This window comes from Pseudomonas putida W15Oct28 (assembly GCF_000708715.2).
Lineage (GTDB): Bacteria > Pseudomonadota > Gammaproteobacteria > Pseudomonadales > Pseudomonadaceae > Aquipseudomonas > Aquipseudomonas putida_R.
Map to the genome: position 1 here is coordinate 55,437 of NZ_JENB01000022.1, position 47,707 is coordinate 103,143.

The 47,707-nt window shown below is 65.2% G+C and carries 23 protein-coding genes (1 of these 23 running past the window's edge); 5 read left to right on the forward strand and 18 right to left on the reverse strand.

The window, feature by feature from the left end; all coding sequences use genetic code 11:
* Nucleotides 1-389, reverse strand: the 5' portion of a protein-coding gene (locus tag AK81_RS16885) for a TatD family hydrolase (protein WP_043200566.1). 388 nt of this gene lie to the left of the window's left edge; the window shows 389 of its 777 coding nt (coding positions 1-389); it begins with the start codon at nt 387-389; the stop codon falls past the left edge of the window.
* A gap of 2 nt (nt 390-391) precedes the next feature.
* Nucleotides 392-1,387 (reverse strand): catabolite repressor/activator, encoded by a 996-nt coding sequence (cra, locus tag AK81_RS16890; protein ID WP_043200568.1) that lies wholly within the window; start codon nt 1,385-1,387, stop codon nt 392-394.
* Between the two features lie 284 nt (nt 1,388-1,671).
* On the opposite strand from cra, the gene ptsP reads away from it, so the two are divergent.
* The 3 genes from ptsP to AK81_RS16905 are packed head-to-tail and all read left to right on the forward strand — an operon-like array spanning nt 1,672 to nt 7,208.
* Nucleotides 1,672-4,524 (forward strand): phosphoenolpyruvate--protein phosphotransferase, encoded by a 2,853-nt coding sequence (ptsP, locus tag AK81_RS16895; RefSeq protein WP_043200570.1) that lies wholly within the window; start codon nt 1,672-1,674, stop codon nt 4,522-4,524.
* Nucleotides 4,525-5,472 carry a 1-phosphofructokinase gene (gene pfkB / locus AK81_RS16900; protein WP_043200572.1) on the forward strand — a complete coding sequence of 316 codons (948 nt, stop codon included), beginning with the start codon at nt 4,525-4,527 and terminating at the stop codon, nt 5,470-5,472.
* Nucleotides 5,469-7,208 carry a PTS fructose-like transporter subunit IIB gene (locus AK81_RS16905; RefSeq protein ID WP_043200574.1) on the forward strand — a complete coding sequence of 580 codons (1,740 nt, stop codon included), beginning with the start codon at nt 5,469-5,471 and terminating at the stop codon, nt 7,206-7,208. The genes pfkB and AK81_RS16905 overlap by 4 nt, the downstream gene beginning before the upstream one ends.
* A gap of 120 nt (nt 7,209-7,328) precedes the next feature.
* Here the strand turns inward: AK81_RS16905 and AK81_RS16910 are convergent, their stop codons facing one another.
* The gene (locus AK81_RS16910) at nt 7,329-7,550 is read right to left on the reverse strand and encodes a DUF3820 family protein (protein ID WP_043200601.1); all 222 of its coding nucleotides are present in this window, start codon (nt 7,548-7,550) and stop codon (nt 7,329-7,331) included.
* Nucleotides 7,551-7,752: 202 nt separating this feature from the next.
* Here AK81_RS16910 and AK81_RS16915 point away from each other — a divergent pair, with 202 nt between their 5' ends.
* Nucleotides 7,753-8,229, forward strand: coding sequence for a ferritin-like domain-containing protein (locus AK81_RS16915; RefSeq protein WP_043200575.1), 477 nt, complete (start codon nt 7,753-7,755; stop codon nt 8,227-8,229).
* Here the strand turns inward: AK81_RS16915 and AK81_RS16920 are convergent.
* From AK81_RS16920 to AK81_RS16960, 9 genes are all read right to left on the reverse strand, one after another.
* Nucleotides 8,226-9,716, reverse strand: a complete 1,491-nt coding sequence (locus tag AK81_RS16920; protein WP_043200576.1) for a sensor domain-containing diguanylate cyclase — start codon at nt 9,714-9,716, stop codon at nt 8,226-8,228. The genes AK81_RS16915 and AK81_RS16920 overlap by 4 nt on opposite strands.
* A gap of 233 nt (nt 9,717-9,949) precedes the next feature.
* The gene (locus AK81_RS16925; RefSeq protein WP_043200577.1) at nt 9,950-11,284 is read right to left on the reverse strand and encodes an OprD family porin; all 1,335 of its coding nucleotides are present in this window, start codon (nt 11,282-11,284) and stop codon (nt 9,950-9,952) included.
* Nucleotides 11,285-11,489: 205 nt separating this feature from the next.
* Nucleotides 11,490-11,714, reverse strand: a complete 225-nt coding sequence (locus AK81_RS16930) for a hypothetical protein (protein ID WP_043200579.1) — start codon at nt 11,712-11,714, stop codon at nt 11,490-11,492.
* 310 nt (nt 11,715-12,024) lie between these two features.
* Nucleotides 12,025-13,413, reverse strand: coding sequence for a heavy metal sensor histidine kinase (locus tag AK81_RS16935; RefSeq protein ID WP_043200581.1), 1,389 nt, complete (start codon nt 13,411-13,413; stop codon nt 12,025-12,027).
* The gene (locus AK81_RS16940; protein WP_012270545.1) at nt 13,388-14,062 is read right to left on the reverse strand and encodes a heavy metal response regulator transcription factor; all 675 of its coding nucleotides are present in this window, start codon (nt 14,060-14,062) and stop codon (nt 13,388-13,390) included. Before AK81_RS16940 ends, AK81_RS16935 begins: the two co-directional genes overlap by 26 nt.
* A gap of 9 nt (nt 14,063-14,071) precedes the next feature.
* On the reverse strand, nt 14,072-17,164 hold the full coding sequence (locus tag AK81_RS16945; protein WP_043200583.1) for a multidrug efflux RND transporter permease subunit: 3,093 nt from the start codon (nt 17,162-17,164) through the stop codon (nt 14,072-14,074).
* Nucleotides 17,161-18,324, reverse strand: coding sequence for an efflux RND transporter periplasmic adaptor subunit (locus tag AK81_RS16950; RefSeq protein WP_043200585.1), 1,164 nt, complete (start codon nt 18,322-18,324; stop codon nt 17,161-17,163). Before AK81_RS16950 ends, AK81_RS16945 begins: the two co-directional genes overlap by 4 nt.
* A gap of 303 nt (nt 18,325-18,627) precedes the next feature.
* The gene (locus tag AK81_RS16955; RefSeq protein WP_043200587.1) at nt 18,628-19,362 is read right to left on the reverse strand and encodes a YkgJ family cysteine cluster protein; all 735 of its coding nucleotides are present in this window, start codon (nt 19,360-19,362) and stop codon (nt 18,628-18,630) included.
* Nucleotides 19,359-19,667 carry a hypothetical protein gene (locus tag AK81_RS16960; RefSeq protein ID WP_050491899.1) on the reverse strand — a complete coding sequence of 103 codons (309 nt, stop codon included), beginning with the start codon at nt 19,665-19,667 and terminating at the stop codon, nt 19,359-19,361. Before AK81_RS16960 ends, AK81_RS16955 begins: the two co-directional genes overlap by 4 nt.
* A 212-nt stretch (nt 19,668-19,879) precedes the next feature.
* Between AK81_RS16960 and AK81_RS16965 the strand changes: the two genes are divergently transcribed.
* Nucleotides 19,880-21,637, forward strand: coding sequence for an anti-phage dCTP deaminase (locus AK81_RS16965; RefSeq protein ID WP_081042086.1), 1,758 nt, complete (start codon nt 19,880-19,882; stop codon nt 21,635-21,637).
* Between the two features lie 184 nt (nt 21,638-21,821).
* Here AK81_RS16965 and AK81_RS16970 read toward each other — a convergent pair whose 3' ends face one another.
* The 6 genes from AK81_RS16970 to AK81_RS28450 all read right to left on the reverse strand — a co-directional run.
* Nucleotides 21,822-22,727, reverse strand: coding sequence for a chemotaxis protein (locus AK81_RS16970; protein ID WP_043200590.1), 906 nt, complete (start codon nt 22,725-22,727; stop codon nt 21,822-21,824).
* 204 nt (nt 22,728-22,931) lie between these two features.
* Nucleotides 22,932-24,116, reverse strand: a complete 1,185-nt coding sequence (locus tag AK81_RS16975; protein ID WP_043200593.1) for an HlyD family type I secretion periplasmic adaptor subunit — start codon at nt 24,114-24,116, stop codon at nt 22,932-22,934.
* Complete coding sequence (locus AK81_RS16980; RefSeq protein WP_043200595.1) at nt 24,113-26,281, reverse strand: type I secretion system permease/ATPase; 2,169 nt, start codon at nt 26,279-26,281, stop codon at nt 24,113-24,115. Before AK81_RS16980 ends, AK81_RS16975 begins: the two co-directional genes overlap by 4 nt.
* A complete protein-coding gene (locus AK81_RS16985; protein WP_043200597.1) occupies nt 26,278-27,714 on the reverse strand; it encodes a TolC family outer membrane protein in 1,437 nt (478 codons plus the stop codon). Before AK81_RS16985 ends, AK81_RS16980 begins: the two co-directional genes overlap by 4 nt.
* Nucleotides 27,715-27,777: 63 nt before the next feature.
* Nucleotides 27,778-47,322: a BapA/Bap/LapF family large adhesin gene (locus AK81_RS16990; protein WP_043200599.1), complete on the reverse strand. Its 19,545-nt coding sequence runs from the start codon at nt 47,320-47,322 to the stop codon at nt 27,778-27,780.
* A gap of 189 nt (nt 47,323-47,511) precedes the next feature.
* Nucleotides 47,512-47,707 (reverse strand): helix-turn-helix domain-containing protein (locus tag AK81_RS28450; RefSeq protein ID WP_275452975.1); only part of this gene is annotated, 196 nt, incomplete at its 5' end.

A 47,707-nucleotide genomic window follows, 5' to 3' on the forward strand; every position in this document is an offset into this window, starting at 1 on the left:
GCGGGCAGGCCGAAGTCGCAGGCCATTTGCAGTTGCGCTTCAAACAGGTCCTGTTGGCGGGTTTTGTCCAGGTCTTCGAGGTAGTAGTCCAGGCCAAACTCGCCCACGGCGCACAGCCGTGGGTCGCCATGCAGGCGCTCCAGCCATTCGCGCAATTGCACCAGGTGCTCCGGGCGATGCTGGTCGAGGTACACCGGGTGCAGGCCGAGTGCCGCGAACAGGCGCTGATCGGTGCAGGCGAGGTCCCACACCCGCTGGAAATTCGCCTGGTACACCCCCAGCACCAACATCCGTTCCACCCCGCGTGCCGCCGCGTTGGCCAGCAGCTGCGGGCGGTCGGCGTCGAAATCCGGGAAGTCCAGGTGGGTGTGGGTGTCGATCAGGCGCATGTTCAGGCCGCCGTGATGCGCTGCTTGAAGGTGCGGCCCACGGCATGCACGCCCGGTTCGTAGCGTTTTTCCTCGATTGCGGCCAGCGCCAGTTCCAGCGCGGTGGCGGCAATCAGGCCATGCTGCTGGGCCATGGCATTGACCGGCAGTGGCAGGAAGTCGAGCAACTGGTTGTCGCCGAAGGTGCCCAGCTGCAACTGGCGCGAGTCGGCAGGGCGCGCCTGCAGGGTGTCGAACACCCCTTGCAGCAACACGTACGAGGTGGTCACCAGGGCATCCGGCAGGCCGCCCAGGTCATGGATAAGCTGTTGCATCAGGCGTTGGCCGCACTCACGGCTGAACGCTTCGCCCTGGTAGCGACGGACGTCACCGGCATAGCCTTGCAGGGCTTCGTCGAACCCGCCGGCACGTGCCTGGCTGACCGACAGCTCGGGTCGTGCGCCAATCAGGGCAATGCTGCGTGGGGCTGCGCTGAGCAGGCTGGTGGCCAGTTGGCGGCTGGCATCGCGATCATCGCTGATCACCGAGCAGAAGTGCGCAGGGTCCAGGCGGCGGTCGATGGCGATCACCGGCAGGCCTTTGTCCTGCAAATCGCGGTAGCTGTCGTCTTCCGGCGGCAGGCAGCTGGCGACAAACAAGGCATCGCAACGGCGCGCGCGGAACAGCTGCTGCAACTGGCGCTCGCTGTCGGGCTGGTCGTCGCTGCTGGCGATCAGCAACTGGTAGCCACGGGCGCGGGCGCCTTGCTCCAGCTGCTTGGCGATGCGGGCGTAGCTGGGGTTCTCCAGATCCGGGAGAATGAAGCCCAGGGTGCGGGTGTGTCGGCTGCGCAGGCCAGCGGCCTGCGGGTTGGGTGTGAAGCCGTGGGCTTCGACCACCGCGCGCACCCGTTCGACAGTACTGCTGCTAATGCGCTGCTGTTCAGCCTTGCCGTTGATGACGTAGCTGGCCGTGGTCACGGACACACCGGCCAGACGGGCGATATCGCTGAGTTTCACCGAATTTTCCTTGTTATTTCCGGGGCTGGCTCTGAGGCCGGACCGGGTATTTTGACCCGGCGCTGGCGCCATGCGCAGACGACCATTGTCGCAATTGTCCGACAGGATGGGGCTTTTTACCGGGCAGATTATCGAGTAACGTGGCCGTCTGGTCAGATTAAACGTTTCAGCTGCCGAATTTTCTGCCTCGGCTGCCATCTGTGCAAGGCTGTTGAACTGGCCCTTCATGTGAATTTCACAACAATACTCCAGTACCCGACCGGGAACTGCAAAAGGAGAAGGTCATGCTCGAACTCGCCAAGGAGCAGATAGCCATGGGCCAGACGGCCGCCGACAAGGCCGAGGCGTTGCGCCTGCTGGCGGACCGGCTGGTTGCTGATGGCCTTGTCGCGCAGGGGTACCTGCAGGGGCTGCAGGACCGCGAGGCGCAAGGCTCCACCTTCCTTGGCCAGGGCATTGCCATCCCCCATGGCACCCCGCAAACCCGTGACCTGGTATATGCCACCGGCGTGCGCCTGTTGCAGTTTCCCGAGGGCGTGGACTGGGGCGACGGGCAAATGGTCTACCTGGCCATCGGTATCGCCGCCCGTTCCGACGAACACCTGCGCTTGCTGCAACTGCTGACCCGCGCCCTGGGCGAGACCGACCTGGCCGAGGCGCTGCGCCGGGCCAGTTCCGCCGAAGCGCTGCTCAAGCTGCTGCAAGGCGCCCCGCAAGAGCTGGCGCTGGATGCGCAACTGGTCGGCCTGAACCTGCCGGCTGAAGACTTCGACGAACTGGCCTGGCGCGGTGCCCGCCTGTTGCAGCGCGCCGACTGCGTCGACAGCGGTTTTGCCGCTGTGCTGCAGCAGGCCGAGCCACTGCCACTGGGCGAGGGCTTGTGGTGGCTGCACAGCGAGCGCCAGGTGCGCCAGCCGGGCCTGGCTTTTATTACCCCGCAACAGCCGCTGCGTTACCGCGACCAGCCGCTTAATGGCCTGTTCTGCCTGGCCAGCCTTGGCGCTGCTCACCAGGCCCTGCTTGAGCGCCTGTGTGAAGTGCTGATCGAAGGCCGCGGGCAAATGCTCTATCAGGCCACCAGCAGCCGTGCAGTGCTGGAAGTGCTGGGCGGCGAGGTGCCAGCAGACTGGCCCAGCGCGCGCATCGTGCTGGCGAACCCGCATGGCTTGCATGCCCGCCCGGCCAAGGTGCTGGCGCAACTGGCGAAAGGCTTTGAAGGGGAAATCCGTATACGCCTGGTCGACAGTGCGCAGCCGGCGGTGTCGGTGAAGAGCCTGAGCAAGCTGCTCAGCCTCGGCGCCCGTCGTGGCCAGGCCCTGGAACTGGTGGCCGAGCCGGGTATCGCCGCCGATGCCTTGCCGGTGCTGCTGGCCGCCATCGAACAAGGCCTGGGTGAAGAGGTGGAGCCGCTGCCGCAAAGTGCGGAGCCCGTTGCCAGTGTTGCCGCCCAGGTGCTGCAAGCCCCCGCGGCCGGTAGCCGCGTTCAGGGCGTGGGCGCTGCCCCCGGCATTGCCAGTGGCCCTGCGCATGTGTGTGTCGAGCGTGAGTTCGACTACCCCCTGCGCGGCGAGTCCTGTGCCCAGGAACGGCAAAAGCTGCGCCAGGCCCTGGCAACCGTGGACAGTGAACTGCAGGCCTTGGTCCAGCGCAGCGACAAGGCCATTGGCGAGATTTTCGTCACTCACCAGGAAATGCTCGCCGACCCGGCTCTGACCGATGATGTCGAGCAGCGCCTTGCCCAGGGGGAAAGCGCGGCGGCGGCGTGGATGGCAGTGATCGAGGCCGCGGCCCGCCAGCAGGAGGCGTTGCACGATGCCCTGCTGGCCGAGCGCGCCGCCGACTTGCGCGACATCGGCCGCCGCGTGCTGGCGCAGTTGTGCGGTGTGCACGCCCAGGCTGAGCCCGAGCAACCGTACGTACTGGTGATGACCGAAGTTGGCCCGTCCGACGTCGCCCGGCTGGACCCAAACCGGGTCGCCGGTATTGTCACTGCACAGGGTGGTGCCACCGCCCACAGCGCCATTGTCGCCCGTGCCTTGGGCATCCCGGCCGTGGTCGGCGCGGGGGCAGCGATCCTGTTGCTGGAAGCTGGCACACCATTGCTGCTGGATGGCCAGCGCGGCGTGGTCAGCGTGGCACCGCCGGAGGATGAATTGCAACGCGCCCTGGCCGAGCGTGATGCGCGTGAACAGCGTTTGCAGGCCGCCTGGGCCAACCGTTTTGAACCGGCCGTCACCCGCGATGGCCATGCCGTGGAAGTGTTCGCCAATATCGGTGAGAGCAGCGGTATCGCCAAGGTGGTGGAGCAGGGCGCCGAAGGTGTGGGCTTGCTGCGCACCGAACTGATTTTCATGGCCCACCCCCAGGCCCCGGACGTGGCCACCCAGGAGGCCGAGTACCGACGCGTGCTTGATGGCCTGGGCGGGCGGCCGCTGGTGGTGCGCACCCTCGATGTCGGCGGCGACAAGCCGCTGCCATACTGGCCGATCACCGCCGAGGAAAACCCCTTCCTCGGCGTGCGCGGCATACGCCTGACCTTGCAACGCCCGCAGGTGATGGAAGACCAGCTGCGCGCCTTGCTCAGGGCCGCCGACCAGCGCCCGCTGCGCATCATGTTCCCGATGGTGGGCCAGGTGCATGAGTGGCGCGAGGCGCGGGCCATGGTCGAGCGCCTGCGTGCAGAAATTCCGGTGGATGACCTGCAACTGGGCATCATGGTCGAGGTGCCTTCGGCCGCTCTGCTGGCCGCGCAACTGGCGCGCGAAGTGGACTTCTTCAGTATCGGCACCAACGACCTGACCCAATACACCCTGGCCATCGACCGCGGCCACCCCAGCCTTTCGGCCCAGGCCGACGGCCTGCACCCGGCGGTATTGAGCCTGATCGACATGACCGTGCGCGCCGCCCATGCCCACGGCAAATGGGTGGGCGTGTGCGGCGAGCTGGCGGCCGACCCGCAGGCGGTGCCTGTGTTGCTGGGGCTGGACGTGGACGAACTCAGCGTGTCCGCGCGCAGCATCGCCGAAGTCAAGGCCCTGGTTCGCCAGGCCGATCATCAGACGGCCCGCGCCCTGGCGCGCGAGGCCCTGCAACAAGACAGCGCCGCAGCGGTTCGCGCGCTGGTGGAGCGTTACTGAATGGCCAAGATCCTCACCCTCACCCTGAACCCGGCGCTGGATATCACCATCGGCCTCGATACCTTGCGCCCGGGGCAGGTCAACCGCAGCCAGGCGCAACAGAGCCATGCGGCGGGCAAAGGGCTGAACGTTGCCCAGGTACTGGCCGACCTGGGGCACAGCGTGACTGTTGGCGGTTTCCTCGGGCGCGATAACCTGCAGCCGTTCGAGGCGCTGATCGACTGGCGCGGCTTTACCGACTGCTTTGTTCGCGTACCGGGCGAAACCCGCAGCAACATCAAGCTGGTGGAGGCCGATGGCCGCGTCACGGACATCAATGGCCAAGGCCCGGAGGTCGACGAGGCTGCATGTACTGCCTTGTTGGACCGCCTGCAGCAGGTCGCCCCGGGGCACGATGCCGTGGTGGTGGCGGGCAGCCTGCCGCGAGGGATCAGCGCCGACTGGTTCCGCCAGTTGCTTGACCAGTTGAAGGCTCTGGGCCTCAAGGTAGCGCTGGACAGCAGCGGCGAAGCCTTGCGCGCCGGCCTGCAAAGCGCGCCCTGGCTGGTCAAACCCAATACCGAAGAGCTTGGCGAAGTGCTTGGCCAGGCTGTGGATAACCCGGCGCAGCAACGTGCTGCCGCCGAGCAGTTGCTGGCCCGCGGCGTCGAACACGTGGTGGTGTCTGCCGGCGAGCAGGGCGTCAGCTGGTTCGCCCGCGACCTGGCCCTGCATGCCTGCCCGCCCACGGTGCGGGTTGCCAGCACGGTAGGGGCGGGGGATTCGCTGGTGGCCGGCATGGTCCATGGCCTGCTGCAGGGCGAGGCCCCTGCACAGACGCTGGCCCGCGCCACCGCGATTGCCGCCCAGGCCGTCACCCAGGTTGGCTTCGGCATCCGTGACCGCGAGCAACTGGCGCGTCTGGAAGCCGCCGTGCAACTGACAGAACAACAAGAGGGTTGCCGATGAACATTGCCATTGTCACCGCCTGCCCCAACGGCCAGGTGTCGAGTGTGCTGAGCGCGCGCTTGCTGTCTGCCGCTGCCCAGCGGCGCGGCTGGAGCACCAGTGTCGAAGTACAGGACGCCGAGCACCCCGAGCGGCAACTGAGCGCCGCGCAGATCGCCGAGGCCGACTGGGTGCTGGTGATCAGCACCGGCCCGGTGGACCTGGCCCGCTTCGTCGGCAAGCGCGTGTACCAGAGCACGCCTTCCCAGGCCCTGGCCGACCGCGAGGGCTTCCTCGATGAAGCCGCGGCCAACGCCCAACCGCTGGTGGCAGCAGCAGGCGCGCCGGCCGAGGTTGCCAGCGCTGGCACACGCATCGTCGCGGTCACGGCCTGCCCGACGGGGGTCGCGCACACGTTCATGGCGGCGGAGGCCTTGCAGCAAGCTGCGCAACAGATGGGCTATCAGCTCACCGTCGAAACCCAGGGTTCGGTCGGTGCGCGCAACCCCTTGTCTGCCGAGGCCATCGCTGAAGCGGATGTGGTGCTGCTGGCGGCTGACATCGAAGTGCCGACCGCGCGGTTTGCCGGTAAGCGCATCTACCGTTGCGGCACCGGCATTGCGCTCAAGCGGGCACGCGCCACCCTGGACAAGGCCCTGGCCGAAGCCAAGGTAGAAAACAGCGCCGATGCCGCAGCGGCCTCCACCACGGCCAAGGGGGAGAAGACGGGTGTGTACAAGCACCTGCTTACCGGCGTGTCGTTCATGCTGCCCATGGTGGTGGCGGGTGGCCTTCTGATCGCCCTGTCGTTCGTGTTCGGCATCGAGGCCTACAAACAGCCGGGCACCTTGCCGGCGGCGTTGATGCAGATCGGCGGGGAGGCCGCGTTCAAGCTGATGGTGCCGCTGCTGGCGGGCTATATCGCCTGGTCCATCGCCGACCGCCCGGGGCTTGCGCCGGGCATGATCGGTGGCCTGCTGGCCAGCACCTTGGGGGCCGGCTTCATCGGTGGCATCGTCGCCGGCTTCATTGCCGGTTATAGCGCCAAGGCCATTGCCCGCTGGGCGCGCTTGCCCAGTAGCCTGGAGGCGCTCAAGCCGATCTTGATCATTCCGCTGCTGGCCAGCCTGATCACTGGTCTGGTGATGATTTATGTGGTCGGCCAGCCGGTGGCAGCCATGCTCGAAGGCCTCACGCATTTCCTCGACAGCATGGGCACCACCAATGCCATTCTGCTGGGGCTATTGCTGGGCGGCATGATGTGTGTCGACCTGGGTGGGCCGATCAACAAGGCCGCCTATGCCTTCTCGGTGGGGTTGCTGGCATCGTCGAGCTACGCACCGATGGCGGCGACCATGGCCGCCGGCATGGTGCCGCCGATTGGCCTGGGTATCGCCACCTTCCTGGCCCGGCGTAAGTTCGCCCAGAGCGAGCGCGAGGCGGGCAAGGCCGCGTTGGCGCTGGGGCTGTGCTTCATTTCCGAAGGGGCGATCCCGTTCGCTGCCAAGGACCCGCTGCGGGTGATCCCGGCCAGTATTGCCGGTGGTGCGCTGACGGGGGCATTGTCGATGTACTTCGGTTGCAAGCTGATGGCGCCGCATGGCGGCTTGTTCGTGCTGCTGATCCCCAATGCCATCAACCATGCCTTGCTGTATTTGCTGGCTATCGTCGCGGGTAGCCTGCTGACGGCGGTGGTGTATGCGGTGATCAAGAAGAGCGAGCAGGTCGAGCTGGCGGTGGCGCCTGTGAAGGGCTAGAGCCCTCTGTAGGCATTACTGGCCTCTTCGCGGGCATGCCCGCTCCCACAGGTTCCTGCACATTTCGAGATCATGCAGGGCCTGTGGGAGCGGGCATGCCCGCGAAGAGGCCGGGACAGGTCAACGCCCATGCTTCTTGCGCAACGGCACCAGCAGGTCACCCAGCCCGTTGTGGTCGATTTCATGCATCAATGCCAACAACCCGCCTAATTCCCCCGCAGGGAAGCCCTTGCGCGCAAACCACGCCAGGTAATCCCCCGGTAGGTCGGCAATGGCTCTGCCCTGGTACTTGCCAAACGGCATGGTCCGGGTCACCAGCAGTTCGAGGGTTTCCGGCTTCATCATCGACGCTCCTGGCTGTGGAAAAGCGCCGACCATACTGCAATCTGCACGAAGGCCCAAGCGGCAATCATGCAGAACGCCCTCATCAGGCAGTATGCGCATGTTCCTAAATAACTGATTTATATGGATTTAATTTTAACTGAGAGACTGGCACGAACTCTGCTCCCTTACAGATGACTATCACCTGCCAAGGAGTTCGACCATGAGCAACCCCAACAAAGACGTGATTGATGTGCTCAACGACCTGATCGAGTACAGCAAGGATGGCGAGAAGGGCTTCAAAACCTCGGCCGAAGACGTGAAAAATCCCGAGTTGAAGGCGTTCTTCGTCCAACGTGCGGGTGAATGCGCCAATGCCGCTGGCGAGCTGCAAAGCGAAGTGCGCCGTCTGGGCGGCGACCCGGAAACTTCCACCAGCATCAGCGGCGACTTGCATCGCGGGTGGGTCAACCTGAAATCGATGGTCACCGGCAAAGATGAAGAAGCGGTGCTGAACGAAGTCGAGCGCGGCGAGGATCACGCCCTCAAGGCTTACAAAGAAGCCCGCGAGAAGCTGGTGAAACTGGGCCGCAGTGCCAGCGACATGACTTACAGCCTGGTGGAAAAACAGCTGCAAGGCGTGCAGCGCAACCATGACCAGGTGAAGGCCCTGCGCAACGCCGCCCGCGCCCGCTCCTAAGCGTCAGGCCCCTCTACCCGGTTGCGGCCCTTGGCTTTGGCCCGGTAGAGCGCTTCGTCCGCAGCCCCCAGCACCCTGCTCAGGTCGTGCTGGGTGCCGGACAGGCCTATGCCGATGCTCACCGTCACCGAGTGGGCGTCATCGGCAAAGGGTGCCAGCGCTTCGACGCTGGTCCGAATGCGCTCGGCCAGCAGCCGCGCGCCGGCCAGGTCGGTTTCCGGCAGTACCACCTGAAACTCCTCCCCACCATAACGAGCGGCCAGATCTGCAGGACGGCGGATGCTCGCCTCGATGGTTTTGGCCACCTCACGCAATGCGTGGTCTCCACCGGCATGGCCGTGGCGTTGGTTGAACGCCTTGAAGTGGTCCACATCTACCATCAGCACTGCCAATGGCTTGCGATTGCGTTGCGCACGCGCCCACTCCTGGCGCAGCACCTGATCCAGACGGCGGCGGTTGGCCAGGCCGGTCAGGCTGTCGGTGGCGGCTAACGTTGCCAGGCCCTGTTCGGCCTCCTGGCGGCGGCGCAGTTCTCGGCCCAGTAGCAGGGTCAGCCAGAGAATGCCCACGCACAGCACACCTGTGGCGACGCTGACCAGAATCGCGGTGCGGCGCCAGGACTGGAACACCTCGTCGGCCGAGTGCACCACCAGCACGATCAGCGGCAACTGCGCGACCCGGGCGAAGGTGTAGATGCGCGGGTTGCCGTCGCTGCCGGAGCGGGCAGTAAAGTTACCGCTCTGTTCGCTGAGAATGCGCTTGAAGTTGGGCCGCTCGGCATAGTTGCTACCGATTGGTGGGTCTTGCGGGCGTGAGGGCTGACGGGCGAGCAGTTGCCCGTCGGCATTGAACAGGTTGATGCTGCTGTCGTCGCCGATGTCCAGGCGCTTGAACAGCTCACTGAAGTACGACAGGCGCAGTGCGCCTGCTGCCAGCCCGGCAAACTCGCCATCGGGGCCGGAGATGCGCCGGCTGAAGCTGATACACCAGTCCAGGCCGCCGAGCCTGGCCTTGAACGGCGGGCCCACCAGCAGGCCCAGGTTGGCATCGCGCTGGTGTGCCTTGAAGACCCCGGTATCACCGAAGTTGGCCTGGCGCGGCACATTGCTGGTGGAGTCGCCCACCACATTGCCTTGCTTGTCGAGCCATAGCACGTCACCGCGTTTGCGGTCGACGAAGGCTTCATTGAACAGCAGGCGTTGGCGCAACGGCCCGGGTATTTCCGGCAGCTCCTTGCGCCCGACGGCCCAGATCAGGCCTTGCAGTGACTGGTCGTAGAGTTCGGCGTTGCGCAGGATGTCGCTTTCGATCAGCTGGACGATGTTGTTGGACGAGCGAATCGCCGATAGCTCGACGCTGTCACGTTCACGCGCCAGCAGGAAGCTGACGATGGCCACGATGGCGAGCACGGCAAGGCAACTGCCCAGGTTGAGGGTCAGCTCGGGGTGCGACCTGTGAAATGCGAAGCGCGGTAATCGGGTGGGCATGCTCGCTACTGCGTGGGCAGGGCCATTCGCGGCGGCGATATTCTAGGGAAGCGGAGATTGTCGGACAAGATTTGTCCGACGGAATCACGTGGCGCTGTATTTTGAATTTACGCCAGACCCTGTGGGAGCGGGCATGCCCGCGAAGCAAGCGCCGCGGTGCATGGCACCGGCTCCGCCGGTGTTCGCGGGCCCGCCCGCTCCCACAGGTTACGCGTCTGGCTTGCGATCCTGGATCAGAACACGTTCAGCGGGTAATCCACGATCACGCGCACTTCGTCGTTGTCGCTGTTGCTGTCGATCGACGCATAACCCTGGCTGCCACGGTGGGTGGCGTAGCGCACCAGTACCGACAGGTCCTTCAGGTCACCCTCCTGGAACACGTACTTCACGTCCAGGTCACGTTCCCAGTGCATGGCGTTCTTGCCATCTTCACGGTAGTAGTCGTAGTGGCTGGTGTCCTGGGTGGCTTTGGTCAGGTCGGCTTCACCGCGCGAGTACGACAGCGAGGTGGTCAGGCCAGGCAGGCCGACACCGGCGAAGTCATAGTCGTACTGCAGCTTCCACGAGCGCTCGTTTGGCGCGTTGAAGTCCGAGTACATGCGCGAGTTGTCCAGGTACACGCTGTCGCCCAGGTTGATGTAGTCGAATGGCGTGTTGCCATTGACCCGCTGGTAGGCGGCGGTGACGCTGTGGAAGCCTGCGTTGACGGTGAAGTGCACGCTGTAGGTGTTGTTGTCGATCTTGCCCAGCAGGGCCTGGCCGGTGTCCTGGGTGTGGTAGAAGTGCACGCCCGGGTTCAGGCTGACCAGGTCGTTGACCACGTAGGTGTAGTCGAAGTCAGCGTAGTACTGGTTCCAGATGTCCTTGAGCTCGGCGGCGTAAAGGTTGGTGGTGATGTTCTCGGTACCGCTCCACGACGCGCCGGCCCAGTTCAGGTGCTTGCTCTTGTCGTGCTCGTCCAGCGACCCGTAATAGGTGTCGATACGACGGTGGCCGCTCTGGTTGTACGGGTGGGTGAAGCTCACCTGGCCGCCTTCGAGCAGCAGGCCGTCGATGCTGGTGTTGGTCAGGCTCACACCACGGAAGGTCTGCGGCAGCATGCGGGTTTCGCCGCCAGCGATTACCGGGTTGGTGAGGAACAGGTCACCGGCTTTCAGTTCGGTGTCGAACGCCTTGAGCTTGATCGCCGCACCGGCAGTGGAGAACGAATGCGGGGCAGCGCCCAGCTCGCCGTCGTCCTTGATGTGCTCGGGCAGGATGCTGGTGCCGGCATGGCCGCCACCGCCGTCCAGCTTCAGGCCCAGCATGGCATGGGCATCCAGGCCAAAACCGATCACGCCTGGAGTGTAGCCCGACTCGAAGCGCGCAACCGCGCCCTGGCCCCACTCGCGGGTGTCACGCACGCCAGCGTTGTGGTTGTCGCGGTTGAAGTAGGCGTTACGCAAATGCAGGTTGAACGACGAGCCTTCGATGAAGCCATCAGCCTTGTCTTCATCTGCCTGGGCGGCGAAAGGGATCGTTGCAGTCAACGCAATGAACAGCGGGGTAAAACGGAACGCGGAAGGCACCGGTACTAGCTCCTTTGGTCTGACGGTGGGGCAGTTTTTATTTTTGAATGTGCGTCTTTTTTATAGGTAGACGTTACAGCGTGGCTGAGAGTTAAAGCACATAAAAAAAGCCGCTGATCGGCAGCGGCTTTAAAAGGCTAACATATCGGCACCGGTGGTGCCCATTGCGTAGCCAAGGGAAATCGGGAGCAGCAACAGCGCTTGATCAGCTGTCGGCGTTGGCATCGACCGAAACTTTGGAAGCTGTCTGTTTTGCGTCTTTGGCGGCGTCAGCCTTGTTTGCAGCTACCGCGTCGCGGGCGTCTTGATGGACGGCGGCGAACTCTGCATTACGGGTGACGAAAGCGCTGGATTCTTCGGCCATGGCCAGGGGCGACAACAACAGGGAAGACAGAACGAAGACGCTGGCAATACCCATACTGTTGGACATTTGAAACTACCTTCTTGCGGGGCAAGTGCTAATGAGGACAGGGGTAAAGTTAGTCCTTTCAGTACACTTGAAACAGAGCGAAGTGCGATAAGCACTGTTGCGCAAAAGGTAACGATCCACGAGAAAGCAATAGTACTTTCGCCGCAAACCCTTGTTCTAGAGAGCTTGCGCAGCCCTGTGTGGGAGCGGCCTTGTGTCGCGAAAGGGCTGCAGAGCAGCCCCGGCAATTGGTGCTATGTCACAGAACTTGGGGCCGCTTCGCGACCCTTTCGCGACACAAGGCCGCTCCCACAAGGACCGCGTTCGCCTGTCAGGCGTGAATCGGCAGCCGGATACCGAAGGTATTGGCCCCTGCTGCACTGCGCACAAACACCTCCCCGCCATGCATCAGTGCAATCGCCTTGACGATGGCCAGCCCCAACCCATGGTTGCCGCCACCGCTGTTGCTGCGCGCCGCATCCACGCGGTAGAAGCGTTCGAACAGCAACGGCAGGTGTTCATTGTCAATCGCCGGCCCCGGGTTGCTCACCGCGATGCTGACCTGCTCCGGCCCGGCAGCGATCTGCACCTGGATCACCTGATGCGGCGCGGTGTGCTGCACGGCGTTGTTCAGCAGGTTGATCAGCGCCCGGCGCAACTCGGCCTTTTCGATGGGCGCCTGGGCGTCGCCGGTCACGCTCACGCTGACCTGGGCGTCTTCGAGGATGTAGTCCAGGTAATCGAGGGTGGTCGCCACTTCTTCGGCCAGCGAGGCCTGGGTCAGGGCGGTGGCCTTGCTGCCTTGGTCGGCGCTGGCCAAAAACAGCATGTCGTTGATGATGCTGCGCAGGCGCTCCAGCTCTTCCAGGTTCGATTGCAGCACTTCGAAGTAGTGCTCGGCGCTGCGGCCACGGGTCAGGGCTACCTGGGTCTGGCCGATCAGGTTGGTCAGCGGCGAGCGCAGTTCGTGGGCGACGTCGGCGTTGAAGGCTTCCAGCCGCGAGTAGGCCTGGCTGACCCGGTCGAGCGCGGCGTTGAAGGCGCCCGCGAACTGTGCAAGCTCCGGGGCCAGGGCGTGGGTTTGCAACCGCCCGTCCAGGCGTGGCGGGGCCAGGGCCTGGGCCTCGTTGGACAACGCCAGCAGCGGGCGCAGGCCAATGCGCGCCACCCAGTAGCCCAGCACTGAAGCCAGCAGCACACCCAGCACCGCCAGCCCGACAATCGCCACCAGCAGGCTGTGCTGGGCCTGCCAGAAGGTTTCGGTGTCGATGCCGATCAGAAAGCGCATCGCCGGGCGCTCGCCCAGCGCCGGCAGCTCGCTCACCAGCACCTTGTACGGGTAGGGCCGGTCGGGCAGGTGCAGGTCGCGCATACCCTGCGGGCCTTCGGCGAAGGCACGTACCAGCTCGCTCGGGTGGCCGTATTCGTAGGCCGGGTTGCTGCTGACTACCCAGAAGCGGATGCGCTTGTCTTCTTCGCTGAGCAGGTTGAGCTTGTTGTTGATCTTGCTCCAATGTTCCTGCGTGCCAAAGCGGTTGAGGGTGGATTCGAGCACACTGAAGCGCGCATCCAGCTCCGCTTGCGGCAGCAGGTCCAGGCTGCGGTCGACCTGGCGGTACAGTGCCGAGCCGATCAGCAGGAACACGCCCAGCGCCACCAGAATGAACAGCGCCGACAGGCGCAGCGCGATGGAGTTAACCCGCACGGTTTTCCAGGACATAGCCCATGCCTCGGATGGTGTGCAGCAGCTTGTTGTCGAAGGGCCCGTCGAGCTTGGCGCGCAGGCGTTTGATCGCCACTTCCACGACGTTGGCGTCGCTGTCGAAGTTGATGTCCCAGACCAGCTCGGCAATCGCCGTCTTCGACAGGATTTCGCCCTGCCGGCGGGCCAGCACACTGAGCAGCGAGAACTCCTTGGCGGTCAGGTCCAGGCGTTGGCCGGCCCGCGTGGCCTTGCGCGCCATCAGGTCGATCCACAGGTCTGCCACCTGCACCTGCAACGGTTCATGGCTGCTGCTGCGTCGGGTCAGGGCTTGCAGCCGGGCGACCAGTTCAAGAAACGAAAACGGCTTGCCCAAGTAGTCGTCGGCGCCTTCACGCAGGCCATGGATGCGGTCTTCGACCCGCTCGCGGGCGGTCAGCATGATCACCGGCGTCTGCTTGCGCGCGCGCAGGGCGCGCAGCACGCCATAGCCGTCGAGGCCGGGCAGCATCACATCCAGCACGATCACCGCGTAGTCGCCCTCCAGGGCCAGGTGCAGGCCATCGATGCCGTCCCGGGCCAGGTCCACGGTAAAGCCCTGTTCGCTCAGGCCGCGATGCAGGTAGTCGGCGGTTTTTTCTTCGTCTTCGATGATCAGCACACGCATGGTCTTGTCCTAGCTGGCACTTGGCGCTGCCGCATGGGCAGCCTTGCGGCGGTGGAACAGGCGCTCCAGGGCCAAGTATATGACCGGGGTGGTGAACAGCGTCAGGGCCTGGCTCACCAGCAGGCCGCCAACCACCGCAATGCCCAATGGCTGGCGCAGCTCGGCGCCGGTGCCAAAGCCGAACATCAGCGGCACCGCGCCCAGCAAGGCCGCCAAGGTAGTCATGATGATCGGCCGGAAGCGCGTCAGGCACGCCTGGTGAATCGCCTGTTCCGGTGTCAGGCCATGATGGCGCTGGGCTTCAAGGGCGAAGTCGATCAGCAGGATGCCGTTTTTCTTGACGATACCGATCAGCAGCACCACGCCGATCAGCCCCATGATGCTGAAGTCCTGGCCCATGGCCCACAGCAGTATCAGCGCGCCCAGGCCGGCCGAGGGCAGGGTGGAGATGATTGTCAGCGGGTGGACGAAGCTTTCGTACAGCACACCCAGGATGATGTACACCGCCACCAGCGCCGCCAGAATCAGCCACGGCTGGCTCGACAGCGAGCTCTGGAAGGCCTGGGCCGCGCCCTGGAAGTTGCCGCTGATGGAGTCGGGCATGCCCAGCTCGCGCTGGGTACGATCAAGGATGCTCACCGCATCACCCAGGGCCACGCCGGGGGCCAGGTTGAACGACAGGTTGGCCGCCGGGAACAGGCCATCATGGCTGATCGACAGCGGACCGGTGCTGGGCGGCGCCACGTGGGCCACGGCCGACAACGGCACCATTTCGTTGGTCAGTGGCGAGCGCAGGTAGAAGTAGTTCAGGCTCTCGGCCTTGCCACGCTGGCGCGCATCCAGCTCAAGGATCACCTTGTACTGGTTGGTCTCGGTCTGGAATTCGCTGATCTGCCGTTGGCCGAAGGCGTCGTACAGTGCTTGGTCGACGTCGGTGGTGGTCAGGCCGAAACGCGCTGCGGCCTGGCGGTCGATTTCGATGCGGGTGACGCTGGCGCCCAATTGCAGGTCGTTGGACAGGTCGCGCAACGCCGGGTTTTCCCGCAGGCGGTCGGTCAGGCGCTGGGTCCACAGGTTCAACGCCTCGCCGTCGTTGCTCTTGAGCACGTACTGGTACTGGGTACGCGAAGGCCCGGAGCTTAAGTTGATGTCCTGGCCGGCGCGCATGTACAGGACGATACCCGGCACCTGGGCAAGTTTGGGCCGCAGCCGGTCGATCAGCTCGCTGGCCGACACGTCGCGCTCACCACGTGGCTTGAGGGCGATCCAGAAGCGGCCGTTGGCGATGGTCTGGTTGCTGCCGGTAACGCCCACCGAATGGGAGAACGCGCGCACGGCAGGGTCTGCCTCGATGATCCTGGCCAGCGCCTGGTGCTTCTCGATCATCGACGGGTACGAAACATCCGCTGCGGCTTCGCTGGTGCCAAGGATCAAGCCGGTGTCCTGCAGCGGGAAGAAACCTTTAGGGATAGCCACGTAACCTGCCACCGCCAGTGCCAGGGTCACTCCAAACACACCAAGCGTCAGGCGCTGGTGGGCGAGGGCGTGGTTCAAGCCCTTTTCGTACCACTTGACCAGGCGCTCGCCAAAGCCGCCCTTGTGGTCGCCCGGCGGTCGGCGCATGAACAGCGCGCACAGGGTGGGCGCCAGGGTCAGCGAGACCACCACCGAAATCAGGATGGTGGCGGTGGCGGTGAGGGCAAACTCCTTGAACAGCCGACCGACCACGCCCCCCATGAACAGCAGCGGAATGAAGGCGGCAATCAAGGAGATACTGATCGACACCACGGTGAAGCCGATTTCTCCGGCGCCCTTCAGCGCCGCCGTGCGGCTGTCGTCGCCGGCCTCCAGGTGGCGGTGGATGTTCTCGACCACCACGATGGCATCATCCACCACGAAGCCCACCGAGATGACGATGGCCACCAGGGTAAGGTTGTTCAGGCTGAATCCCAGCACGTACATCAGTGCGCACGTGGCGATCAGCGACACGCCGAGCACGCTGGACACCACCAAGGTCGCCGACCATTGCCGCAGGAACAGCGCCATGACCCCGATCACCAAGGCCACGGCGATCATCAGGGTCAGCTCTACTTCATGCAGCGAAGCGCGAATGGTCTGGGTGCGGTCCTGCAGCACCGACACCTCGACCGAGGCCGGGAGCATCTCTTGCAGCTTCGGCAGGGCAGCAAGCACCCGGTCCACGGTATCGACAATGTTGGCGCCGGGCTGGCGGAAGATCACCAGGTTCAGCCCCTGTTGGTCGCCGGACCAGGACTTGACGTAGGCGTTTTCGGCGCCGTTGATCACCTTGGCCACGTCCTTGAGGTGCACGGGGGCGCCGTCGCGGTACGAGACAATCAGTTGCGCGTAATCCTCGGGGTGGAACAGCTGGTCGTTGGCGGCGATGGTCGACACGCTGTGCTCGCCGTACAGCGCGCCCTTGGCCAGGTTCAGGCTGGTCTGCTGGATGGCCAGGCGCAGGTCGGCCAGGGTCAGGCCGATGGCGGCTAGCTTCTCCGGTTGCGCCTGCACGCGAATCGCCGGGCGCAGTTGCCCGGTGATGTTGATCAGGCCGACCCCGTCGATCTGGCTCAGCTGGCGGGCCAGGAGGGTTTCGGCGTAGTCGCTCAGGTCATTGCCTGGCATTTGCTTGGAGCTGACCGTCAGTAATAGCACCGGGCTGTCGGCCGGGTTGACCTTGCGCCAGGTTGGCGGGTTGGGCAGGTCTTGCGGCAGGCGCGCAGTGGCAGTGTTGATCGCCGCCTGTACTTCCTGGGCGGCAGTGTCGATGTTCTTGTCCAGGGTGAATTGCAAGATCAGGGTGGTCGAGCCCAGCGCACTGCTACTGGTCATCTGGGTCATGCCGGAGATGGCACTGAACTGCACCTCCAGGGGCGTCGCCACTGACGAGGCCATGGTTTCCGGGCTGGCGCCGGGTAGCTGGGCAGTGACCTGGATGGTCGGGAAGTCCGCCTCAGGCAGTGGCGCCACTGGTAGGCGCGGGAAGGCGATGGCCCCCAGCAGCACCAGGGCGAAGGTCAGCAGCAGGGTGGCGATGGGGTGGTCGATGCACCAGGCGGAAACGCCGTTGCGCGTGTTCATGGCTGGCTCCGGCGGTCAGCCATTTCCGATGCTGCGGGGGCATCGGCAGTAACTTCTACCTGCGAGCCTGGCTTGATCCGCGACTGGCCGTCGAGTACCAGCCGATCGCCCGGCTTGACCCCGGCAATAATGTTCAACCCGCTGTCCTGGTACAGCACCTTGACCGGCACGCTGGTGACCTTGTCGCCGTCCAGGCGGTAGACGAAGTGCCCGTCGATGCCCCGTTGCACCACGGGCGGCGGCACCACCAGGGCGTTTTCTTCCACGGCGGTGCGCAGGCGAATGGTGACCAGCTGGCCCGGCCACAGACGGCCGTCCTTGTTGTCGAATTCGGCTTTTACCCGCACGGTGCCGGTGGTGGCGGAAATCTGGTTGTCGATCAGCGCCAGGTGGCCTTCGCCCAGCAGGCTACGCTCGCCGTCGGCGTCCATGTAGGCCTGCACCAGCGCCGGGCTGGGCGCCTTGAGCAGGCTTTGCAGGGTTGGCAGCATCTGCTGCGGCAGGGAGAACTCCACGGCAATCGGGTCGATCTGGGTGACGCTGAACAGGCCCTGGGTGTCGCTGGTGCGCACCAGGTTGCCAGGGTCGACATTGCGGATGCCGACGCGCCCGGTGACCGGGGAGCGGATCTGCGTGTAGGAGAGCTGAACCTCGGCATTGGCGATGGCGGCCTGGTTGCCCTTGACCGTGGCTTGCAACTGGTTGACCAGCGCCTGTTGCTGGTCGAGGGTTTGCTTCGATACGCCGTCATCGCTGCTGAGCAGGCGGTAGCGCTTGAGGTCGACGCCGGCCACCTGGATCTGTGCCTGGCTCTGGCCGAGCTGGGCGCGGGCCTGGTCGAGGCTGGCGCGGATGCTACGGTCGTCGAGGGTGGCGAGCAGGTCGCCTTCCTTGACCCATTGGCCTTCCTTGACCAGCACTTGGGTGAGTATCCCCTCGACTTGTGGCCGCACCTCGACGCTGTGCAGCGATAACACCGAGCCGATGGCACTGGCATAGCGCGGCACGTCCTGCTGGGCGACGCTGACCACACGCACCGGCACGGCGGTTTGCGCGCGGGCGGCCGGTGCGGGTTGGCGCTGGCTGAACCAGAAGCCTGCTACCACCAGGGCCAGGAGCGCCAGGGCGGCGAGGAGGACAGAGCGGGACGGACGTCGCATCGGTGCGGGCACCTTGGCCAGAAGGGAGGGAAACGGTGGTCTGTACCAATCTTATAGCCCCCGAACCGGGTCGGCAGCGTGACCGCTGGCTGACAGCGCTGTCAGTTTCGGGGCAGATACATGCTATTCAGACCATGTGCGGTCTCGCTTTTTGTGGGAGCGGCCTTGTGTCGCGAAAGGGCCGCAAAGCGGCCCCAGCAATATCAGCATGACAGCAACAATCCAGGGGCCGCTCTGCGGCCCTTTCGCGACACAAGGCCGCTCCCACAAAGGCCGTGCAAATCCTGCAACCTGACAGTCAGGCTAGAAACCGATAAAGGCGTAGTACACCGGGGTTTCGCTGGTGGTGCGCAAACCAAGCCCCTGCAAGCTGTCGACCAGCGCTTCATCCTGCACATGCAAAGTCCACTGCCCCCCGTCATCCCCCTGCACCTGCGCCAGGGCCGTGGCAAACGCGCCCATGTCTGGCAGGTAGGCGGTAAAACCATTGCCCTTGAGCGCACTGGTGGTCATGCCCAGCGCCTGACACACCGCCACCTTGGCGGCAATGTCGTCCCGGTCGGCCTGCCGCGAGGCTTGTACAAGCGCCTCCAACTCGGCATCGACCAGTTGCGTGCCGTGAATCAGTTCCGGCCCTTGCTGCCAGGCTTCCGGCGGGCAATCCTTGTTGTCCGGGCGCAGTGGAATGTGCGGGTTGATTTCCACGGGGTAGATGCGACAGACCAGCGGGCGCTCATCGTAGATGGTGCACAGGTCGTTGTCGTCGAGGTTGCGGCAGCGCCCGGGGTTGAACGCGGCAAAGGTCACTGACACGCGTGCCTCGCCGTCGCCACAGTGCACGGGATGAGAGCGGCGCAATACATGCTCGCGCTGCTCTGCCGGCATGCCAGGGCCATCGGTGACGAACGCCTCGATCAGCACCACCACCTGGCCGGCTGCGTCTGCCCAGCGGCGTGCTTCATTCAGGGTCAACGGCACATGGTGCCCGGTGCAGCACTTGCCGCAGCCGGTACAGCCGAATCGCAAGCTGTCGGTCACTTGGCTTCCGGGCTCCACTCGCTGACGAAGGCACGCTGGTGCTGGCGGTCGTACAGGCACAGCTCGGTGCCGGTGCGCTGCTGCATGTGCTTCTGGGGGTAGACGCCTTCGACCAGCAGGGCGCTCATGCCGACCTGGTCATCGAACTCGGCGGGCTTGCCGCGGGCGTGGGCATCCTTGAACTGGCTGGCGGCCAGGCAGGCCTTGAGCATCTGTTGGCGCTGCTCGTTCCAGGCCTGGGTACTAGAGGCCTGGGCTGACAAAATCGGGAAAGCACAAATCAGGAAGCAAACCACGCGGATCATGATAGTGACCATTTGCAAATATGGGGATTATGCCTTTGCGACCTCCAGGTGCAAGTGAAAATTTCCTACAGAGAAATAAGAATTTTTGCACCTTGTTTCTGTAGATCTAAACTCCAACAATTATCCGAAGCTCCTGCCTTGATTTCAATGGGTTGCGAGCTATAAGTTCAAGGGGGATTGTATACCGTAAATATCGCTTTGAGGACTGGGGGATGAAATTTGACGGGAGTTACGAGGATCTGCGAAATAAGTTGGTACAGCTCGACTCTGCCGGCGTTTGGAAGCAGTTAAACCAAAATCAGTATCAATTCAGATCCAATAGTGGCGGGGTGTTGAGTTGGTATCCGACGACGAAAAATTTCTGGTTTCAAGGGAAATCGGCGGCAGCGGACGAGTTGGAGCGGCTAATTAGGGATATTTTGGGTATGGAGGAAGGGCCGCAATCTGAGACTGTCACGTTTGCCGCTGATGAGGCCATAAAGCATTTGTCTGAGGCTGTGTTCGCCGATAATACCTCCTTCCTGGACGATTCGTACTCGGATTCTGAGTTGGTGATAGGGCTGGTCGGTGCCGTAGGTACTGATTTGAGAATTGTCTCGCAACTTATTAGCGAGCGTTTGAAAGCATTCCACTACTGCACCGACCAGATCAAGATTTCTTCCGACGTAATTGCAATGCTGGGCGATGAGCCGACTGCTGGCGATGAGTATGAGCGTATTGATGGGTTCATGACTGAAGGTAATAGGCTGCGCAAAAAATGTAAGGATAACTCGGTTCTTGCCCTGGGTGCAGCGGCGGTTATTGGGAGAAGGCGTGCGGAGAACGCCCCCCGAAGAAATGCCTATCTAATCAATTCGTTGAAGAGCCCGCACGAGGTGCAGCGGTTACGAAAAATCTATGCGGGTGGTTTTTTTCTAATTGGTGTGCATGCAGATCACGAGCGTCGACATAACTACCTGGTCCAGGATTTACGGCTGACGAAATCCCAAGCAGCAGATTTGATTTCCCGCGATGAAAACGAAAGCGATGAGTACGGCCAGCACACAAGGGATACCTATCACTTATCTGACTTTTTCATAAGTTATAATGGTAATCACGATGCTCTAAAGATGCAGATTTGGAGAGTGCTGGATCTGCTCTTTGGTCGGCCCTATATCACTCCAACTTTCGATGAGTATGCAATGTTTATGGCATTTTCCTCATCGCTTAGGTCTGGCGACCTCTCGCGTCAGGTAGGAGCGGTAGTCGCTAGGAATCACTGCATCGTCGCGACCGGAGCGAACGATGTGCCAAAAGCAGGAGGTGGTCTGTATTGGCCCTACAAAAATGCATCGCATGCGATTGTAGACAGCGATGATGGTCGTGATTATATGCGTGGTGAAGACTCGAACGCTGCTCAGAAAAAAATTATTATTGATGAGATTGTCAGGATATTACCTGAGGCTCTTCGTGATACGTTAGCGCCGCTTATAAGAAAATCCACAATTAAAGACATTACTGAGTATGGGAGGGTCGTTCATGCTGAAATGGAAGCTTTGCTTTCCGCCAGTCGGTCAGGTATCAGCGTGATGGACAGTGAGCTGTATTGCACGACTTTCCCTTGCCATAATTGTGCAAAACATATGATCGCCGCCGGCATCAAGCGTGTCATTTACGTGGAGCCGTATCCCAAGAGTAAGGCGCTCCAATTTCATTCTGACGCAATTTCTACTGCTGAAGGTGCAAGCGGAGTACTTTTTGAACCCTTTATGGGCGTAGGACCCAGGAGATTTTTTGATCTTTTTTCAACAAATCTGGGAAGTGGCTATCCTGTCATTCGTAAGACAGATGAAGGGCAAACGGTTGACTGGACAGAAGCAGATGCTAAATTGCGCACCCAAATGCTGCCTTGCTCATACATAGAGAGAGAGGCCATAGCAAGTACGATGCTGTCAACATACTTGAAGGAGAAATCAGATGAGCGGGGCTAAGCAAGATTTTCTTCGTTATCTTGACGATTGCCGTAAAAAAGTCGAGCAATGGCCTACTTGGAAACAGGAGGCTTTGAAGGCCCCTTTTAGGTCTGATAAGTCGGCAGAGCCCGCCCAGTTACGCATGCAACCTAAGCGTTGAGACTTTACACAGAGAGGTATGTACCTCTCTGTGTGTTCTTCGTCAGCGTTCCCGCTCGGCGAACACCACGGTGCGTGCAGCCACCACCAGACAATCGGTCAGCTCTGGCGAGGAGAACTTGGTGAGGATGGCATTGGCCCCGGCCTGGGTTGCCTTCTCGCTGCTCATGGCGCTGTCCAGCGAGGTGTGCAGCAGCACGTACAGGTGCTGGAAGTCGGGTGTTTCGCGCAGGGTGCGGGTGAAGGCGTAGCCGTCCATTTCGCTCATTTCGATGTCGGAGACGATGATGTTGATCTCCTGCGCGGTGCCTTGCAGCTCCAGCAGCACGTTGATGGCGTCTTTGGCGCTGCGCGCGGTGTGGCATTCGATGCCCAGGTTGCGCAGGGTGTGCACCGACTGCTGCAGGGCCACCTGGCTGTCGTCCACCACCAGGATATTGGCGGCGGCCAGCAGGCTGGCGTCTTCTTCGCCCAAGGTGCCGTGGGGCGCCTCGGCCACCGGTGGGGCGATGGAGTGGATGACTTTTTCGATGTCCAGCACCTGCACCAGGGCGTTGTCGACCCGGGTCACGCCGGTGATGAACGAGCGGTTGCCCGAAGCAAAGGGTGGCGGTTTGATGTCGGTGCTCAGGCAATGCACGATGCGGCTCACCGCCTGCACATGCAGGCCCTGGCGCGAGCGGCTGATCTCGGTGACGATCAGGCAGCCGCCGGACGGGTCGGCCAGTGGCTGTTCGCCAATGGCACGTGACAGGTCGATGACCGACAGCGAATGGCCACGCAGGGTCGCTACACCTTTCACGTTGGGGTGCGATTCCGGCAGCTTGGTCAGCGGCGGGCAGGGGATGATTTCGCTGACCTTGAGCAGGTTGATTGCCATCAACTTGCCGCTGCGCAGGGTGAACAGCAGCAGGGACAACGAGTCCGCGCGGGCATTTTGCGTGGCCATGGTGACCTTCGGTGGGGAACAGGGGATAACCGGTTATCGGCCTGTTCAGGCTGGGCTTTAGGTATTTTGCACAGACCCTGGGAGCGCTCGGTCCCCTGTGGGAGCGGGCAAGCCCGCGAAGCAGACGACGCGGTATATGGCACCGGCTGCGCCGGTGTTCGCGGGCATGCCCGCTCCCACAAGGAATGTGTGTTCGGCCCCGGGTCAGCGTTCGCGCAGGGCTTCCTTGGCCCGGTTCAGCGGCTTGATCAGGTAATCGAGGATGGTCTTCTCCCCGGTGCGGATATCCACCGTGGCAATCATCCCCGGCACGATCGCAAAGTGCTTGCCGGCCTTGTTCTGCAAGCTGTCCTGCTCGGTACGGATGAACACCCTGTAGTAATAGATTTCCGGTTTCACTTCATCCTGCAGGGTGTCCGGCGAAATACCCACCACCTTGCCTTCCAGCCCGCCATACACCGAGTAGTCATAGGCACTGATCTTGACCTTGGCCGCCTGGTCCGGGTGGATGAAGGCGATGTCCCGCGGCGCGATGCGGGTTTCGATCAGCAGGCGTTCGTCCATCGGCACGATCTTCATCACCTGGCCACCGGGCTGCACCACGCCGCCCAAGGTGTTGACCTCGATGTCCTTGACGATGCCACGCACCGGCGAGCGCAGGGTCAGGCGAGTCAGCGAGTCGCTGCGCCCGCGGACCACTTCCGACAGGCTGTCGGCCTCGGCACTGGCCCTGGCCAGTTCTTCCCGGGCGCGCACCAGGTAGTCGGAGCGCGCCTCGTTGGCCTTGAGCTCCAGCTCCGAACGCTGGCGGTTCAGGCGAATCACTTCGACCCGGCTGGAGGCGCCCATCTTTGCCAGGTTCTCGGTGATCTTCAGCTCGCTGCGCACCAGTTGCAGCGAGTCCTGGATGCCCGCCAGGGTCTGCTCCAGGCCGCGGCGGCGGGTCTGGTACAACGCGGTTTCGGCGTCGATCAGGTCGGGTGAGTCGCGCAGGCTTTCCGGGAATTTCAGCGGCTTGCCGGTCACCTCTGCCTGCAGGCGGGCCTGGCTGGCCTTTGCCGCGCGGTACTTGGCTTCGCTCTCGCCGACACTGGAGGCGGTCTTGGTCGGGTCGAGCTGGGCCAGCACCTGGCCGCGCTCGACCAGGTCGCCTTCGGCCACGCTCATTTGTGCAACGATGCCGCCCTCAAACGACTGGATCACCTGCTCGCGCGAACTGGGGATTACCTTGCCGGTGCCGGTGGACACTTCGGTCACCTCGAACCAGGCGGCCCAGGCCAGGAATGCAGCCAGCATCAAGGCACAGATGGTGATGATGCGGCCGGCGCGGAACACCGCCTGGTCGTCCTGCCCATCCAGGTAGGAGGCCGGGAGTTCATGGTTGCTCATGCCTGGGCTCCTTGCAGTTTGGCCAGCGCGGCATCGCGGGTGTCATCGATGACGATGCGCCCGCCGTCCAGCACCAGGATGCGGTCGACCCGTTGCAACACGCTCAGGCGGTGGGTGGCGATCACCAGGGTACGGCCCTGGCAGAAGCGTTCGAGGTTATCCAGCAGCTTGCGCTCGGTCATGTCGTCCAGCGACGCGGTCGGTTCGTCCAGCAGCAGTACTTGCGGCTGGCGTACCAGCAGGCGCGACAGCACCAGGGCCTGGCGCTGGCCGCCAGACAAGCCCAGGCCGCCTTCCAGGATCAGGTGGTCCATGCCCTTGGGCAGGCGGCGGACAAAGTCCAGCGCGCCCGTGGCAGCCAGTGCGGCCACCAGTTCCTGGTCGCTGGCCTGGCCGGCGCCGAGGGTGAGGTTTTCCCGCAGGGTGCCGTGGAACAAGCGCGCGTACTGTGGCAGCAGGCCCACGTCACGGCGCAGGTCGGCAGGGTCGAGGTGGCCCATGGCGATGCCGTCCAGGCTGACCTCGCCTTGCACCAGGTCCATGGCCCCTCCCAGGGCTTGCAGCAGGGTCGACTTGCCGGCGCCGTTACGCCCGAGGACGGCAATGCGTTCGCCCGGCTGGATATCCAGTTGGCCGATGTTCAGTACGGGCGGGGACTCCTCGCTGTAGCGGAAGTTGGCCTGGCGCAGGCGGTACTCGCCACGAATGGCCGGCAGGTGCACGCGGGCTTCGCCTTCGGGGTGGTCGACCGGTGACTGCATCAGCTTGTCCAGCCCTTGCAGGGCCACCTTGGCCTGCTGCCAGCGGGTCAGCACATGGGTCAGCTGCGCCAGTGGCGCCATCATCCGTGACGACAGCATCGACGCCGCCACCAGGCTACCGGTGGTGAGGTCGCCGGCGATGACCATCGGTGCGCCGACCACGATGACCACGGCAAACACCGCGCCCTGCACGTTCTGGGTCCAGGTCACCAGGCCATTGGTGAGGGTGCGCAGGCGCAGGTTGGTGTGGGCGCAGGCGGCGTTGTACTGGTTCCACTGCCGCTCGAAGCGTGCTTCGGCCTGCAGTGCCTTGATCTCGTCCAGGCCCTGGATGCTTTCCACCAGCATGGCGTTGCGCAGCGCCGATTCACGCATCGAGGCGTTGGCATACCTGGCCAGACGCCGTTGTGCCAGCAGCCCGGGCAACACCATGGCCAGCAGCGCAACCAGCGGGATGATCACCAGCACGCCGCCGATCAGCCAGAATACGAACAGGAACAGCAGGAAGAACGGCAGGTCGGCCAGGGCCGTGGCGGTACTGGAGGTGATCAGGTCGCGGATCGATTCCAGCTCGCGCAGCTGCGAGATGAACGAGCCGGTGGACTTCGGCCGTACCGAGTTGCGCAGGCGCAGGGCATGCCCGTAGACCAGGTCGCTCACCCGCAGGTCGGCGCGTTTGCCGAGCAGGTCGGTCACCTTCAGCCGCAACAGGCGCATGCTGAAGTCGAACACCAGCGCCAGCACCACGCCACCGAACAGCACGTACAGGGTTGGCAGCGACTCGGCCGGGATCACCCGGTCGTACACCTGCATCGAAAACAGAACCCCCGCGAGGGCCAATACGTTGGCCACCAGCGAGGCGACCATCACCTGCCCATAGGGGCGCAGGTCGCGCAGCACGATGCGGGCAAACCAGTGGCGGTCGTAGGGCGCGGTGTAGTCATCGGTGCGCACATCGCGCAGCGGCCGTGCCGGGCGCAGCAGGGCGACGCGGTTGATGCGGCCCTTGAGGGTGTCGCGGGGCAGGCGAGAGGTCAGGCCCTGGTCGCCAGCGAACACCACCGCCAGGTCGTCCTCTTCGGTGACCGACTCGACCACCGCCAGCTGGCCGTCATCCAGTTCCAGCACCAGCGGTGTACGCCACTGTCGCAACCCCTTGGCATCGAAGCGCACGAAGCGCAGGGCCAGGCCGGCCTGGCGCGCCATGTGGCGAAGGATCTCGTCCAGCGGGCGGGCATCCTCGACGGCGGCCAGGCGAATACGCTGGGGCGACACGTCCAGGCGGTAGTGGTGCGCTACCTGCAGCATCACTTCCAGCCAAGGCCCAAGGTCTGGTCGATGAGGCGCTTCGGCCGCTGGGGCAGTGGGTTGTTCAGGCAGGGTCACATTGATCGAATCGGTCATGGCTGGATCTCCACCCCTTGCAGGTTGCGCCCCTCAAGGCCAAAGGCCGTGCGCAGGGCGCCGGTGTTGTACAGGCAGTCGACATCCAGGCGCAGCAGGTCGGAGCGGGTGCCGGCGAGTTCGAAGCGTGACTGGTAGATCTCCTGCTCGGCGTTGAGCAGGTCGAGCAGCGGCCGCGTGCCCAGGTCCAGGTACTGGCGGCCGTAAAGCATGCGTGCTTCCTGGATGCTGACCTGGCGCGCTTCCAGCGAAGTCAGTCGGCGGCCCAGCCCGGAGGTTTGTGCCATGGCCTCGGCCAGGCCACGACGGGCTTGCAGGCGGGCCGCGTCTTCGGCGGAGTCGGCGGCGGTCAGGGCGTGACCGGCTGCGCGGCTGCGGGCACTGATGGCACCCCCTTGATAGATGGGCACCTCGACGTTCAGGTAGATGCCCGCCTGGGTGCGGTCCATGCGTGAGTTGTCGCGGTTGTAGTCGTTGTCCAGGTAGTGGTTGACCTGTGGTTGCAACGACAGGGTCGGGTAGGCCTCGGCCTTGGCCTGGGCCAGCTCGGCCTGGCCCTGAGCGCGCTGGGCCAGGGCCATCAGCACGGCAGGCAGGCGGTCATCGCCTTGCGAGGGCCGCTTGCAGGCCTGGTTCAGCGCTGCTGGCGAATCCTCGGCCAGCGCCGGTGGGGTGATGCGCCCCATCAGTGCCGCCAGGGTCGAACGCCAGCGCTCGTACTGCGACTGGTATTCCTCAAGCGTGGCGCGGGCGCTTTCCACACGGGACTCGGCCTGCACCACGTCGGAACGGGTACTGGCGCCCATGTCGCTGCGCTGGCGGGCCATGCCGGCAATGTCGCCCACCCCGCGGATCTGGTCGCGGGCAATGGTCATCAATTGTTCATAGCGGCGGGTTTCGATCCAGGCGTAGGCCGTGTCGCGCGCCAGCTCGTCGACCACCAGCAGGATGTTGGCCTGGGCGCGGGCGGCGGCAGCCTGGGCGGCGTTGACGGCGCTGTCGACCTTGCCGAAGTCGTAGAGCATCTGCTTTAGCGACAGGTTCAGGGCCTGGCTGTTGCGGTCGCCGCCATAACCGGTGTCATAACCGGTGCGGATACCGCCGGAAATCTGCGGGTAATACCCGGCGCGGGCGACGTTGATGCCTTCGCCCTGCTTGTAGAGGTTGCCGATGGCTTCGGCGATGCTCGGGTGCCATTGCGCGGCCTGCAGCACCGCGTCGGTCAGCCCCAGCCGCTCGCCACTGGCGACCGGGGCCATGCCGGTGGGGGGGCGTGCGGGCACCGCTTCGGGCGCATCGCGTAGCAGCGATGGCCCGATCTGGCGCAGTTGGGGGTCTATATCATCGGCTGCCTGGGCAGCCGGGTGGAAGTTCAGGGCCAGGAGCCCGAAGGCTCCCAGCAACAGCGGTGACAGCGGACTGCTTCGCTTCACATAGTTCCCTTACTGCTGGTCGTCCTTGCCGCCGGGCATATGCCCGGCGGGTTTGCAGCGGCCTCAGACCACATGGATACCGTTCTGTACCCACAGGTGATGGCTTGGATCCTCCTGGGCCGTGTATTGGTTATAGTCGATACCGTCGGCAGTTTGGTTCCCGACCAGCGTCCAGTTGTCCGTCATGTGAACCGAGTCTTTTTCGTCCCCCTTGATGATCAGCGTGTCGGTGCCGGTTTCGGTGATGGCCACCACGTCCGCGAGGTTGAGCGTCAGCGCCACCGAACTGGTGTCGTTGAGGTCGATGACTTCGATGTCATGCACGCGCCCGGCCAGGTTGCCCAGGTCGATGCTGGCATCGCCGCCGCCCCACAGCAGGGTGTCGGTACCGGTGCCGCCCTCGACACTGGCGAAGTTCTGGTCAACCACCACCAGGGTGTCGTTGCCCGCACCACCCTGCAGGGTGATATGGCCACCCTGGCTGCCATCGAGGTGGTCGTTGCCGTCGGTGCCGGCGATCACATCGGTAGCGGCTGCCAGGCTGGCCAGCGCTACGGCCTCGTCACCGGTGTCGGCCTGCAGTGAAGTGAAGGTGGTGAGGCCGGCAGCATTGTCCAGGTTGACGGTCAGTGTCGCGGTGTCGGTGGTGCCGTTCGGGTGGGTCAGCTCGTAGGTGAAGGTGTCGTGCTGCCCGACCACTGCCGAGGTGAGCCCCGCGTTGAGGGTGTAGGTGTAGCTGCCGTCGGCATGCACCAGCAAGGTGCCATAGGTGCCGGCCACGCTCACCCCGTTGTAGCCCGGGATGGTGTAGGTGTTGGCCGCTGTCAGCACGCTCAGCACGGTCAGTGCGGACCCTACATTGTCATCGCTCAGCAGGTTGCCGGTAGCCGCGGTAGCACTGCCCACCACGAATTGATCCAGGTGCGTGGCCGTGGCATTGACGGTGGTGGTGATCGAGCTGAGCAGCCCGATGCCGCCTGCCGACACTTTCACGTGGTAGGTGCCTGGCCCCTGGTCCTGGAAGGTATAGCCGGCACCTCCGCCCAGCAAGCTGACCAGCGAGCCCCCGTTCACGACCTGCACCGACACGTACAGGCCGGTCGCCGGGTTGAGCTTGAGCAGCTCGATGGTGGTGCCGTTGAGCAGGCTCAGGAGGTTGGTGGAGTTAACCACCACCTGCAGGTCGGTCACGGTATTGGCAGCGACCGTGGTGGTGTACGTGGCCGAGCGCGAACCGATTACCGGCAGGCTGAGCGGCGTGAACGTGGTGGACGAGGTGGTTTCCGGGTTGACCAGGGTGATATGGCTGCTGCCCACGTCGTTGACCGCATCCACTACCGTGGCCGGCGCACCGTAGTTGGTGTTGCTCCAGATCTCCGTGGCTTGCGGGCTGTCGATGCGTACATACAGGTTGGCCGCATCGGACAGGCCGTTCGGGTGCACCAGCTGGTAGCTGAACACATCCACCTTGCCGACGCTGCCTGGGCTGCCGTTCGGGGTGTAGGTGTAGCTGCCGTCACCGTGGATCACCAGGGTGCCGTACAGGCCCTGCACCGTGGTGGCAGTGCCAGCGGCAACGTAGCTGCCGTTCTTCAGCACTTGCAGCACAGCGCCGCTGTCCGGGCCACGGGCATCCACGGTGCCATCGGTGCCGACATCGGTGATGACGTTGCCGGAGGTGGGGGTGCCGGTACCGGTGAACTGGGTCAGGCTGGTGGCCGTGATGTCCAGCGAGGTGGTCACGTTGGTTACCAGGCCGATACCACCACTGCCGACGGTCAGGCGATAGTCACCGGCTTGCAGGGTACCGATATCGACCTGCAGGCCGAGCGGCAGCACGATAAGGTCGAGCAGGCCCTGATTGTTGCCGGTGGCGATGGTCACCCAGGCGCCGGTAGCGTCCTTCACCTGCAGGGTGAACGTGGAGTTGTTGAGCAATGCCAGCACGCTGTTGGTGGTCAGCGTGAGCGTCGGGTCCACTGTCGTGCCTGCTGCCACGGTCCAGGTATACGTCTTGGTGAAACCCGATATCAGCGTGGTGAAGCTGTCGGTATAGGTTTTTGTAGCGCTGACCGGTACCAGGTTGACCGTTGCCGTCGCCAGGTTGTCACTGGCGATGACCGGCGCGTTGGCGTCCACATCCGGCGCGGTGACGTTGACGTTGCCCGACACGTTGCCGCGCGGGTCGCTGACGGTTACCGAGAGGACCTGGCCGTTGTCCTGAGGCGGGTTCAGGGTCACGGTGAAGACGCCGTCCGGCTGCACCGTGGCGGTTTGCAGCACGGTACCGTTGGCGCTGCGCACGGTCACGGTGGCACCCACTTCGCCGGTACCGGTGAGGGTACCGCCATCGGCACTGAACAGCAGGTTGCCGGCAGCCGCAGGCGGGGTCAGGTCCGGTGCGGTCAGCGCGGTGCCGGTGGACACGTTGCCGGCGCTGTCGGTGAGGGTGACGCTCAGTGCCTGGTTGTCGATCTGCGCGGCGGTCAGGCTGACCACGAACAGGCCGTTGCTGCCCACCGTCGCGGTACCCAGCACCGTCCCGGCACTGTTGCGCACGGTAACCGTGCTGCCGATCTGGCCAGAGCCGCTGACTGCGGTACCGTTGGCGTTGATGGTGGCCAGCGGGGCGGCTGGCGGGGTGGTGTCCGGTGCGGTCACGCTGGTGCTACCGGACAAGTTGCCCGCAGCATCGGCCTGGCGCACCACCAGCAGTTGCCCGTCGTTCTGTGGCGAGGTCAGGGTGATGGTGAAGGTGCCGTCGGGTTGCACCACGCCGGTACCGACCTGGCCGTTCGGGCCTTGGACCGTTACGGTCGCGCCCGCTTCACCGTTACCGGTAAGCACGGTACCCGTGCCGTTGACGGCCACGTTGGTCGGTGCGACCGGTGGCTGCAGGTCGGCGGCGGTGTAGCTGGTACTGCCGGACACATTACCCGCAGCGTCGGCCTGGCTCACGCCCAGGACCTGGCCGTTGAGCTGCGGGGCGTTCAGGTTGACGGTGAACACACCACCGCCATTCACCACCGCCGTACCGAGCACGTTGTTGCTGGCGTCGCGCACGGTCACTGTGGCCCCGGCTTCACCGGTGCCGGTCAGCACCAGGCCATTGACGGACAGGTTGGTCACCAGCGGGTTGGCCGGTGGCGTGATGTCGCCCGCTTGCAGGAAGGTCGGCTGGGATTCGCCGCCCACCAGTGCAACAGCAGTCACCGAAATGTGCTGGCCGTTGAGCTGGGCTGTGTTCAGCGTCAGGGTAAAGGTGCCGTTAAGAGTAGCGCCGCCTGTGCCGATCAGGTTGCCTGCGGCATCGTAGACGCGGATGCCAACGCCGCTTGGCGCATTGCCTGTCAGGGTGAGGCCGTCGCTGCCCAAGGTCACGTCGGTCGGCGGCACGGGCGGTGCGATCAGTGGGGTGACGTAGGTCGCGACGGCGGAGGTGTTGAAACCGTCGGACTGCGTCACACCCAACGTCGCGAGAATGCCGGCAGGGGGGACCAGCGTTATCTGGAAGTTGCCTGCAGCATCCACCGTACCGGTGCCGAGCACGGTTCCACCACGGCTGACGGTGACGGTGGCATTGGGCTCGCCCTTGCCGGTCAGCACGTCGAAGGTGTTGTTGATGGCCATGTCAGTGACCACGGCAGGCGGCGAGGTGTCGTTGGTCTGGTAGGGGACAACCACCGAGGCGTTGCCGGCATCGTCCGTGGACACCACCGTCAGCAGTTGGCCGTTGTTTTGCGCCGGGCTGATCGGCACCGTGAACTGGCCGTTCTCACCTACTTCCACCGAGCCCACGATGTTGTTGTTCGGGCCGCGCACTGTAATGGTGGTGCCGGCTTCGGCCGTACCGGTCATCGACGTGCCAGCCGGGTTGAGCAACAGGTTGCTCGGTTGCACCGGTGGCGTAAGGTCTGGGGCGAACACTGCCAGTGGCGCCGAAGGGTTGCCGGTGGGGTCCTGGGCGATGATGGTCAGCGTTTCGCCGTTGATTTGCGGGTTGTTGAGGTTGAGGACAAAGGTGCCGTCCGGATCGACCGTGACCTGGCCCAGCAGGTCGCCGTTGTTGTTGACCACGGTCACCCGGGTGCCGGCTTCGGCGGTACCGACCAACTGGGTGCCACTGTTGTTGATGGTGGCAATTACTCCAGCCGGTGGGGTGATATCCACCGCCGTGACGGTGCTGACCACCGATATGTTGTCCTTGCCGTCGGTCAGGGTTACCTGCAGCACCTGGCCATTCAACTGTGGCGAATCCAGTTCGACCACGAAGATGCCGTTGGCAGCCACCACGGCCGTGCCGATCAGCTCGGTACCGACGTACACCTTCACCGTGGCGCCCGCTTCGCCGACACCGCCAAGTTCAGTGCCCGCCGCATTGAGCCGCAGCTCGGTTGCGGCTGCCGGCGGCGTGTGGTCCGGGGCCAGCACGGTGACTGGCAGGCTGATGTTGCCGGGTGGGTCGGCCTGCAACACCGACAGCGCTTCGCGGTTGATTTGCGCTGGCGTCAGTTCGACGCGGAAGGAGCCGTCTGCCAGCACCGTGCCGGTACCCAGCACGGTACCGGCGGCGTTGCTTACGGTGACCGTCGCGCCCGCTTCGCCTCGGCCGAAGACCACGCTGCCATCGGTGGTGATGTCCACCTCGGTGAGCGGGGCCGGCGGCGTGAAGTCCGGCGTCTGCAGTGTTGCCACTGCCGACACGTTACCCGCCCCATCGGCCTGGGTGACGCTGAGCAGTTCGGCGTTGCCCAATGCCGGGCTCAGGGTGAGGGTGAAGTGGCCGCTGGCATCGACGATGGCGCTGCCGATTTCCTCGCCGGCGGGGTTGGTCACGGTCACCTGCGCGCCGACTTCGCCGCGGCCCGTGATGGTGACGCCATCACTGGAGATGGCCAGCTCGCTGGGTGCTGCAGGGGGTGTGGTATCCGCTGCGGTGATGGCGCTGGCGGCGGACTGGTTGCCTGCCGCATCGGTCAGCACCACGTGCACCTGCTGGCCGTTGGCCTGAGGCGATGCGAAGCTGACCTGGAAGGTGCCGTCGGCGCGCACCGTTGTGCTGCCCAGCACAGTGCCATCGGCGGCGAGTACGCGGACAGTTGCACCCGCCTCGCCGGTACCGTTGAGCAGGCTGCCTCCTCCGGCGAAGGCCAGGTTGGCGGCGGCATCCGGCGCCACCCGGTCAGGGGCGGTGAGGCTGACGCTGTTGGACTCGTTGCCCGCGACGTCGGACTGGCTGGCGCTGAGTTGTTCGCCGTTGATCTGTGCGGTGCCCAGGGTGACGCTGAAGTTGCCGCTGGCATCAACCACGGCGGTGCCCAGGTCGATACCGCCTTCGCCAATCACGGTGACGGTAGCGCCCGGTTCACCGCGGCCACTGAGTACCAGGCCGTCGTTGGACAGCACCAGGTTGGTCAGCGCCTGCGGTGCTGTGGTGTCCGGTGCCAGCAGGGTGGCCGGCAGCGAGACTGCGCCGTCGCTGCCGGTGGCGCTGACTTGCAGCACTTCACCGTTGGCCTGGGCACTGCCCAGGTTGACGGTGAAGGTACCGTCGTTGGCTACCGGGCTGCTGCCCAGCAATACGCCGTTGGGGCCATACACCTTGACCGTGCTGCCCACCGCTGCGGTACCGGTCACAGACAGGCCGTCGGCGGCCAGCACCAGGTTGTCTGGCGTTGCCGGTGCCAGAAGGCCCGGCGCGGTGACGTTTTGCGCAGGGGAGACGTTCTGTGCGGCATCAGCCTGAACCACGCTGAGGCTTTCACCGGTGAGTGCGGCCGGCGACAGGGCCACGCTGAAGTGGCCGTCGGCGCCGACCGTGGCAGTGCCCAGCACGGTATTGTCGGGTGCCCGCACGGTGACCGTTGCACCGGCTTCGCCATTCCCCGTGAGGGTGGCGCCACTGGCGGAGACCGCCAGGTTGGTCACGGCCGCTGGCGGCGTGGTGTCGGCTGCGGTGTAAGGCGCGGCCGGCGACACGTTGCCCGCCGCGTCGGTGGCGGTTACCTGCAGGCTCTGGCCATTGGTCTGGGCGCTGTTCAGGGTGACCTGGAAGGTGCCGTTGCTGCCGGCGACCGCCGTGCCCAGCACGTTGCCGCTGGCATCGCGCACGGTCACGGTACTGCCGGCCTCGGCATTACCGGTCAGTTGCAGCCCGGTGGCCGCCAGCGCCAGTGCAGTCGGTGCAGCGGGTGGGGTGAAGTCCGGCGCGGTGACTGCCACGGCGGTGGAGGTGTTGTTGCCCGCGTCGGTCTGCGTCACGCTCAGGTGCTGGGCGTTGAGCTGGGCGCTGTCCAGGGTCAGGGTGAAGCTGCCGTTGGCGGCCACCAGGCCGGTGCCGATGATGGTGCCATCCGGGCCGCGCACGGTGACTGTGGCGCCGGCTTCGCCCAGGCCGGTCAGGGTCAGGCCGTTGTTGTTCAGCGCCACGTTGGTCAGCGGTGCGGGTGGGGTCAGGTCCGGGGTCGTCACATTGACGGCTGGCGACGTGTTGCCGGCGGCATCCACTTGCGTGACACCGATGGCCTGGCCGTTGGCTTGCGGGGTGTCGAAGGTCACCGTGAAGCGACCGTCGGCGCCCACCGTGGCGGTACCCAGCACGCTGCCGGCGGCGTTGCGCACCTGCACCGTAGCGCCCACTTCACCGCTGCCGGACAGCTGCCGGCCGTCCTGGCTCAAGGCCGGGTTGGTGATGGCGGCGGGTGGCGTGCGGTCTGGCGTGGCCAGGCTGGCCGGGCCGGAGACGTTGCCGGCAGCATCGCTGAGGGTGACCTGCAGCGGGCTGCCGGTGGTTTGCGCGCTGGGCAGGGTGACCTGGAACTGGCCGTTCTGGTTGACGGTACCGGTGGCCAGGACAGCGCCACTGGCATCGCGAATGGTCACTGTGGCGCCGGCCTCGCCCTGGCCACTGAGCACGGTAGCCGCGCTGTTCAGGCTGAGGTTGCTGGCCGCCAGCGGTGCTTGCAGGTCGGGTGCCTGCACGCTGGCTGCCAACGATACGTTACCGGCGGCGTCGGCCTGGGTGACGATCAGGTTCTGGCCGTTTGCCGCAGCCGGGGAGAGGTTGACGCTGTACAAGCCATTGTTGCCAACCACGGCGCTGCCGAGCAGGGTGCCCTGAGCGTCGGTGACCCGCACGGTCGCGCCCACTTCACCCTGGCCGGTCAGCGTGCTGCCGGTGCGGTCGATGTCTGCGGTAGGTGCGTTTGGCGCGGTGGTGTCGTTGGCGACTAAGGTGGCCGGAACCGATGGCTGGCCATCGGCGCCGATACGTGCGCTGACCTGCAAGGTTTGCGCGTTGAGCTGGGCGTTGCCGAAGAACACCCGGAAGGAGCCATCGCTGCCCACCGTCGCGGTGCCCAAGGTGGCGCCGCCGGAAGTCACGGTAATCAGCGAGCCGACCGTGCCGGTACCCGTCAGCACGAAGCCGTCGGCACTGATGGCCAAGCCTGCAGGCGTTGCCACCTCGGTGCCGGTCGGGCCGGTCAGGGTAACGCCATCGGACTCATTGCCGGCAGGGTCGATGACCACCACGCTGACTTGATCGCCCGAGGTCAACGGCGGGTTGACCGGTATCACGAAGGTGCCATCCGGGCCGGCAGTTGTCGTGCCGAGGTCGTCGCCGGTGACCGGGTCGCGGATGACCACGGTGCTACCCGGCTCGGCGGTACCGCCAATGGTGCTGCCATCCGGGCTCACGGTCACGCCGGTAGCGGGTTCCGGGTCGGTGTTGTCTGGTGCGGTGACGGTAATCGGCGCCGAGCTGTTGCCAGCCGGGTCGGTGACGATCACGGTCACGGTTTCGCCGTTGTTCTGGGTGGTCGGCAGCGTCACGCTGAAGCTGCCGTCGGCATTCACCGGAACCGTGGTTTCCACGCCAGCGCCGTCACGCACGGTCACGGTTTCTGCACCCGGCGCGTTGCCGCTGACGGTAGTGCCATCCTCGCTGACCTCAACCCCGGTCGGCAGGGCCGGTGGGGTGATGTCCGGTGCATTGATCGGTGTGTTGTCGGAAACGTTGCCCGCGGCATCGGTCAGGGTTACCTGCAGGGTCTGGCCATCCAGCTGTGCAGGTGCCAGCGGCACGGTGAAGTTGCCACCTGCCGGTACTACCACGGTGCCAAGCAGGTCGCCGCCAGCGTTGCGTACTTCAACGGTGCTGCCTGCCTCGCCGGTGCCCTGGATGGCGTTGCCGCCCGGGGTGATGGTGAGGCCGGCCGGAGCGGTCGGTGCCGTGTTGTCGTCGGCGGTAAAGGTAGCCGACGGCGAGGCATTGCCGCCGCCATCGATCAGCACCACCGACAACACTTCGCCGTTGGTCTGGGCGGGGGTCAGTGTCACTTCGAACGTACCGCCTGCACCCACTGGGATGGTGCCCAGCAGGTCGCCTGCAGCGTTGCGAACCTCGACGGTGCTGCCAGGCTCGCCCTGGCCGCTGAGCAGCGTGCCGGTAGGATCAAGGCCCAGGCCTTGCGCCGGCAGCGGTGCCTCGAAGTCTGGTGCGGTGACGGTGCCGGCGGGTGAGTCGTTGCCGGCGTTGTCCGCCTGGGTGACGGACAGGGTCTGGCCATTGAGCTGTGGCGGGTCGATGCTCACCTGGAAGCTGCCATTGGGCTGAACGGTGGCGGTGCCCAGCACGGTGCCTTCGGCGTTGGTGACGCTCACCTGCGCACCTGGCTCGCCGCTGCCGGTAATGGTCCGGCCATCGCCGGACAGGGTCAGGCCGGTCGGGGTAGCCGGCAACTCGGTGTCCGGTGCCGGCAGGTCGACTGCCGCCGACAGGTTGCCGGTCGGGTCACGCTGCTCCACGGTCAGTGCCTGGCCGTTGGTCTGCGGTGGGGTGAGGGTGATTTCGAACGCACCGTTTTCGCCGACCACGGTGCTGCCCAGCACGCTGCCGTCCGGCCCGCGCACGGTGACCGTGGCACCGGGTTCGCCGTTGCCGGTGACCGTGGTGCCGGTGCCATCGATGGCCGGGGTGGTGACCACTTGCGGTGGGGTGGAGTCGGGTGCAGTGAAGTCTACGGGCCCTGCGCTGTTGCCCAGGTTGTCGGTGGCTTCGACTGTGAGGCTTTCACCATTGCGCTGCGGTGCGTTGAGGGTGACATCGAAGCGGCCGTCGGCGCCTACGGTGGCGGTGCCCAGCACGTTGCCGTCGGCGTCGCGCACGGTGACGATGGAACCGTTCTGGCCTTGGCCGGTGAGGTGAATGCCAGCGGTATCGATGGCCAGCCCCGAGGGTTGCAGTGGGCCGTCTATGTCGGGCGCCATGGTAGTGGCGCTCGAAGTATTGCCGGCTGCGTCGCGCAGCACCACGTCCAGTTCCTGACCGTCGGTCTGTGGCGGGATCAGGACCAAGCTGATCACGCCGTCGGCACCCACCTGGGCGTTGCCCAGCACAGTACCGTCGGCGCTGATGACCTGCACGGTGGTGCCCGGCTCGCCGCGGCCGGTCAGCAGGCTGCCATCGGCACTTACTTGCAGCTGGCTGGCTTCATTGGGCGGGGTGATATCGGGGGCGAGGATCTGGGTAGGCAGCGAGCTGTTGCCAGCGCCATCGACAGCCACCACATCCAGGGTTTCGCCGTTGGCCTGTGCCGGGGTCAGGGTGATGAGGAAGCTGCCGTCCGGGCCAGCCTGGGTGCTGCCCAGCACATTGCCCTGTGCGTCGCGCACTTCTACCTGCGTACCTGCCGGGGCGGTACCGGCGAGGGTAGAGCCGTCAGGGGCCACTACAATGCCGCTCGGGCTCTCGGGCAGCGGTGTATCGGCAACCGTCACGCTGAGCCCCACCGAGGTATTGCCAGCGGCATCGGTCTGTACCACCACGACGGTTTCGCCCGCCACCAGCGGTGCTTCAAGGTCGACCACGAAGGTGCCATTCGGTGCCACGGTGCCGGTACCGATGACCGCGCCCTGTGCGTCGCGCACTTCCACGGTGGCGCCGGGTTCGCCCCGGCCAGACACGGCCAGGCTGCCATCGGCTGCCACCACGTCGGTGACGAGTGCCGGGGCGGTGATGTCCGGGGTCACATAGCTCAGCGGTGGCGAGATGTTGCCTGCCTCATCGATCACGGTGATGGACACGGTTTCGCCATTGGCCTGTGGCGGGTCGAGGGTCAGGCTGAAGCTGCCATCAGGTTGGGCAATGGCGTTACCGATCAGGTTGCCCGAGGCATCCCTTACCTCCACCCGGGCGCCCGCTTCGGCCGTGCCGGTCAGGCTGTCGCCATCGGTCAGCACCAGGCCGGTCGGTTGCTGCGGTGGCACGAGGTCCGGGGCCGCCAGTGGGCTAGGGGTGGACACGTTGCCGGCGGCATCGGTCAGGGTCACTTGCAGGGATGAGCCATCCACCACCGGGGTTGGCAGTTGCACGTTGAAGCTGCCATCCGGCTGCACGGTGCCGCTCACCAGCACCTGGCCCTGATCGTTGAGCACTTTCACGGTGGCGCCCACTTCGCCACGGCCGGAGACCGTGCGGCCATCGTCGCTGATGGCCAGTTGAGTGGCTGGCGCTGGCGGGGTGGTGTCGCCGCCGTTATCAATGATCGGCGCGGTGACGGTACCGGCCGTGGAGGCGTTGCCTGCGGTATCGGTGGCGGCCACCTGCAACTGCTCGCCTGCCACTTGTGGCGGGGTGAGGCCGATGCTGAACGCACCGTTGGCCCCCACCACGACACTGCCCAGTACGGTAGTGCCGTCGGCTGCCAGCACACGCACGGTGCTGCCGGCTTCGGCACGCCCGGTTACCACGCTGCCATCGGCGCTGACGACCAGTTCGCTTGGTGCGGTAGGCGCGGTGATGTCCGGCGCGGACACTTGTACCGGCAGTGACGAGGCCCCGTTGTTGTCGATGGCGACCACGTCCAGCAACTGGCCGTTGGCCTGGGCCGGGTTGAGCACAACGGTGAAGGTGCCCTCGGCACCCACCACGATGCTGCCGACCACGGCGCCGTTGGCATCATGCACTTCCACGCGGCTGCCGACCGGCGCGGAACCGCTGATGCTGGTGCCATCCTCAGCGAATACCAGGTCGCTCGGGCTTGTCGGTATGGCCACCAGCGGTACGTCGAAGGTCAAGGCTTCGGACGCGTTGCCGCTGGCGTCGGTCTGCACCAGGCTCAGGCGCTCACCCGGCAGCGCGGCCGGGTCCAGGTCGAGCAGGAAGGTGCCGTTGGCGGTCACCGTGCCCGTGCCGATCACTGTGCCATTGACGTCGCGTACTTCGACGGTGGCCCCGGCTTCACCACGACCGCTCAGGGTCAGGCCATCTGCGCCGACCACGATGTTGCCGACTGCGGCAGGGGCCGTAGTATCCGGAGCATCGAACGGCAAGGGGGTAGAGACATTACCGGCCGCGTCCACCAGGCGGATGTCGAGTATCTCGCCATTGGCCTGGGCAGGGGACAGGGTCACGCTGAAGCTGCCGTTCGGGTTCACCACGCCGGTGCCGATCACGTTGCCCGAGGCGTCGCGCACCTGCACGGTGGCACCCGGCTCGCCGCTACCGGTCAAGGTAACGCCGCCGGCCAGGTCCACGCCGGTCGGCTGGGCCGGGGCTTGCAGGTCTGGTGTGGCCACCGTGCCAGGGGTGGAGGCATTGCCGGCGGCATCGGTCAGCACCACTTGCAGGGTACTGCCGTCGTTGACCGGCGGGGCCAGTGTGACCTGGAAGGTGCCATCCGGGTTGACCGTACCGTTGGCCAGCACGTTGCCCTGGGCATCACGCACTTGCACGCTGGCGCCCGCTTCGCCACGGCCGCTCAGCTGGCCACCGGCCAGGCCGATGACCAGGTTGGTCGGGGCCAGGGGTGGGGTGGTATCGCCACCGTCGATGTCTGGGGCAGTGACGCTACCGGCGCTGGAGGCATTGCCGGCGGCATCGGTGGCGGTAACTTGCAGCACCTCACCGTCCACCTGTGCCGGGTTGAGGGTAATGCTGAAGTTGCCGGTGGCGCCCACTACCGCCGTACCCAGCACAGTAGTGCCATCGGCGGCCAGCACACGCACGGTGCTGCCCGCTTCGGCACGGCCGGTGACGACGTTGCCGTTGGCATTGATCGCGAGTTCGCTCGGGGCGGCCGGTGCGGTGATGTCCGGTGCAAAAACCTGCACCGGCAGGGACGATGCACCCGTGCCGTCGATGGCGACCACATCCAGCAGTTCGCCGTTGGCCTGGGCCGGGTTGAGGATGACGGTGAAGGTGCCTTCGACGCCCACCACCACGCTGCCGACCAAGGTGCCGTTGGCATCGCGGACTTCCACGCGGCTGCCGGCCGGGGCAGCACCCGTGATGCTGGTGCCATCCGCGGCGACTACCAGGTCGCTTGGGCTGGCAGGGGCAGTGGTCAGCGGCACCTCATACTGCAAGGCATCGGATGCGTTGCCGCTCGGGTCGGTTTGGACCAGGCTCAGTGCGGCGCCCGGTTGGGCAGCCGGGTCGAGATTGACCACGAAGGTGCCGTTGGCGCCGACCGTGGCGGTGCCGATGACGGTACCGAGGTCATCACGCACCTCAACAGTGGCACCGGCCTCGCCGCGACCGCTAAGCACCAGGCCACCGGTACCGACCACGATATTGCTGACAGCCGCAGGCGGTGTGATGTCCGGTGCATCGAACTGCAGTGGCGCAGAGCTGTTGCCGGCGGCATCTACCAAGCGCACATCCAGCGCTTCGCCATTGGCCTGAGCGGGGGACAGGGTGAGGCTGAAGGTGCCGTCCGGGTTGACCAGGCCGGTGCCAATCACGGCGCCGGCGCTATTGCGCACCTGCACCGTGGCGCCGGGTTCGCCGCGCCCGGTGAAGGTGACGCCATCGGCCAGGGCCAGTTCGGTTGGCTGCGTCGGGGCTTGCAGGTCGGGCGAGGCGACCGAGCCCGGTTGCGAGACGTTGCCGGCGGCATCGGTGAGGGTGACTTGCAACGTGCTGCCGTCGTTCACGGCAGGGGACAAGGTTACAGCGAAGGTGCCATCCGGGCCGACGGTACCGGTTGCCAGAACAGTGCCTGCGGCATCGCGCACCTGCACGGTGGTGCCGGCCTCGCCACGCCCGCTCAACTGGCCACCGGCCAGGCCGATCACCAAGTTGGTCGGTACGTCAGGTGGCGTGGTATCGCCACCGTCGATGTCGGGTGCGGTGACCGAGCCAGCGGTCGAGGCATTGCCTGCCGCATCGGTGGCGGTGACTTGCAGCACTTCGCCGTCGACCTGTGCGGGGCTGAGGGTGATGCTGAAGCTGCCGGTGGCGCCAACCACCACGCTACCCAGCACGGTGGTGCCATCGGCGGCCAGCACACGCACGGTACTGCCCGGTTCGGCGCGGCCGGTGACGACGGTGCCGTCAGCGTTGATGGCCAGTTCGCTCGGGGCGGCAGGTTCGGTGATGTCCGGCGCGGTGACCTGTGTTGGCAGGGAAGATACGCCAGCATCGTCGATGGCCACCACGTCCAGCAGTTCGCCATTGGCCTGGGCCGGGTCGAGGACCACGGTGAAGCTGCCATCGGGGCCAGCCACGACGCTGCCGAGCAGCGTGCCGTTGGCGTCATGCACTTCCACGCGGGTGCCTGCAGGTGCAGTACCGCTGATGCTGCTGCCGTCTTCGGCGAACACCAGGTCGCTGGGGCTGGCTGGGGCGGTGGTCAGCGGTACATCGTATTCGAGGGCAACGGAAGCGTTGCCGCTTGGGTCGGTCTGCACCAGGCTCAGTTGCTCACCCGGCTGCACCGCCGGGTCGAGGTTGATCAGGAAGGTGCCGTTGGCGGCGACCACACCGGTGCCGATCACGGCGCCGTTGGCATCACGCACTTCGACGGTGGCGCCGGCTTCGCCGCGCCCGCTCAGGGCCAGGCCTCCGGTACCGACCAGAATGTTGCTCACTGCCTCGGGCGGGGTGATGTCCGGTGCATCGAATTGCAGCGGCGCAGAGGTGTTGCCGGCCGCATCCACCAGTCGTACGTCCAGTGCTTCGCCGTTGGCCTGGGCAGGGTTCAGGGTCAAGCTGAACAAACCATCGGCGCCAACGATGCCGGTGCCGATGAGGGTGCCGGCGGCATCACGTACTTGCACGGTGGCACCGGGCTCGCCGCGACCGGTAAAGGTCACGCCGTCAGCCAGGGCCAGCTCGGTGGGCAGGGCAGGGGCCTGCAGGTCCGGCGAGGTGACCGAGCCGGGTGGCGAGACGTTGCCAGCCGCATCGGTCAGGGTTACTTGCAGGGCGCTGCCGTCGCTAACGGCAGGGGTCAGGGTAACTGCAAAGCTGCCATCGGCGCCGACGGTGCCGGTGGCCAGCACAGTGCCTGCCGCATCGCGTACCTGTACGGTGGTGCCGGGTTCGCCGCGCCCGCTCAGCTGGCTACCGGCCAGGCCGATTACCAGGTCAGTCGGGGCTGCGGGTGGCGTGGTATCGACACCATCGATGTCCGGTGCGGTCACCGCGCTGGTGGGTGATGTGTTGCCGGCGCCATCTGTTGCCGTGGCTTGCAGCACTTCGCCGTCGATTTGTGGCGGCGCGAGGTTGATGCTGAACACCCCGGTCGGGCCGACCACGGCCGTGCCCAGTTCGGTGCCGTCGGCCGCAACGATGCGCACGGTGCTGCCAGGTTCGGCACGGCCGGTGATGACGCTACCGTCCGCGCTGACGGCCAGCTCGGTCGGCGCGGCAGGTGCAGTGATATCCGGAGCGGTGATTTGTGCCGGCAGCGAGGACACGCCACTGTCATCGATGGCGACCACATCCAGCAGTTCGCCGTTGGCTTGGGCTGGGCTCAGTTCGATGCTGAAGGTGCCGTCGGCATTGGCAATGGCGCTGCCAACCAATGTGCCATTGGCATCGTGTACTTCGACGCGGCTGCCCGCTGGCGCAGAGCCGGTCAGGGTAGTGCCGTCGCCATCGATGGCCAGATTGCTCGGGCTATCGCGCACTTCGACGGTGGCACCCGGTTCGCCGCGACCGCTCAGGGCCAGCCCCCCGGCGCCGACCGCGATGTTGCTCACGGCAGCGGGCGGGGTGGTGTCCGGTGCATCGAATTGCAGTGGCGCCGAGGTGTTGCCGGCCGCATCCACCAGGCGCACATCCAGGGCTTCGCCGTTGGCCTGAGCGGGCGCAAGGGTGATGCTGAACAAGCCATCGGCACCGACGATGCCAGTGCCGATGAGGGTGCCGGCGGGGTTACGGACTTGCACGGTGGCGCCGGGCTCGCCGCGACCGGTAAAGGTCACGCCATCAGCCAGGGTAAGTTCAGTTGGTTGGGCAGGCGGCAGCAGGTCGGCCGAGGTGACCGAGCCGGGTTGCGATACGTTGCCGGCCGCATCGGTCAGGGTGACTTGCAGGGTACTGCCGTCGATCACGGCAGGGGTCAGGGTGATGGTGAAGGTGCCGTCAGCACCGACGGTGCCGGTTGCGAGGATATTGCCAGCGGCGTCGCGCACCTGCACGGTAGCGCCGGCTTCGCCACGGCCGCTCAGTTGGCTGCCGGCCAGGCCGATTACCAGATTGGTCGGGGCTTCAGGCGGTGTGGTGTCGCCGCCGTCGATGTCCGGCGCGGTGACCGAGCTGGCCACGGAAGTATTACCAGCGGCATCGGTCGCGGAGGCCTGCAGGACTTCACCGTCGACTTGTGGCGGCGCGAGGTTGATGCTGAATACGCCGGTCGGGCCGACCACGGCCGTGCCCAGTTCGGTGCCGTCGGCCGCAACGATGCGCACGGTGCTGCCAGGTTCGGCACGGCCAGTGATGATGCTACCGTCCGCGCTGACGGCCAGGTCGGTCGGGGCGGCAGGTGCAGTGATATCCGGGGCAGTGATTTGCGCAGGCAGCGAGGAAACGCCGCTGTCATCGATGGCAACGACATCCAGCAGTTCGCCGTTGGCTTGGGCAGGGTTCAGCTCGATGCTGAAGGTGCCGTCGGCATTGGCGATGGCGCTGCCGATCAGGGTGCCGTTGGCGTCATGCACCTCTACGCGAGTACCTGCAGGGGCGGAGCCGGTGAGGGTGGTGCCGTCGGCATCGATAGCCAGGTTGCTCGGGCTGACCGGTGCAGTGGTTAGCGGTACATCATATTCAAGGGCTACGGAGGCGTTGCCGCTTGGGTCGGTCTGCACCAGGCTCAGTTGATCACCCGGCTGCGCAGCCGGGCTGAGGTCGATCAGGAAGGTGCCGTTGGCACCGACCACGCCGGTACCGATCACGGTGCCGTTGGCATCGCGGACTTCGACGGTGGCACCCGGTTCGCCGCGACCGCTCAGGGCCAGACCCCCGGCGCCGACCGCGATGTTGCTCACGGCAGCGGGCGGGGTAATGTCCGGTGCATCGAATTGCAGTGGTGCCGAGGTGTTACCGGCAGCATCTACCAGGCGTACATCCAGGGCTTCGCCGTTGGCCTGAGCGGGCGCAAGGGCAATGCTGAACAGGCCATCGGCACCGACGATGCCAGTGCCGATGAGGGTGCCGGCGGGGTTACGGACTTGCACGGTGGCGCCCGGTTCGCCACGACCGGTGAAGGTTACGCCATCGGCCAGGGCCAGGTCAGTTGGTTGGGCAGGTGGCAGCAGGTCGGCCGAGGTGACCGAGCCCGGTTGCGACACGTTGCCGGCCGCGTCGGTCAGGGTGACTTGCAGGGCACTACCGTCGTTCACGGCAGGGCTCAAGGACAATACAAAGTTGCCATCCGGACCGACGGTACCAGTCGCGATGACGTTGCCTGCGGCGTCACGTACCTGCACGGTGGCGCCGGCTTCGCCACGGCCGCTCAGTTGGCTACCCGCCAACCCGATTACCAGATTGGTCGGGGCTTCAGGTGGTGTGGTGTCGCCGCCGTCGATGTCCGGCGCGGTGACCGAACTGGCCACGGAAGTATTGCCAGCGCTATCGGTCGCGGTGGCCTGCAGAACTTCGCCGTCTACTTGCGGCGGCGCGAGGTTGATGCTGAATACGCCGGTCGGGCCGACCACGGCCGTTCCCAGCTCGGTGCCGTCGGCTGCCAGGATACGCACGGTGCTGCCCGGTTCGGCACGGCCAGTGAGCACGGTGCCGTCAGCGCTGACGGCCAGCTCGGTCGGGGCGGCAGGTGCAGTGATATCCGGGGCAGTGATTTGCGCAGGCAGCGAGGAAACGCCGCTGTCATCGATGGCAACGACATCCAGCAGTTCGCCGTTGGCTTGGGCTGGGCTCAGTTCGATGCTGAAGGTGCCGTCGGCATTGGCAATGGCGCTGCCAAGCAATGTGCCATTGGCGTCGTGTACTTCGACGCGGCTGCCCGCTGGCGCAGAGCCGGTCAGGGTAGTGCCGTCGCCATCGATGGCCAGATTGCTCGGGCTGACCGGTGCAGTGGTCAGCGGTACATCGTATTCGAGGGCAACGGAGGCGTTGCCGCTTGGGTCGGTCTGCACCAGGCTCAGTTGATCACCCGGCTGTGCAGCTGGACTGAGGTCGATCAGGAAGGTGCCGTTGGCACCGACCACGCCGGTACCGATCACGGTGCCGTTGGCATCGCGGACTTCGACAGTGGCGCCCGGTTCGCCACGACCGCTCAGGGCCAGGCCCCCGGCGCCGACCGCGATGTTGCTCACGGCAGCGGGCGGGGTGGTGTCCGGTGCATCGAATTGCAACGGCGCAGAGCTGTTACCGGCAGCATCCACCAGGCGTACATCCAGGGCTTCGCCGTTGGCCTGAGCGGGCGCAAGGGTAATGCTGAACAGGCCATCGGCACCGACGATGCCGGAGCCGATTAGGGTGCCGGCGGCATTACGGATTTGCACGGTGGCACCGGGCTCGCCGCGACCGGTGAAGGTCACGCCGTCGGCCAGGGCCAGGTCAGTCGGTTGAGCAGGCGGGAGCAGGTCGGATGAGGTGACCGAGCCCGGCTGGGAAATGTTGCCGGCGGCATCGGTGAGGGTCACCTGCAAGGTGCTGCCGTCGATTACGGCAGGGTCCAGGGTGATGGAGAAGGTGCCGTCAGCACCAACGGTGCCAGTCGCGATGATGTTACCTGCGGCATCACGCACCTGCACGGTGGTGCCGGCTTCGCCGCGGCCGCTCAGTTGCTTGCCGGCCAGGCCAATTACCAGGTCGACAGGCGCATCGGGTGGCGTGGTGTCGCCGCCGTCGATGTCCGGCGCGGTGACCGAGCCGGCGACCGACGTGTTGCCAGCAGCATCGGTGGCGGTAGCTTGCAGGACTTCACCGTCAACCTGCGGTGGGTTGAGGTTGATGCTGAACACGCCAGTCGGGCCGACCACGGCCGTACCCAGCTCGGTGCCGTCGGCTGCCAGGATACGCACGGTGCTGCCCGGTTCGGCACGGCCAGTGAGCGCGGTGCCGTCAGCGCTGATGGCCAGCTCGGTCGGTGCGGCAGGCGGGGTGATGTCCGGTGCTGTGAACGCCAGCGGTATCGAACTGTTGCCTGCGGCATCCACCTGGCGAATGTCCAGCGCTTCGCCGTTGGCCTGCTCAGGCGAGAGGGTAAGGCTGAAGGTACCGTCGGCGTTGACCAGGCCGCTGCCGATGAGGTTGCCGGTAGCATCGCGCACCTGCACGGTGGCGCCGGGCTCGCCGCGACCGGTGAGGGTTACACCGTTGGCCAGGGCGAGGTCGGTCGGCTGGTCAGGGGCGGTGGTGTCAGGGTTGTCGACGTCCGGTGCCGCGATGCTGGCAGCTGGCGACGTATTGCCGGCCGCGTCCGCGGCGCTGACTTCCAGGGCCTGGCCGTCGGTTTGTGGCGGTTGCAGGGTGATGCTGAACTGGCCGTCCGCACCGGCTACCGCAGTGCCCAGCAATACGCCGCCAGCGCCGCGCACGGAAACCGTCGAGCCGGGTTCGGCACGACCGGTAAGCGTGGTGCCCTGTTCATCGATGGCCAGGTCGGTCGGTGCCAGTGGTGCAGTTGCATCCGGGGCGGTGACAGTGCCTGGCGCCGAGACATTGCCGGCGCCATCGGTCAGGGTGACTTCAAGGTTTTCGCTGTTGATCTGTGGTGGGGACAACGTCACGTTGAAACTGCCGTCGGCACCCACGGTGCCGCTGCCGATCAGGTTGCCGGCAGCATCACGGATATTCACCGTGGCGCCCGCTTCACCGCGGCCGGTCAGGCGCAGGCCATCCGGCGACACCAGCAGGTCGATGGGTGTGGCCGGTGCGGTGGTATCGGCATCCGAGCCGCCACCGCTGCTTCCGCCACCGCCACCGCCACTGTCGGCTGCAGCTGCTGCGCCACCGACACCGAGCAGGCTGAGCCCGGCAATCGCCCAGGTCGGCATGGCGCTACCGGCGGTACCGATACCCGCGACCAGTTCGTCCAGCGAGGCTACGTCTTCGAAGGTGAAACCGGTGAACGCTGCCGCATCGTACTGGGCGTGCCACAGGGTGCCGTCTTCGCCGACGAAGACGATGTCGCTGCCGACCCCGGCCTGGTCCACCGCGAAGAAGTTGCCAACGGTGACTTTTTCACCCGACTTCAGGGTGATGATCAGGTCCTGCCCGCGTTGGGTAACGGTGGCCACCTGGTCGGGAGATACCGGCATCTGCACGACGCCTGGTGCTTTGAGATTGATATTGCCCCAGGCGCTCTGAGTGGCGACTTCGGATTGCTTGTCGGCGATGACGATGTTGTCCATGGATGCTCCCTGCTGGTATCCGGATCCCCGGCCCGACTGTTCGGGCCACAAACGCCATAACAGAGCCCTTGCAGGTGTGTTACGCGCAGCCTCGACCAGGCAGTCGAGATTTGGGTGGTTAGGGAGATATAGCAGTCAGGCAGGAAGCAACCAGATGGCTTTCTGGGTTAATCCTTTTGTAGGTGACCCTCAGCGAAGCCCCAGCCGGCGGGCCAATCGGCTCAAATTTGCGCGGTCCAGGCCCAGTTCCCGCGCGGCTGCCGCCCAGTTGTCCTGGTGCCGTTGCAGGCAGGCTTCGATCACCTGGCGCTGGTAGATTTCGACCGCTTCGCGCAGGCCACCTTCAGGCAATGCTGCCACCTGGGGCGGGGCTGCAGGGGAGGGC

Excerpts from the sequence above, each read along its gene's own strand:
- ptsP (WP_043200570.1), top strand. The coding sequence starts at position 1,672 with ATGCTCGAACTCGCCAAGGAGCAGATAGCCATGGGCCAGACGGCCGCC.
- pfkB (WP_043200572.1), top strand. The coding sequence starts at position 4,525 with ATGGCCAAGATCCTCACCCTCACCCTGAACCCGGCGCTGGATATCACC.
- AK81_RS16905 (WP_043200574.1), top strand. The coding sequence starts at position 5,469 with ATGAACATTGCCATTGTCACCGCCTGCCCCAACGGCCAGGTGTCGAGT.
- AK81_RS16910 (WP_043200601.1), bottom strand. The coding sequence starts at position 7,550 with ATGAAGCCGGAAACCCTCGAACTGCTGGTGACCCGGACCATGCCGTTT.
- AK81_RS16915 (WP_043200575.1), top strand. The coding sequence starts at position 7,753 with ATGAGCAACCCCAACAAAGACGTGATTGATGTGCTCAACGACCTGATC.
- AK81_RS16920 (WP_043200576.1), bottom strand. The coding sequence starts at position 9,716 with ATGCCCACCCGATTACCGCGCTTCGCATTTCACAGGTCGCACCCCGAG.
- AK81_RS16930 (WP_043200579.1), bottom strand. The coding sequence starts at position 11,714 with ATGTCCAACAGTATGGGTATTGCCAGCGTCTTCGTTCTGTCTTCCCTG.
- AK81_RS16935 (WP_043200581.1), bottom strand. The coding sequence starts at position 13,413 with ATGTCCTGGAAAACCGTGCGGGTTAACTCCATCGCGCTGCGCCTGTCG.
- AK81_RS16940 (WP_012270545.1), bottom strand. The coding sequence starts at position 14,062 with ATGCGTGTGCTGATCATCGAAGACGAAGAAAAAACCGCCGACTACCTG.
- AK81_RS16945 (WP_043200583.1), bottom strand. The coding sequence starts at position 17,164 with ATGAACACGCGCAACGGCGTTTCCGCCTGGTGCATCGACCACCCCATC.
- AK81_RS16950 (WP_043200585.1), bottom strand. The coding sequence starts at position 18,324 with ATGCGACGTCCGTCCCGCTCTGTCCTCCTCGCCGCCCTGGCGCTCCTG.
- AK81_RS16960 (WP_050491899.1), bottom strand. The coding sequence starts at position 19,667 with ATGATCCGCGTGGTTTGCTTCCTGATTTGTGCTTTCCCGATTTTGTCA.
- AK81_RS16965 (WP_081042086.1), top strand. The coding sequence starts at position 19,880 with ATGAAATTTGACGGGAGTTACGAGGATCTGCGAAATAAGTTGGTACAG.
- AK81_RS16970 (WP_043200590.1), bottom strand. The coding sequence starts at position 22,727 with ATGGCCACGCAAAATGCCCGCGCGGACTCGTTGTCCCTGCTGCTGTTC.
- AK81_RS16975 (WP_043200593.1), bottom strand. The coding sequence starts at position 24,116 with ATGAGCAACCATGAACTCCCGGCCTCCTACCTGGATGGGCAGGACGAC.
- AK81_RS16980 (WP_043200595.1), bottom strand. The coding sequence starts at position 26,281 with ATGACCGATTCGATCAATGTGACCCTGCCTGAACAACCCACTGCCCCA.
- AK81_RS16990 (WP_043200599.1), bottom strand. The coding sequence starts at position 47,322 with ATGGACAACATCGTCATCGCCGACAAGCAATCCGAAGTCGCCACTCAG.